We start from the raw sequence: 55,716 nt of genomic DNA, 5'->3' as shown, positions 1-55,716 counted from the left end.
ACCTGCAGCGCCAAGTGCTCTATGCCGAGGCCGACGTCGGCCAGCCCAAGGTCGAGGCGGCCGCGACGCATCTGGCGGCGCTGAACCCGAACGTTGCGGTGGTCCCCCACCCCGTCTGGCTGGATGCGAGCAACGCCCGCGAGATCGTGCGCGGCTACGACATCGTGCTGGACGGGACAGACGACTTCTCCACCCGCTTCGCCGTCAGCGACGCCTGCCTGGCCGAGGGCAAGGTGCTGGTCAGCGGGGCGCTGGGGCGGTGGACCGGCCAGGTCGGGGTGTTCCATGGCCAGCCCTGCTATCGCTGCCTGGTGCCCGAGATCCCGCCGGACGCCGAGACTTGCGCGCTTGTCGGCGTGGTCGGGGCGCTGGCCGGGGTGATCGGCGCGATGATGGCGCTGGAGGCGGTGAAGGTGATCGCCGGGGCCGGAAAGCCGCTGTCGGGGCGCTTGCTGATCTACGACGCCCTGGCGGCCGAGACCCGCACGGTGCGCATCGGCGCGGATCCTGGATGCCCGGCCTGCGGGGCATAGCGCCGTTCGGCCAAAACCTTGTGCCTACGGGGCTTTACGGGGTCGAGCCGGCGGATCGTTTGGTCTAGGTTGCCGGCCGCCGGTCCCGGCGGACCTCCCCCTCGCCGCCGGTCGGCCAAGGGAGAAAACCGATGACCACCTCTCGCATCGCCCACCCCGGCCTGGCCGCCAAGGTCATGAGCGCGCAGGACGCCGCCGCCCTGATCGAGCCGGGCTCGACCGTCGGCATGAGCGGCTTCACCGGCTCGGGCTATCCCAAGGCCGTGCCGCTGGCCCTGGCCGAGCGCATCGAGACGGCCCACGCCGCCGGCGACAAGTTCCGCGTCAAGGTGTGGACCGGCGCCTCTACCGGCCCGGAGCTGGACGGCGCCCTGGCCAAGACCGACGGCGTCGAGTTCCGCCTGCCCTACAATTCCGACCCCATCGCCCGCGAGAAGATCAATCGCGGCGAGATGGAGTATTTCGACATGCACCTCAGCCAAGTGGCCCCGATGGCCTGGCAGGGGTTCCTGGGCCCGCTCGACACCGCGGTCGTGGAGATCGCGGGCATCCGCGCCGACGGCTCGCTGATCCCGTCCTCGTCGGTGGGCAACAACAAGACCTGGCTGGACCGCGCCTCGAAGATCATCCTCGAGGTCAATCGCTGGCAGAACCCGGCGCTGGAGGGCATGCACGACATCTACTACGGCACCGCCCTGCCGCCGAACCGCGTGCCGATCCCGCTGGTCAAGCCGGACGACCGCATCGGCGAGGCCTATTTCCGCGTGGATCCCAGCAAGGTGGTGGCGGTGGTCGAGACCGACGCGCCCGACCGCAACCTGCCCTTCGCCGCGCCCGACGCCTCGGCCCTGGCGATCGCCGGCCACCTGCTGGAGTTCTTCGCCCACGAGGTGAAGATGGGCCGCCTGCCCCCGTCCCTGCTGCCGCTGCAGTCGGGCGTGGGCAACATCGCCAACGCCGTGCTGACGGGCCTCGTCGACGCGCCGTTCGAGAACATGACGGCCTATACCGAGGTGATCCAGGACGGCATGCTCGACCTGCTGGCCGCCGGCAAGCTGCGCATGGCCTCGGCCACGGCCTTCTCGCTGAGCCCCGAGGCCGCCGCCGGCCTCAACGCCGACATGGCAAGCTTCCGCGACAAGATGATCCTGCGCCCGCAGGAGATTTCCAACCACCCCGAGCTGATCCGGCGCCTGGGCTGCATCGCCATGAATGGCCTGATCGAGGCCGACATCTACGGCGCGGTGAATTCGACCCACGTGATGGGCTCGCGCATCCAGAACGGCATCGGCGGCTCGGGCGACTTCGCCCGCAACGCCTATGTGTCGATCTTCATGACCCCGTCGACGGCCAAGGGCGGCAAGATCTCGGCGATCGTCCCGCAGGTCAGCCACGTCGACCACATCAACCAGGACGTCCAGGTGATCGTCACCGAGCAGGGCCTGGCCGACCTGCGCGGCCTGTCGCCCAAGCAGCGGGCCCGGGTGATCATCGACAACTGCGCCCACCCCGATTTCAGTCCGGCCCTGGAGGACTATTTCCAGCGCGCCCAGCTGGGCGCCTACGGCCGCCAGACCCCGACCCTGCCGGGCGAGGCGCTGTCCTGGCACCAGCGGTTCATGGAGACGGGCGACATGCGGGGCTGAGGGGCCGATGTGTGGTCCTCATCCTTCGACAAGCTCAGGATGAGGACCAATTCAGGCCCGGCGGATCTATCGAAAACCTCACCCTGAGCTCGTCGAAGGGCGAGGTTTTCGTATCCGGCGCCGCCCTACGCGAACCCCTTGCGGATGTGCTCGATCGACTTGGTCAGCACCAGCTTCCAGTTGTCGTCCGACCAGTCGCGGTGGCCGACGCCCTTCATCTCGATGTGCTCGCAGGGCTGGCCGGCGGCCTTCAGGGCCTTGGCCATGATCTTCGACTGCTTGGGCGTGACGATGGTGTCCTCGGTGCCGTGGATCAGCAGCACCGGGGCCTGGATCTCGGCGGCGCGTTCCGAAGGCGAGGCGGCGAGGAGCATGGCCTTGTCGGCCTTGGGATCGCCGATCGTCTTGCACCAGTAGGCGTAGGCGTCGGAATCCGAGCCGTCTTCCGAGCGCGAGAAGGCCAGGCTCTCGACGAGGTCGGCGTCGCCGGCGATCGAGACCACGGCCTTGTAGAGTTCGGGCCGGCGCACCGCGCCCATCAAGGCCGCGTAGCCGCCGTAGCTGATGCCGCAGATGGCGACGCGGGCCGGATCGGCGACGCCCGAGGCGATCACCTGGGCCACGGCGTCCTCGACGTCCTCCTGCATCAGGTCGCCCCAATGCTTGCGGCCGGCGTTGGCGAAGGCCTTGCCATAGCCGCCCGAGCCGCGGAAGTTGGGTTGCAGCACCAGCCAGCCCTGGGCGGCCAGCGCCTGGGCGAACAGGTCGAAGCTCAAGGTGTCGCGCACCTCGGGCCCGCCGTGCGGCAGCACCACCATCGGCCGGGGCTTGTCGGAGGCGATCACCGGCGTCGTCAGGTAGGCGGTGATCGTCTGGCCGTCGCGGGTCTTGACCGGCAGGGCCTTCATCGGCGCCAGGCGCTCCTGCGTCAGCCACGGGCGCTTGTCGCCCAGCAGGCGCAGGTCCTTCCTGTCGAGGTCGTACAGCCAGAAGGCGCCCGGATGGCGCGGACCGCTGACGAAGAAGATGAAGCGCTTGTGGTCGGCGCTGACGTCGAAGGGGCTGACGTTGCACTCGTCGCCGAAGTAGGCGTTGATCCCCTTGTAGTGGGCCGCCAGCTTCGGCTCGAGGAAGCGGTGGTTGCTGCGGTCGTCGCTGACCGAGATGCTGAGCGCCTTGTAGCTTTCGTCGACGAATACGCCCTGGATGGGCCGCTTGTCGTCATGCGAGACGACTTCGCCGACGGTCATCGACTTGGTGTCGAACCGCCGGATGGTGGGCATGTCGGCGCCCTCGTCGGTCGACAGCATCAGCAGCACGCCCGGCTCGGGCGTCGGGGCCACGAACTCCAGGTCCGACAGCTTCTTCAGTTCGTTGCGGCGGACCTTCTTGTAGAGCTTCCACTCCTTTTCGTCGGGCGCGCGGGCCATGACGCTGACCACGGTGCCGCGGGCGTTGGAGTCGTAGCGGATCACCGGCACGCCGTTCTGGGTGTACCAGCCGTCGGTCGACGGAGACCCGCGCTCGAGATGGACAGCCTCGCCGGTGTAGACGTCGACCACATAGAGGGTCTCGCACTCGGTGACGGTGTCCCAGATCTGCATCAGGATCCGCTTGGGGTCGGTGTTCATCCGGTCGACCACGTTGGCCAGATTGAACTGCCGCTTCATCACCCCTTTCTGGTTGTTGAACAGCACCACCGGGTCGCGGCCGTCGGCGCCGATCGCCAGGATCCGGCGCACGGGGATCGGGATGAACTCGCCATAGAAATAGAGGCCCATGGGGTGGCCCTTGGCGTCCTTGGTCATCCGCACCCAGATGAGCAGGCGCTCCTCGTTGGCCCACTCCACCTGGTCGACGACGGTCTCGCCCAGCTGCACCGGCTTGATCGACTCGTCGCTGCCGGCGGTCTCGTAGAAGATGATCAGGGCGGTGGTCTTGTCGCCCTTCTTGCGCTCCACGAGGATGGCCACGCGCGAGCCGTCCGGCGACAGCGCGGTGTCTAGCACCTCGGCGCCCTGCAGCAGCTCGTCGACACTGGGCGGGACAATGACGGCCCTGTCGGTCTTGGCCTCGACCTTCTTGGCGTCGGCCTTTTTCGCGTCGCCCGTCTTTTCGCCCGACTTGTCATCTGCGGCGAAGGCGTGGTCGATGGCCAGCGGCGCCGACGAGGCGGCCGCGATCATGAAACGGCGTGTAAGCAAGGCGGCGGCCCCCCGGTCGCACTGAGACTACAGGCGCGGGACCTCAATTTCCCCGCGACCTCACAGTCGTGAGTTTCCACGAGCTTTGCAATTGGAAGATGCGATCGCCCCGGACCGCGATCACAGCATGGCGGGGATCACGCGGTCGGGCGGCCGGTGGCCGTCCATGAAGGTCTTCACGTTGACGATGACCTTCTCGCCCATGTCGATGCGGCCTTCGACCGTGGCAGAGCCCATGTGCGGCAGCAGCACCACGTTGGGCAGCTTCAGCAGCTTGGGATTGATGGCCGGTTCGTGCTCGTAGACGTCCAGGCCCGCGCCCGCCAGCTCGCCCCGGGCCAGCATGTTGGCCAGGGCCCCTTCGTCGATGACCTCGCCGCGGGCGGTGTTGACGACGATGGCGTGCGGCCGCAGCAGCTTGAGCCTGCGGGCCGACAGCAGGTGGTAGGTGGCCGGGGTGTGCGGGCAGTTGATCGAGATGATGTCCATCCGGGCCAGCATCTGATCGAGGCTTTCCCAGTAGGTGCAGCCCAGCTCCTCGGCGATGCGTGGGCTGACCGGCTTGCGGTTGTGATAGTGCACCTGCATGCCGAAGGCCTTGGCGCGGCGGGCCACGGCCTGGCCGATGCGGCCCATGCCGACGATGCCCAGGCGCTTGCCCCACAGGCGGCGGCCCAGCATCCAGGTCGGCGACCAGCCCTGGAACTCGCCGGCCTTGACCACCTCGGCGCCTTCGACGACGCGGCGGGCGGCGGCCATGATCAGGGTCATGGTCAGGTCGGCGGTGTCCTCGGTGAGAACGCCCGGCGTGTTGGTGACGATGATCCCCCGCGCGTTGGCGGTGGCGACGTCGATATTGTCGACCCCGGCCCCGAAGTTGGCGATCAGCTTGAGCCGCTCGCCGGATCGCGACAGAAGGCGCGAGTCGATGCGATCGGTGATCGTCGGCACCAGTACGTCGGCCCGTCCCATGGCCTCGACCAGCTCGTCGGCGGTCATCGGCTTGTCGGACAGGTTCAGTTCGGTGTCGAACAGTTCGCACATGCGCGTCTCTACCGGATCGGGCAGCTTGCGCGTGACGACGACTTTGAGCTTGCGGGCAGGCATGGGCGGTCCGAAAAGCCTTTCCCTGACGGGCGTTCGAAATCTGTAGCAAAGGGGCCGGAAGCGGCCAAGCAACATGCCGGTGAAATGCAAACATCGTTCGCTGGGCGGATTGGCGCTGGGCGCTTTCGCGGCCACGGCCCTGCTGCCGGCGAGCCCGGCCCTGGCCCAGGCGCCGGCCAATACGCCGTCCGGCCTGCCGGTGCCGCGCTACGTCGTGCTGAAGTACGGCGAGGTCAATGCGCGCCAGGGCCCGGACGAGCAGCACCGCCTGCTGTGGATCTACAAGGCCAAGGGCCTGCCGGTGCAGGTGGTGGCCGAAACCCGCGAGTGGCGGCGGATCTGCGATCCCGAAGGCGGTCTTGCCTGGGTGCACAAGCGCACCACCGACGGTCGGCGCACGGCCATGCGGGTGCAGGACAGCCCCCTGCCCCTGCGCGCCTCGCCCAAGCCGGAGTCGCGGATCAGCGCCTACCTGGCCGGCCGTTCGATCGCCAATCTCGACAAGTGCGAGAAGGGCTGGTGCCGTCTGAAGGCCGACGGCGCGTCGGGCTGGGCCCCGGAAGGCGAGATCTGGGGGGCGAGAGAGACCCTGCAGTGCCTGGAAGGACGCTGATTTACGCCCATTTCGGGGGCGCTCTCACCAATTGTCGCCGAATGTAACATTGAGGCCCGCCCCGGCGCCGTGCTAGGGGCGTTCGCATGCAAAAGAGCGCCTACACCTTCGAAGAGCTCCTGGCCTGCGGCCGGGGCGAAATGTTCGGCCCCGGCAACGCCCAACTGCCCGTGCCGCCGATGCTGATGTTCGATCGCATCGTCCGGATCGAATCCGAGGGCGGCAAGTACGGCAAGGGCTATGTCGAAGCCGAATTCGACATCAACCCGGACCTCTGGTTCTTCGGCTGCCACTTCATCGGCGACCCCGTCATGCCCGGGTGCCTGGGCCTGGACGCCATGTGGCAGCTGGTCGGCTTCTTCCTGGGCTGGTCGGGCGCGCCGGGTCGCGGCCGCGCCCTGGGCGTGGGCGAAGTGAAATTCACCGGCCAGGTGACCCCGGACGTGAAGAAGGTCGTCTACAAGATCGACCTCAAGCGCGTGATCATGCGCAAGCTGGTCATGGGCATCGGCGACGGCGTCATGGAAGCCGACGGCAAGGTGATCTACGAAACCAAGGACCTCAAGGTCGGCCTGTTCACGGCCGAACAGATGGCGGGTTGATCCAACCGACAGGCCGGCCGTTCTGTTCAAGGAGCCGGCTCCGGCGATCGGGGAGAAAGAGGTACTGATATGCGTCGCGTCGTCGTCACGGGACTGGGCGTCGTCTCGTCCATCGGCAACAACGCCAACGAGGTGCTGGCTTCGCTGCGCGAGGCCAAGTCGGGCGTGGTCGCCGCGCCGGAGTACGCGGAACTCGGCTTCCGCTGCCAGGTGCACGCTGCGCCCCGGATCGAATGGGAAGGCCTGGTCGATCGCCGCGCCGCCCGCTTCCTGGCGCCCGGCACGGCCTACGCCCACATCGCCATGGAACAGGCGATCGCGGATTCCGGCCTCGAGGAGAGCGACATCTCCAACGAGCGCACGGGCCTGATCGTCGGTTCGGGCGGTCCGTCCACCCGCGTCATCGTCGAGGCCGCGGCCACGACGAAGGAAAAGGGTCCCAAGCGGATCGGTCCGTTCGCGGTGCCCAAGGCCATGAGCTCGGGTCCGTCGGCGGTGCTGTCGACCTGGTTCAAGATCCGCGGGATCAACTACTCGATCAGCTCGGCCTGCGCGACCAGCGCCCACTGCATCGGCGCGGGCGCCGAGCAGATCCAGCTGGGCAAGCAGGACATCGTCTTCGCCGGCGGTTGCGAGGAGCTGGACTGGACCCTGTCGAACCTGTTCGACGCCATGGGCGCCATGAGCACCAACTTCAACGACCGCCCGGCAGTGGCCAGCCGCGCCTACGACAAGGACCGCGACGGCTTCGTGATCGCCGGCGGCGCCGGCATCGTCGTGCTCGAGGAATACGAGCACGCCAAGGCGCGCGGGGCCAAGATCTATGGCGAGCTGATCGGCTACGCCGCCAACTCCGACGGCTACGACATGGTCGCGCCGTCGGGCGAGGGCGCGGCCCGCTGCATGAAGCTGGCCATGGCGCAGGCTGGCGGCCGGACCATCGACTACCTGAACCCGCACGGCACCTCGACGCCGGTCGGCGACAGCAAGGAGATGGGCGCTGTGCGCGAGGTGTTCGGCGACAAGGCGCCGCTGATCTCGTCGACCAAGTCGCTGACGGGCCACAGCCTGGGCGCGGCCGGCGCGCAGGAAGCGATCTACTCGATCCTGATGCTCAAGAACGGCTTCGCCGCCGAGAGCGCCCACATCGAGAACCTCGATCCGGAGTTCGCCGACCTGCCGATCCTGCGCGAGCGCGCCGACAAGCCGCTCGACACGGTGATGTCCAACAGCTTCGGCTTCGGCGGCACCAACGGCACGCTGATCTTCGGCCAGGCCGACTGAGCCTTTTCCAGACACGCCGGGGCAGGCGGGTTCCGAAGCGGAAGCCCGCCTGCTAACCAGCGATCCAAGATCCAAGGAGCCGACCGATGGCCGACGACTACGCATTCCCCAAGGGCGAGCTGATGGCGGGCAAGAAGGGCCTGGTCATGGGCGTGGCCAACCACAACTCGATCGCCTGGGGCATCGCCAGCCAGCTGGCCGCCCAGGGCGCCGAGATGGCCTTCACCTACCAGGGCGAGGCGCTGGAGCGCCGCGTGCGCCCGCTGGCCGAGAGCATCGGCGTCAACACCCTGATCCCGGCCGACGTCACCGACGACGCCTCGATGGACGCGGCCTTCGCCGCCGTCGAGGAGAAGTTCGGCACGCTCGACTTCGTGGTCCACTCGGTGGCCTTCGCCAACAAGGACGAGCTGAAGGGCTCGTTCGTCGACAACACCACGCGTGAGGGCTTCCTCACGGCCATGAACATCTCGGCCTTCAGCTTCGTGGACGTCGCCAAGCGCGCCGCCAAGATCATGCCGAACGGCGGCTCGCTGATCACCATGACCTATCTGGGGTCGGAGCGGACCATCCCGAACTACAACACCATGGGCGTGGCCAAGGCCGCCCTGGAAGCGGCGACCCGCTACATCGCCCGCGACCTGGGCCCCAAGGGCATCCGCGTCAACGCCATCTCGGCCGGCGCCATGCGCACCCTGGCTCTGGCCGGCATCGCCGGCGGCCGCGGCATGATCGCCCAGGGTCGCGCCTTCAGCGCCATGAAGGAAGACACCTCGATGGAAGGCGTCGCCGGCGCCGCCCTGTGGCTGGTCTCGGACCTGGGCCGCTCGACCACGGGCGAAGTCGTCCACGTCGACGCCGGCTTCCACATGATGGGCATGCCCGACGAAGCCGAGGGCTGATCCCCTTCCCGATCCCTCTCCCCTTGCGGGAGAGGGTGGCCTCGCGGAGCGAGGTCGGGTGAGGGGGCGCACTTACAGAAACGCCGCGACAGCTGATCGGCTGTTGCGGCGTTTTGTGTTTGAGAAACCCCTCATCCGTCGGCTTTCGCCGACACCTTCTCCCGCAAGGGGAGAAGGGGGTCAGGGCGCATAGGCCCGCATGAACCGCGCCGCCGCGGCCGCCGCCAGGGCGTCGAACTGTTCGGGGGTGCGGTCGGACGGCAGGCGAAGCAGGGCGCGCAGCTGGCTGTGGCCCAGCACCATGCCGGCGAAGAACTCGGCGGCCTGTTCGGGTTCGTCGACGGCCAGGCGGCCAAGCTTCGTTTCTGTCTCAAGGAAGGCGGCCAGCTGGCGGCGGGTCTGGCGGGGGCCGGCCTCGAACACCTCGCTGGCCACGTCCGGCATCTCGCCCGCGCCCTGGATGATCACCCGCAGCACCGAATAGCCGTTGGTGGTGATCACCGTCTCCAGCATCGAGCGGGCGAAGGCCTCGAGCGCTTCGCGCGGATTGTCGATGGCGCCAGGTTCGCGCAGCGGGGCGGTGATGCGGGCCACGCGGCGGGCCATCAGCGCCTTCACCAGCTCGGCCTTGGAGCCATAGTGGTTGTAGACGGTCTGCTTGGAGACCCCGGCCCGGCGGGCGATCTCCTCCATCGGGGCCGAGAGGCCGCGCTGGCCGATCACCTCGACGGCGGCGTCGAGGATGGCCTCGGTCTTGGCGACGTCGATCTGTCCGGCGATCCTGGGCATCAGTGGGCGTCCGAGGGGGGCGGGGGGATGACCTTGGGCGGGGCGGCCAGCAGGCTGACGGCGGCGGCGACGAAGCAGCCGTAGGCCAGCAGGGTGAAGCTGTCGCCGAAGGCCAGCACCGTGGCCTGCTGGTTCATCATGTTGCCGATCGCCTTGCGGGCCGCGCCGTCGGGATCGCTGACCCCCAGCTGCTGCATGCGCGCGGCCAGGCCGGCCATCATCGTCGCCGCCTCGCCGCCGTTCGCCACCTTCGACGACATGTCGCTGAAGTAGAGAGCCGTCTGCTGCGTGATGCTGGTGGCCAGCAGCGCCAGGCCGATGGCGCCGCCGGTGTTGCGCGACAGGTTCACGAGGCCGGAGGCGTTCTTGACCATGTGCTGGGGCAGGGTGCTCATCGTGATCTGCTGGGTCGCGATCATGGCGATCATGACCCCGACGCCCCGACAAGCCTGGACCCCCGCGAATTCCCAGAAACCCCAGTTTTTGGTCACGCCGTGGGCCATATACATGCCCCAGCCCGCGAGCAGGAAGCCGATGCACATCGGGATGCGCGGATCGACCTTGCGGACGATGCGGCCGGCGATCGGTCCGGTGGCGAACATCGACAGGCCCGACACGACCATGGTCGTGCCCACTTCCGAGGCCGAATAGCCCCGCACGCGGCTGAGGAACTGCGGCAGCAGGAAGGTGCCGCCGAACAGGCTGGCGCCCGAGATCGCGGTCATCATCACGCCGATGCTGAAGTTGCGGTTGGCGAAGGCCTTCAGCTCGACGATCGGGTTCCTGTAGGTCAGCTGCCGCCAGATGAAGACGACGCCGGTGACCACGGTCACGACGGTCAGCCCCAGGATCAGGTCGTCCTCGAACCAGTTCTCCTTGGCGCCTTCCTCAAGCACGTACTGCATGCTCATCAGGAAGACGGCCATGAAGGCCAGGCCCGACCAGTCGAAGCCCTTGGCGAGACTCGGGTCGCCCTTGTCGAAGTCGCCCCACTTGGCGACCGCGAACAGCACCAGGATCCCGGGCGGGACGTTGATGAAGAACAGCCAGCGCCAGGAGAGCCACTCGGTCAGGTGACCGCCCAGGGTCGGGCCGACGGTGGGGGCCAGGGTGACGATCAGGCCCATGATGACGCTGGCGGTGATCCGGCGCTCGGGCGGGAAGGCGGTGAAGGCCACGGCGAACACCGTCGGGATCATCGCCCCGCCGATGAAGCCTTGCAGGGCCCGGGTCAGGATCATCATGTCGATCGACGAGGACAGGCCCGTCGCGACGCTCATCAGGATGAAGCCCAGGCACGAGGCCATGTAGAGACGCTGGGTGCCCCACAGCCGCGACAGATATCCCGACAGCGGGATCATCACGACCTCGGGGATCAGGTAGGCGGTCTGGATCCAGCTGACCTGGTCGGCGCTGGCCCCGACGCCCGCCTGGATCTGCGGCAGCGAGGCCGCGACGATCTGGATGTCGAGGATGGCCATGAACTGGCCGATGACCATGGCCCCGAAACCGAGGAACAGCTTGGTCCAGTCGACCTCGCCCCCGGTCTTGGCGGCGGCGGGCTTGGCGGAAGCGGGCAGGGCGGCGTCGGTCACGACGGCGCGCCCTTAGCGGGCCTGGGTCGCGGTCGAGGCGCGGGCGACCTGCGCCGAACCCTGGCCGGCTTCGGCAAACGAGGCGCCCGAACGGTCGCGGACGTCGACCTTGACCTCGACCGACAGGCCAGGGCGCAGGGCCGCGCCGGCCCCGGTGCGGTCGACGGCGATCTTCACCGGCAGGCGCTGGGTGATCTTGGTGAAGTTGCCGACGGCGTTCTCGACCGGGATCAGGGCGAACTCCTGGCCGGTGGCGGGGGCGAAGCTGTCGACCTTGCCGACGATCTTCTGCTTGCCGAAGGCGTCGGCCTTGATCTCGACCGGCTGGCCGACGCGCAGGCGGGCGACCTGGGTTTCCTTGAAGTTGGCGACCACGAAGCTCTGGCCCAGCGGCACCACCGACATCAGGACCACGCCCGGCTGCACCAGCTGGCCCGGGCGCACGGTGCGGGCGCCGACGACGCCGGCGGCGGGGGCGCGGATCACGGTGCGTTCGAGGTCGATGCGGGCCTGGTCGACGGCGGCGTGGGCGGCGGCGGCCTGGGCCACGGTCTGGGCGCGGGCCGAGCCGAGGGCCGAGGCGGTGCGGCGCTCGGCCTCGAGGGCGGCCTGGGCGCTGGCGACGGTGGCGTCGGACTGCTTGGCGCCGGCGGCCTCGGTCTGGACCTTCTGCTGCGAGACCCAGCCCTGCTTGGCCAGGGAGTCGTAGCGGGCGAGGTCGGCGCGGGCCCGGCCGGCGTCGGCCTGGGCGCTGGCGACGCCCGCCTGGCGCTGCTGGATCAGGGCCTGCTCGAGAATGGCCTTGTCGTCGACGCCCTTGATGGCGGCGTCGAGGGCGGCGGCGTTGGCGATCGCCTGGTCGAGCTTGGCCTGGAAGGTCGAGGGATCGATCTTGGCCAGCACCTGGCCGGCTTCGACGCGCTGGTTGTCGGCGACCAGGACCTGGGCGACATAGCCGGTGACCTGCGGGCTGACCGACACGGTGTCGGCCTGGACGAAGGCGTTGTCGGTGCTCTCGAAGCGCTGCTTGTCGACGTACCACAGCACGCCGCCGGCCAGGATGGCGACGCCGGCGACCCCGGCCACCAGCAGCGGAACCAGCTTCTTCTTCTTCGTCTCGGCCATGGCCAAATCCTGAAAGGAGGTAGGCGTCCGGCGGATCAATGTTCGCCTGTCGGACGCGACGGGGGATAAATGGACGATTTCGTCCAAAAATCAATCCGCCGTCGCCGCGTCATTGTGCGGCGCCGCAAAAACCCCCGTAGCGGGGTGGTCCGCCGGCCTCAGTCGAGGGCGTTGCGGCAGGCCGCGGCCATGGCCAGGGGGCTGAGCGCGATGGCGGCGGCGCTGTAGGCCAGCAGGAACAGCAGGCCGCCCGTCCACGGCAGGCCGCCGGTCAGGGCGTCCAGCGCGCCCGCCCCGAAGATCACCGGCGGGGCGTAGAGCGGCAGGACGATGACGGCGACCAGCAGGCCGCCACGCTTGCTGCCCAGCGATAGGGCGGCCCCCAGTCCGCCGAGGAACGAGAAGGCCAGGCCCCCGGCCAGGGCGCAGACGAACAGCAGGGGCATGATCGCCGGCGAGGCGCCCAGGGCCACCGCCGCAACCGGGGCGGCCAGGGCCAGCGGCGCGCCGGCCGCCAGCCAGTGGGCCAGGCACTTCGCCGCAGCGACCGCCTCCAGGGGGGCGGGACCCAGAGCCATCAGGTCGAGCGCCCCGTCCTCGAAGTCGCGCTCGAACAGCCGCTCCAGCGAGAGCAGGGCGGCCAGCGCCAGGGCCAGCCAGGCGATGCCGGGAGCAAGGCTCGCCAGCCGCTCGGGCGCGCGGCCGGCGGCCAGCGGCAGCAGGGTGACGACGCAGGCGTAGAAGGCCAGGGCCAGCAGCGGCCCGCCGCCCCGACCCCAGGCCAGGGCGAACTCGCGCCGGAAAAGGACGCCGAACCCTCTCATGCGCCGATCTCCACCAGATGAGCGGGGACGGGCAGGGGGTCGTGCACGGCGGCCAGCAGCATGCCGCCCTTGGCCAGGTGCTCGGCCAGGATCTCGCCGAAGGCGGCGCGGTGGGCGGCGTCCAGCGGGGCCATCGGCTCGTCCAGCAGCCACAGGGGGCGAGGGCTGGCCAGCAGCCGGGCCAGGGAGACGCGGCGGCGCTGGCCGGCCGACAGGCGGCGGACTTCCAGGTCGAGCAGGCGGCCCAGTTCCAGCCGCTCGACGGCGGCGCGGGCCAAGGCCTCGGTCCCGCCGGTCCAGCGGGCCTGGAACAGGAGCTCCTCCCAGGCGGTGCGGGCGCTCTTCAGGCCGTCGTGATGGCCGGCCAGGTGCAGGTGGTCGGCGCGGGCGGCTTCGGCCTCCAGTATCCGCCCTTCGGAGCTTTCGAAACCGATGGTTCCGGCCTGGGGCCGCAGCAGGCCGGCGACAGCTCGCAGCAGGCTGGTCTTGCCCGCCCCGTTGCGGCCCGTCAGGGCCACGGCGTCACCGTTTTCGAGGTCCAGATCGAGCCCCGAAAACAGGGTCCGTTCGCCCCGCGAGAGGCTCAAACCCTTTATGCGAACGGCTCTCATCATTGGAAGTCCATGCCGCGCGCATGGACGTTGTGGGTAACCGGCGCTAAGAAGCGCTCGGCCGTCACCCTCCGCATTGGATGGGGCGTACGCGGCGCGAGGATGGACGCTGTGGGTCCGCCTCGATCGCGCGATCCCGGGAGTGGTTTTCCGGCGGCCGTGAACAGAGAAGGGATCCTTCCAAATGGCGTCTGTAGACAGCCTCAAAACCCGCCGCGAACTCGTCGTCGGCGGTAAGACCTACGTCTATTACAGCCTTCGCGCCGCCGAGGAAGCCGGTCTGGCCGGCACGGGCTCGCTGCCCGTCTCGATGAAGGTGCTGCTGGAAAACCTGCTGCGTTACGAAGACGGCGTCTCGGTCAACGAAGCCGACCTGAAGGCCGTCGCCAACTGGCTGGAAAACAAGGGCTCGGTCGAGCACGAGATCAGCTTCCGCCCGGCCCGCGTGCTGATGCAGGACTTCACGGGCGTTCCGGCCGTCGTCGACCTGGCCGCCATGCGCGACGCCATGGTCGCCCTGGGCGCCGACCCGGCCAAGATCAACCCGCTGAACCCCGTCGACCTGGTCATCGACCACTCGGTGATGGTCGACAACTTCGGTGACAGCAAGGCCTACGACGCCAACGTCAAGCGCGAGTACGAGCGCAACATCGAGCGCTACCGCTTCCTGCGCTGGGGCTCGTCGGCCTTCAACAACTTCCGCGTCGTGCCCCCCGGCACCGGCATCTGCCACCAGGTGAACCTGGAATACCTGGCCCAGACCGTCTGGACCGCCCAGGTCGACGGTTCGGAAGTCGCCTACCCCGACACCGTCGTCGGCACCGACAGCCACACCACCATGGTCAACGGCCTGTCGGTCCTGGGCTGGGGCGTCGGCGGCATCGAAGCTGAAGCCGCCATGCTCGGCCAGCCGATCCCGATGCTGATCCCGGAAGTCATCGGCTTCAAGCTGACCGGCGCCATGCCGGAAGGCGCGACGGCCACCGACCTGGTGCTCACCGTCACCCAGATGCTGCGCAAGAAGGGCGTGGTTGGCAAGTTCGTCGAATTCTACGGCGACGCCCTGGCCAACCTGACCCTGGAAGACCAGGCGACGATCGCCAACATGGCTCCGGAATACGGCGCCACCTGCGGCTTCTTCCCGATCTCGGCCGCCACCGTGGCCTTCCTGAAGGGCACCGGCCGCGAAGCCGACCGCGTCGCCCTGGTGGAAGCCTACGCCAAGGAACAGGGCCTGTGGTGGGAGCCCGGCGTCGCCGAGCCGACCTTCACCGACAGCCTGGAACTGGACCTCGGCACGGTCCTGCCGTCGCTGGCCGGCCCGAAGCGCCCGCAGGACCGCGTCCTGCTGTCGGACGCCTCGAGCAAGTTCGCCGAGTCGCTGGTCGGTGAGTTCGGCAAGGCCGAAAGCCCCGAGTTCCGCGCTCCGGTGGAAGGCGAGGACTTCGACGTCGGCCACGGCGACGTGGTGATCGCCGCCATCACCTCGTGCACCAACACCTCCAACCCCTCGGTCCTGATCGCCGCCGGCCTGCTGGCCAAGAACGCGGTCGCCAAGGGCCTGAAGGCCAAGCCGTGGGTGAAGACCTCGCTGGCCCCCGGCTCGCAGGTCGTCACCGACTACCTGGCCAAGGCCGGCCTGACCAAGCACCTCGACGCCCTGGGCTTCAACCTCGTGGGCTACGGCTGCACCACCTGCATCGGCAACTCGGGCCCGTTGCCGGAAAACATCAGCAAGACGATCAACGACAACGACCTGGTCGCCTGCTCGGTGCTGTCGGGCAACCGTAACTTCGAAGGCCGCGTGAACCCGGACGTCCGCGCCAACTACCTGGCCTCGCCGCCGCTGGTGGTGGCCTACGCCCTGGCCGGCTCGCTGAAGATCGACCTGAACACCCAGCCGATCGGCAAGGACAAGAAGGGCAACGACGTCTTCCTGCGCGACATCTGGCCGTCGAACGAAGACATCGCCGCCCTGCAGCGCAAGTCGATCAACGAGAAGATGTTCGCCAGCCGCTACGGCGACGTCTTCAAGGGCGACAAGAACTGGCAAGGCATCAAGGTCACCGGCGGCCAGACCTACGCCTGGGAAGGTGACTCCACCTACGTCCAGAACCCGCCCTACTTCCCGAACATGTCGATGACCCCCGCTCCGGTCACCGACATCGTGGAAGCCCGCGTCCTGGCCGTGTTCGGCGACTCGATCACGACCGACCACATCAGCCCGGCCGGTTCGATCAAGACCTCGAGCCCGGCTGGCCAGTACCTGGTCAACAACGGCGTCGAGCCGATCGACTTCAACGGCTACGGCGCGCGCCGCGGCAACCACGAAGTCATGATGCGCGGCACCTTCGCCAACATCCGCATCCGCAACAAGATCACCCCGGAGATCGAAGGCGGCGTGACCAAGCACTTCCCCTCGGGCGAAGTGATGCCGATCTACGACGCGGCCATGAAGTACCAGGCCGAAGGCCGTCCGGCCGTCGTGTTCGCCGGCAAGGAATACGGCACCGGCTCGTCGCGTGACTGGGCCGCCAAGGGCACCAAGCTCCTGGGCGTCCGCGCGGTGATCACCGAGAGCTTCGAGCGCATCCACCGCTCGAACCTGGTCGGCATGGGCGTGCTGCCGCTGCAGTTCATCCAGGACGGCTGGCAGAAGCTGGAGCTGACCGGCGAAGAGCTGGTCTCGATCCGTGGCCTGACGGATCTGGCCCCGCGCAAGCAGCTGATCGTCGAGCTCTACCGTCCGACCGACGGCCGCATCGCCCGCTTCCCGGTGCGCTGCCGCATCGATACGCCGACCGAACTCGAATACTTCAAGAACGGCGGCGTCCTGAACTACGTGCTGCGTAACCTGGCCAAGGCCGACTAAGCAGCGACGTCTTCGGACGTTGAATACGAGACGGCCGGTCCCCCTGGGGCCGGCCGTTTTCGTTCGTGCGAGGGTGCGTCGGGAGGCCGACATCGTTGTCGTGTGGATTTCCTGGCGCCGAAGCGGCCATTTCACGGCCTCGTGAGGGGCGACGCAGCGCTTTCTTGGCTTAAGTGCGCCGCACATGCGTACGGCCTTGATCTCTCTTGTCTCCCTCGTCCTCACGAGCCTCGTCGCCGCCCCGGCCGCGGCCAAGTCGCCCGTGCTGGTCGAGCTGTTCACCGCCCAGGGCTGTTCGTCCTGCGGCAAGGCCAACCAGGCGGCCGCCGAGCTCGCCGAGCGCGACGACGTGCTGGCCCTGACCTACTCGGTCGACTACTGGGACTATCTCGGCTGGAAGGACACCTTCGCCAAGCCGGCCTTCGTCGAACGCCAGCGTACCTACGCCAAGGCCTTCGCCCTGCGTGACGTGCCCACCCCCCAGGTGGTGGTGGCCGGCAAGGTGCAGGCCTCGGGCGCCAAGGCCGAAACCGTCGAGAAGCTGATCGAGACCGCCCACCTGCCGCCGGCTCCTGACATGGAGTTCGTCGGGACGGGCCGCGTCGCCGTCGGTTCGGGCGCGGCCCCGCGCGGCGGGGCCGAGGTGTGGCTGGTGCGCTTTGATCCGCGCAAGCAGGAGATCGCCGTCAAGCGCGGCGACAACCGCGGCCAGACCATCGTCCACCGCAACGTGGTGCGCGAGATCGTCAAGATCGGCGCCTGGACCGGTCGTCCGAAGATGTACCGCCTGCCCGCGCTGGCCAAGGACGACGACCTGGCCACCGCCATCATCGTCCAGGGCGCCAAGGGCGGCCGGGTGCTGGGCGTGCTGCCCCCCGGCGGCAAGAGCCGGTAGGGCCAATTCTCGTCAGCTCTCCGGGATGACGGTTAGAGCGGCGAACTGACCTCAGAGGCGCAAGACCCAGTGACGCTCCACGCAAAAGAAACCCCGCCTCGCCTTAGGGGATGATCGGCGAAGCGGGGTCTTTAGGGGAGGGGATAGAAGATACGCGCCGGTCGAACGGGGCGCCCGCGAGCCGGTGGGCTGGAGGGGCTGTTCAGGATCCCGGACCGCGAGGCGTTCCGATCGACCGACCATGAGACTATCGAGCCGCCGCGCGGCCGGCGAAGGGCGCGATCAGGGTCGTTTCGCGACCGGGTGGGGCGCCTCTGTGGCGATCTTTGCAGTTCCGCAAGCCGAGACCCGAAATGCGAAAAGCCCGCGTGGGAGGGGGCTCCACGCGGGCTCTGCAGTTAAGAGAGGGGTTCTCTTGATTTGGTCTGTCGGCCGACCGGCCCGCGATCAAGGGGGGCTGGGGGGGCTGTTCAGGATCCTGGACCGTGGGGTCTCCGATCAGCCGACACTGACTTTTTCGCCCTCGAACCGGGCGGGCGAACGACCGAAACAAGGTCATTTCGTGGCCTGGCCCAGCTTGGCTTGTCGCTTCGTCGAACGATGTTGCGGATCTGCGACGCTCGCTTAGACGCCTGATTTGGGGTTAGGATTCGTCCATGGCCCTGGACGTTTCCCCTCCCGTCGGCGGCGTCGTGTTCTTCGAGCGGCGCGAGATCGACCAGCTCCTGCGCCTCTACGGCCGGATGGTCGCGGCCGGCGAGTGGCGCGACTACGGCATGGGCGGCGCGAGCGACCACGCGGCCTTCTCGATCTTTCGCCACGCCGCCGAGGCCCCGCTCTATCGCGTCGAGAAGTGGCCCGAACTGGCCCGCAAGCAGGGCCAGTGGCTGGTGCGCGGCCAGGCCGGCATGGTGCTCAAGCGCGGACACGACCTGGCCCAGGTGCTGCGGCTGTTCGACAAGGGCAAGTTCAAGGTCGTCGACTGAACGACCGCCAACGCCCACGAAAAAGCCCCGGCGGAGCGATCCACCGGGGCTTCGTCGTTTGTGCCTGGAAGGCGCCTTAGCGGCGGTCGCCCAGGAAGAACAGCAGGAAGCGGAACAGGTTGATGAAGTCCAGGTACAGGTTCAGCGCGCCGTAGTTGGTGGCCACCGACTTGGCGGCCGCGTCGCCGCCGACCTGGTAGTAGGTCATCTTCAGGTTCTGCGTGTCGTAGGCGATCAGGCCGGCGAAGATCAGCACGCCGATGGCGTTGATCGCGAAGACCAGCGGGCCCGACGGGAAGAAGATCGACACGATCGAGGCCAGGATCAGGCCCACCAGACCGATGATCAGGAAGCTGCCGAAGCCGGTCAGATCCTTCTTGGTGGTGTAGCCGAACAGGCTGAGCGCGCCGAAGGCGGTCGCCGTGATCAGGAAGGTCGAGGCCACGCTGCCGCCGGTATACATCAGCACCACGGTGCCGAGCGACGCGCCGATCAGCGACACGATCGACCAGTAGATCACGCCCGCGGTGCGCGGGTTGATCGACTTCATGACGAAGCTCGAGAACAGCAGGATGCCCAGCGGGGCGAAGGCGATGACCATGCCCAGGAGCGTGTAGCCCACGCGGTTGCCGTTCACCTGGAACAGCAGGTCGCGCACGGGCGGGAACGAGCTGGTCGTCCAGGCGAGGGCGGCCGACAGCAGCAGGCCCAGCGCCACCTTGTTGTAGACGCCGAGCATGAAGGTGCGCAGCCCGGCGTCAACCGACATGTCGACGCGATCCGCCGGGATCGTGCGCGCATAGTCGCGGTTGAAGTCGTTCATCGAAAGAAACCCTTATTCCAACGTCCCCGAGGGGACACGTGTGAAATATCGGATCGAATGGCCTTCTACGCAAGGCTTCAAGCGGGAAGACGATGGGCGCGCGGATGTATCAAAGTGTGTCTGGCTGGCCGAGGTTTGGGTTCGCCTTGTGCGCGCGACGTCCTAAATAGGCGGGCAAAGCCAAGCAGGGGACTTCATGGACTACGTCGAACTCGGCCGCACCGGCATCCAGGTCTCGCGCTGCTGCCTGGGCACCATGACCTGGGGCTCGCAGAACAGCGAGGAAGAGGCCCACGCCCAGATGGACTACGCCCTGGGCCGGGGGGTCACCTTCTGGGACACGGCCGAGATGTACGCCAGCCCGCCCACGGCCGAGACGCAAGGCAGCACCGAGCGCTACATCGGCAGCTGGCTGGCCAAGACGGGGCGTCGCAAGGACATCGTCCTGGCCTCGAAGGTGGCCGGGCGCGGCTCGGCCTTCGGCGGCCTGCCGTGGATGCGCGCCGACGGCGCCAGCACCCGCCAGACCAAGGCCCAGATCGACGAGGCCGTGGAAGGCTCGCTGAAGCGCCTCCAGACCGACTATCTCGACCTCTACCAACTGCACTGGCCCGACCGCGCCGTGCGGGTGTTCGGCGGCCAGACCTACAAGGACTATGACGACGACTACGCGCGCTTCGGCGACATCCTGGAAGCGCTGGACGCCCACGTGAAGAAGGGCTCGATCCGGGCGCTCGGCGTCTCCAACGAGTTTCCGTGGGGCGTGATGAAGTTCCTGGCCGAGAGCGAAAGCCGTGGCCTGCCGCGCATCGCCTCGATCCAGAACGCCTATCACCTGGCTAACCGGGTGTTCGAATACGGCCTGGCCGAGATCGCCATGCGCGAGCAGGTGGGCCTCCTGGCCTATTCGCCGCTGGCCCAGGGCCAGCTGACCGGCAAGTACCTGGGCGGAAACCTGCCCGAGGGCTCGCGCAAGGCGCTCTACAACCGCATGCAGCGCTATGAGGGTCCCGGCGCGATCGAGGCCTTCACGGCCTATGTGGATCTGGCCCGCCAGAACGGCCTGGATCCGGCCCAGCTGGCCCTGAAGTTCGTCGACGCCCGCCCGTTCGTCACCGCCACGATCATCGGCGCGACCAGCATGGACCAGCTGAAGACCGACATCGACGCCTTCGACGTGGAATGGACCGACGAACTGGAAAAGGTGGTCAACGCCATCCACGCGGCGCGGCCGAATCCTTGCCCGTGATCTGAGCCAGGGACCTCCCCCCTGTGGGGGAGGCGATCGCGAAGCGATCGTGGGGGGAGAGATCGGCCAGCGGTTCTAAAGCTGAAAACGGCCCCCCTCCGGCCCTTCGGGCCACCTCCCCCAGAGGGGGAGGATCTCTGACGCTAAACCACCCCTCGCGCCTTCAACTCGGCGACCTTCTCGGCGCTCATCCCCGCTACCTGCGTCAGCACGGCCTCGGTGTGCTCGCCCAGCGTGGGTCCTGGCCAGCGGACGCCGCCAGGGGTGTCGGTGAGGCGGGGAAAGGCGTTCTGCATCTTCACCTGGCCAAACACCGGGTGGGGCACGGAGACGATCGACTCGCGGGCCTGGAACTGCGGGTCGGCCAGCATTTCGGGCGCGCGGTAGATGCGGCCGGTGGCCAGGCCCGCGGCTTCCAGCTTCGGCAACAGGTCGTCGATGTCCTGGTCCAGGGTCCAGGCGGCGATGCGGGCGTCGAGCTCGGCCTGGTTGACGCCCCGGGCGGCGTGGTCGCGATAGCGGGGGTCATCGGCCAGGTCCGGCCGGCCCATCAGGTCGCAGAGACGCTTGAACAGGGTGTCCTGGTTGGCGCCGATCAGGATGAGCTCGCCCGACTTGGTCGGATAGACGTTGGACGGGGCGATGCCGGGCAGCACCGCGCCAGAGCGCTCGCGGATGTAGCCGGTCAGGTCGTATTCGGTGATCAGGTTCTCCATCACCGTCAGCACGCTCTCGTAGATGGCCGCGTCGACCACCTGGCCCTTGCCGCTGGCGTGGCGGGCGTGCAGGGCCATCATCACGCCCAGGGCGGCGTTCAGGCCCGACAGGCTGTCGCCGATCGAGATGCCGGCCCGGGCCGGGTTGCGGTCGGGCTCGCCGGTGATGTGGCGCAGGCCGCCCATGGCCTCGCCGACCAGGGCGTAGCCGGCCCGCTTGGCGTAGGGGCCGGTCTGGCCGAAGCCCGAGACGCGGGCCATCACCAGGCCGGGATTGGTCTTGGCCAGGGCGTCGTAGCCCAGGCCCCACTTCTCCAGCGTGCCGGGACGGAAGTTCTCGACCACGACGTCGGCCGTGGCGATCAGGTCACGCGCGATGGCGCGGCCCTCGTCGGTGCGCAGGTCGACGGTGACCGACTTCTTGTTGCGGCCGATGACCGGCCACCAGGGCGACAGGCCCTTGGGCTTGGAGCGTCCCCACTGGCGCATCGGGTCGCCGGTCCTCGGGTCTTCCAGCTTGATGACCTCGGCGCCGAAGTCACCCAGCACCTGGCCGCAGAACGGACCGGCGATCAGCTGGCCCATCTCGATGACGCGGACGCCCGCCAACGGCCCTTGGGTCATTTTGTTCCTCTCCCCGATCACGGAACCATCACGCGGCCGTGAACCTTCTTCCTGCCACACGGCGACGCGCGACGCCGACCTTCTTCCACCAGAACAACGCGCAGGGAAAGACAGCCATGACCCGCAAGATTCTCATCGTCGGCGCCGCTTTCGCCGCTCTCAGCCTCGCCGCCTGCGGCCAGAAGGACGAGACCAAGGGCGCCGCGACCCCCGCCGAGCAGGCCGCGACCCCGGACGCCAACCCCGCCGCCACCGTCCCGACCATGGCCGACGAGGCCAAGGCTCCGGACTTCTCGGCCAAGGCCGCCGCGGGCGACACCTTCGAGATCGAGTCGGCCAAGATCGCGCTGAAGCGCTCGACCAACGCCGACGTGAAGAAGTTCGCCCAGGCGATGATCGACGCCCACACCGCCACCAGCCAGGGCCTGAAGGCCGCCATCGCCGCCTCGGGCGCGACCTTCACCCTGCCGGCGGCCCTGCCAGACGACCTGCAAGGCAAGCTCGACGACCTGAACAAGGCCGACGCCAAGGACTTCGACAAGGAGTATGCCGACGACCAGGTCGACGCTCACCAGGCCGCGCTGAACCTGTTCCAGCGTTACGCCCAGGACGGCGACAACGCCGCCATCAAGACCTTCGCCGCCGAGACCGCGCCGAAGATCCAGGAGCACCTGAACATGGCCGAGGGCCTGAAGAACGGCATGAAGTAAGGCTCGCAAGACGCCTGACATGGAAAACCCCCGGCCGGGAGGCCGGGGGTTTTTCTTTGGGTTTCATGCATTTAGCGGGGGAGGTGGCGCGCCGCGGATACGCGGCGTGACGGAGGGGGCGAGGGACGGAACGCGGTGCGCGCCGCCGCCCCCTCCACCACTTCGCGGTCCCCCTCCCCCGTTTCACGGGGGAGGAGTTATTTCCTAATCCGCCGCCTTCACGACGTTGTCGTCGCCGTTGCGGTCGATGACGAAGTTGTACGGGTCGACGCCGGCGAAGCGCGGGGCGACCTTGGTGACGAAGGTCAGGGTCTGGGTCCCGCTGCGGATCGGGCGGCGCTCCATGGCCACGACGTCCTTCTGCTCGAAGCCCTTCTTGCCGGGCTCGGCGGTGAACAGGCCCACGTCCAGCACTTCGTTGAGGGCCGCGTCCGTCTCCTTGCCCCGGCCGTCGGCGTACATCTTCTTGGCCTCGACCACGAGCTTGACGTCGTACCGGCCGTCGGCCCGCTTCTTCACGGTCGCGCTCTTGGTCTTCAGGTCATAGAGCGTGATCTTCTCGAACAGGTCGGTGACCAGGGCCTGCTTGTCGGGACCGACCTCGGCGCGGAGGATCCGCAGAAAATCGAGCGTGGTCGGGTAGGGCGCGCCCTTGAAGCCGTGGTCGGCGATCAGCTTGCGCAGCACCCGGTTGACCGTCTCCTCGCCCACCTCATGCTGCAGCCGGTACATGACCAGCGAGCCCTTGCGGTAGTGGATGTAGCCCTGGTTCTCGACCCGGGCCAGAGGCTGCTCCTCGAGCACGTCGCCGCCGCGCGAACGCAGGTAGCTGTTGAGCTCGAACTTCAGGAACTTGCGGATCTGGGCCTCGCCGTACATCCGCTTCATGACCATCAGGGCCGAATACTGGGCGAAGGTCTCCGACAGCATGGTCGAGCCCTGCTGGTCGGCGCCCAGCACCTGGTGGGCCCACCATTGGTGGCCGATCTCGTGCGCGCCGACATAGGTGACCATGTCGATCTTCTCGGGATCGCGGTAGTCGGCGATGAAGAACATGCTCTCCGACCACGGGATGGTGCCGGCGAAGGCCTGGGCGAAGTCGGCGTAGGCGGGGAATTCCTGGAAGCGCAGCTGCTTGAACTGATAGGGGCTGAACTGCTCCTGGTAATAGTCGAGCGAGGCCTTCATCGACCCGCGCATGCGGTCGATGTTCCAGGCGTGCTGCGGGTCGTAATAGACCGCCAGGTCGATGCCCTTGTAGGTCTCGCGCGAGACCGCGTAGCGGGCCGACTGGATCGACAGGAACGGCAGGATCGGCGCGTCGGCGACGAAGCGCACGGTGCGGCGCTCCAGGTTCCCCGACTTCCACACCCGCTCCGAAGCCTTGCTGCCCGGCGCGATCGGCGTCTGGTCGGCGTCGGTGGTGACGGTGATGTCGGAGGTGACGAAGTCGGCGTCCTTGCGCAGGCCGTTGAACTGGCGGCTGGCCACGTCGCCCAGCTTGGCCATCCGCAGCTCGGGCGGCAGGCCGTACTTGCGGCGCTTGGCGCGGTCCTGCAGCAGGCCGTCGCGGCTCATGCCCAGGATCGGCGCGATCTCCATATTGTTGAGGAAGGTGCCGTTGGCGACCACGCGGCGCTCGTTGTCGCTGTTCTTGAAGCCCTTCTGGCTGCGCTCGGTGATGAAGCTCATCCGGCGGGTCTCGCCCGGCGCCAGCGGGGTGTCGAAGGCGAAGATCCGGTAGTTGAAGCGCTCGAAGGTCTGCTTGGGACGCGCGCCCTCGATCGACAGGGCCCGCACGGCCAGGTCGCGGTCGAAGCGGACGTGGATCTCCTTCAGTGGCGCGCCGGTCTTGTTCTGGATGACATAGGCGCCGCGGGTCACCGCCCGGGGCTCGCCCGGATAGAGGTCGACGTCCAGCTTCATGCCGGTGATCTTGGGCTGGGGCGCGGTCTCGTAGCGCAGCAGCGCCTTTTCCATGTCCGCCGTCCAGCGCTCGTCGTCGAGGTTGGTGCGGTATTCGTTCCAGACGTTGGTGTTGACGAAGATGAAGCTTCCCAGGCCGGCGAAGGCCAGGAAGACGACGCCGAACGCCAGGCCGTTGGCGCCGCGCAGGCGACGGGGCAGGCGGCGCAGGCGCGGCAGCAGCCGGGTCTCGGTCCCGCGGCGCCACAGGGCGTAGGACAGCACCGCCAGCAGCACGGCGAAGGCGCTCCAGTAGGCGCGGAACCACCAGGCCCCGATCCAGAAGGCGCCCAGGCGGTTCATGTCCGAGAACGGCATGCCCGGCGAGCCGCCGTAGTTGTAGAGATTGTGCTGGAAGCCGAGGTTCGAGAACGTCACCTGGGTGACGACATAGACCACCATCAGGCCCCAGCCGATGAACTTGTGCGGGCTCAGCACCTGCAGGAACACGGCCAGCACGGCCAGCAGGACCCAGTCGACGGCCTGCGGCAGCACGTACCACAACAGGTACTTGTCGAGTTCCAGCCGGAAGTAGCCGTGGCCCATCTGGCTGACGACGCCGGCGACCACGCTGACCAGCAGGGTCGACAGCAGCACCAGGGCGATGGCGGCGATCTTCGGGGCGGTGAAGGCCCAGTCGCCGACCGGGGTGGAGTCGATGATCTCGTGGGTGCGGCGCTCGCGTTCCCGCCAGACCAGCTCGCCGGCGTAGTAGATGGCGATGATCATCGGGATCAGGCTGAACGAGCCCAGCAGCGGCGCCAGCAGGGCGCGGGTCACCGGGTAGATCTGGCCGCCGTAGCCGTCCGCATCGGTGGCGAACCACAGCGAGCCGGCGGCGTTGAACAGGCCCAGCGCCAGCAGCACGAAGAAGGCCGGGCTCTTGAACACCTGGCCCATGTCGAGGCGGGTGCGGGCGACGAACTGGATCCAGGCGGTGGTGCGGTCGTGGCGCGGCTGGGCCAGGGGCTTGGGGGCCGGCGGCAGGATTTCGACCGGCGGGGGCAGGGCGGTCTTGGACTTCTCGCCCTTGCGGCCGGCCAGTTCGGCGGCCTGGAAGCGGAAGAGGCCGTAGGCGGCCGCCAGCAGGCCGCCCGCCAGCGCGATCACGAACACCCGGTTGAACAGCAGGGCGCCGGTCAGGGCGGGGGTGATGGTGTTGCGCTCGTTGGCGGTCCAATACTTGGTCGCCAGGCTGAAGGCGCCGGTGCCCATCGGCTCCCACAGGGCCGCGGCCTGCTCGAACTCGGGCTTGTCCAGCGCGATGCCGGCTACGACCCACAGCACCAGGAAGCCGATCACGCCGACATAGGTCCACATCATCGAGCGGGTGACGGTGGCCAGGGCGAAGAACAGCGCCGAGGTCAGCAGCAGCGTCGGCAGGGCTAGCACGAAGTAGGCGTAGACATAGGCGTTCAGCAGGTTCGGACCCAGCTTCTCGGGGTCGATCCACGGCATGAACGAGCCGATCAGCATGGCCAGGGGCACGGCCAGGAACGAGATCGCGGCGGCCAGGAAGGCGCCGGTGAAGCGGCCGTACAGATAGTCGAACTTGCGGATGCGGGTGGTGCGCAGGATCGGGCCATAGCCCGTCTCGTCGTCGCGCACGATGACGTTGGCCACGAAGGCCGTCGTCACGAACATGTAGAAGATCGACAGGATCAGGTGGGTCTGGGCGATGGCGAACGGGGCGTTCTTGTGGATCGTCCCGCCGCCGCCGATCGAGATCTGCTCGATGGTCACCGACCCGAAGGTCAGCAGGAAGAACAGGACGGCGACCACCCAGAACACCGGGGAACGCAGCTGGTAGCGGAGCTCGAAGCTCGCGATCTTGCCGAACATGGCGCCTGCCCCCTTACGCCGCGCAGCGGGTGGTGGCGAGGGTCGAGAAATAGACGTCCTCGAGACCGCCGGTGACGGGCGCAAAGCCCGCGCCGGGGTCCTGGTCGGCCAGGACGTGGATGATGGTGCGGCCGCCCAGCAGGCGGGTCGAGATCACCTGGTGGGCCGCCTTGGCGTCCTCCAGCTCGGCCTTGTCGATGGTCTTCTTCCAGATGCGGCCTTCGAGCTGGGCGATCAGGTCGGCCGGGGCGCCTTCGCGCACGATGCGGCCGTCGCAGATGATGGCCATGGCCGGGCAGAGGTCGGAGACGTCCTCGACGATGTGCGTCGACAGGATCACCACCACGTTCTCGCCGATCTCGGCCAGGAGGTTGAGGAAGCGGTTGCGCTCTTCGGGGTCGAGGCCGGCGGTGGGCTCGTCGACGATGATCAGGCGCGGGTCGCCGATCAGGGCCTGGGCGATGCCGAAGCGCTGGCGCATGCCGCCCGAGAAGCCGGCGATGGCCTTGCCTCGCACGTTCCAGAGGTTGACCTGGGCCAGCAGGCTCTCGACGGTGTCCTTGCGTTCCTTGCGCCCGGCGATGCCCTTCAGCACCGCCATGTGGTCGAGCATGTCGTAGGCGCTGACCCGCGGATAGACGCCGAAGTCCTGCGGCAGGTAGCCCAGCACGCGGCGCAGGGCCTCGGGGTCCTTCAGCACGTCGATGTCGCCGAAGCGGATGTGGCCCGAGGTGGGGGCCTGCAGAGTGGCGATGGTGCGCATCAGGGTGGACTTGCCGGCGCCGTTGGGACCGAGCAGGCCGTACATCCCCCGCGGTATGGTCAGGCTGACCTCGTCCAGGGCGCGCACGCCGTTGCCATAAACGTGCGTCAGGTTTTCGATGATCAGCATCGGTACTCGCGGCCCCCGGTCTTGTTAACGCCAACAGTCCCCAACCCGACATGACAAGACGGCGAGAGGCTGGGCAAGTGAAAGAACGTTTAGGCGACCCGGTTCCCGACCAAGACGCTGCTTTTCCGGCGGGGTTCCGGTCGGGCGGTTTTGGGTCTAAGCAGGCGGCCATGACGACCTACGCCTTTCCCCCGCCCGTCCAGCCTTCGGTTCCGGTGGAAGGATCCGAGGCGGTCTTCCCCGTTCGCCGCATCCTGTGCGTGGGCCGCAACTACGCCGCCCACCGCGCCGAGATGGGCGGCGACGAGCGCGATCCGCCGTTCTTCTTCGCCAAGCCGGCCGACGCGATCGCGCCGCTGATGAACGAAGTGCCCTATCCGCCGCGCACGGCCGACCTGCACCACGAGATCGAGCTGGTGGTGGCGCTGAAGTCGGGCGGGGCGAACATCGCCGTCGACGACGCCCTGGACCACGTGTTCGGCTACGCCGTGGGCGTCGACCTCACCCGCCGCGACCTGCAAGGCGCGGCCAAGGCCAAGGGCCACCCGTGGGAAGCGGGCAAGGCCTTCGACTTCTCGGCCCCGATCTCGGCCATTCGCCCGGCGGCCGAGGCCACGTTCGACGGCGCCATCTGGCTGACCGTCAACGGCGTGCAGCGCCAGACGGGCCTCGTGTCCGACATGATCTGGAACATCCCCGAGATCATCGCCGAGGCCAGCAAGCTGTGGACCCTGGCGGCCGGCGACCTGATCTTCACCGGCACGCCCGAGGGCGTCGCCGCGGTGGTCAAGGGCGACGAGATCGCCGGCGAGGTCGACGGCGTCGGCGCCCTGGCCTTCACCCTGGTCTAGAGGGAGCGCGCGGCCGTGACCCTGACGCTGTTCGGCTACTGGCGGGCGGCCGCGCCCTATCGCGTCCGCATCGGCCTCAATCTGAAGGGTCTGGCCTACGACCAGGCGCCGGTGAACCTGCTGAAGGGCGAGCAGCGCCAGGGCGCCTATCTCGACCTCAACCCGCAGGGGCTGACCCCCGCGCTCGCCATCGGCGACGACGTGGTGCTGACCCAGAGCCTGGCCATACTGGAATGGCTGGACGAGGCCCACCCCGCGCCCGCCCTGCTGCCGGCCGACCCGCTGGGCCGCGCCCGCGTGCGGGCCATGGCCCAGGTCGTGGCCTGCGACATCCATCCGCTGAACAACGTGCGGGTCACCGGCGAGCTGGCCGCCCGCGGCCAGGACGAGGCCGCCCGCAAGGCGTGGATGGCCCGCTGGCTGGCCGAGGGCTTCAGCGCCCTCGAGGCCGCCGTCGCCGCTCACGGCGGGACCTATGCCTATGGCGACGCGCCGACCCTGGCCGACATCTGCATCGTGCCGCAGGTCTATGGCGCGCGCCGGTTCGACATCGACCTCTCACCCTATCCGACCCTGGTGGCGGCCGCCGACCGCGCCGCCGACCATCCCGCCTTCGCCGCTGCTCACCCCAGCCTCCAGCCGGACGCCGCCGATGCTTGAAGATCTGAAAACCAACAACGCCAACTGGTCCAAGCGCAAGACCGAGGTCGACGCCGAGTTCTTCAAGCGCCTGGAGAACCAGCAGAGCCCCGAGTACCTGTGGATCGGCTGCAGCGACAGCCGCGTGCCCGCCAACGAGATCGTGGGCCTGGATCCGGGCGAGCTGTTCGTGCACCGCAACGTCGCCAACCTGGCCCCGCCGCAGGACGCCAACTACCTCAGCGTGCTGCAGTTCGCGGTCGACGTGCTGAAGGTCAAGCACATCATGGTCGTGGGCCACTACGGCTGCGGCGGCGTGGCGGCGGCCATCGACGGCAAGCGCCGGGGCCTGGTCGATCACTGGCTGCACCCGATCCGCGAGGTCCACGCCGAGCACCGCTGCGAGCTGGACGCCATTCCGGAAGAGCGCGACCGTCTCAACCGCCTGTGCGAGCTGAACGTTATCCGCCAGGTGCGCAACGTCGCCTCCGACGTCTTCGTGCAGGACGCCTGGGCCCGCGGCCAGAGCCTGGCCGTGCACGGCTGGGTCTATTCGCTGGCCAACGGCCTGGTGACCGACCTCAATGTCGGCATCGAGAGCATCGAGGACTATCACCGCGTGCTGGCCGGCCCGACGGCCGGCGACGGCATCTAGGAGGCAGGAAAAGAGGGCCGCGCCCGATCGTCGCAGTTGGCGGATCGGCGTTCGGTGCTTACTTGTTCGTCACCATCCCCTGCCACGGTGGTTGCATGGACGCCTTTCTCCAGAGCCTGCACAGCCTCGTCGTCGAGCACCGCCTGCTGGTGTGCGCGATCCTGGCGGTCGTCACCCTGCTCGAAGCATTGATGCTGGTCGGGGTGCTGATCCCGATCATGGCGGTGATGCTGACGGCGGGCGCGCTGATCGCCACCGGCTCGCTGCATCCGGTCGAGGTGATCGTCTGGTGCAGCGTCGGGGCGGCCCTGGGTGATGCGATCTCTTACCTGATGGGCCGCCACATGGGCGCCTGGGCCGTACGCCATCCGGTGCTGGCCAAGCACCGCCGCACCGTGGCTCGCGCTCGCCTCTACACCCGCCGCTACGGCGTGCTGGCCCTGGCCGTGGCCCGCTATCTGGGACCGCTGCGGCCGTTCGTGCCGATGGCCGCGGGCATGACCCGCATGCGCGACTGGACCTTCCACGCCGCCAACACCGTCACCGCGCCGGTGTGGGTGGTCACCGTCCTGGCCCCCGGCTATCTGGCCGCGCGCCACCTGGGCTACTGGAAGCCCGATCCGGTTTGGCTGACCGCGATGGTCGTCGGCGGCCTGCTGCTGGTCGCCACCGTGATGATCCTACGCCGCAAGCCCGCGGCGTCGAAGGTCTGAGGCCGGAGGCCACGCGTGGCCCTCGTCCTTCGACAGGCTCAGGGTGAGGGCCATTTACAGGCCTGGGTTTACGGGCCCGAGCTAGAAAAACCTCATCCTGAGCTTGTCGAAGGACGAGGTTTTCGCCCCTAACGCTAAATATCGATCCGCCCTAGCCCGGCGCCCTGATGCGCACCCGGGCGCTGGCCGCCCGGCCCTGGTCGTCGACCACGCGCAGCCGATAGAAGCCCGCCGCCGCAGGACGCCAGACCGGCTTGCCGCCGACCGGATCGTCGGCCAGGGGCTTGCCGTCCACGTACCACGACAGGTTCTCGCCGCCGGCCGCCAGGACCAGGCCGCGCGAGCCCTTGCCCAGCCCCTCGACCTGCACCGTCGCCCCGTCGGGCGGGAAGATCAGGCGCGGGCCCTCGTCGGCGACCGTGCGCAGCTGCTGTAGGGCGCCGGGCGCCGACTTCGGCGCGATCGGGCGCGGGGCGGTGGGCGGCGCGCCCACCAGATCCGCCACGTCGAACAAGGTGGGCAGGGCCGCGTCGCGTCCGGTGAGGCCGCCGCGGGCGCCGCCGTCGGCCCGGCCGGTCCAGACGACGATGGCGTGGCCGCCGACGATCCCGGCCGCCACCGCGTCTCGGAAGCCGTAGGATGTGCCGGTCTTGAAGGCCATGGCCGGTCCACCGCGGGTCAGGGCCGAGGGCGCGCGACCGCGCGGGCCAGGGGCCTCGCGCAGGATGTCGAGCACCTGGCCCACGGCTTCGGGCCGGGCGATGCGGGTTCCGGCCTGGTGTTCGCGGGCCTTGGCATCGTCGACCGTATAGGACAGCGGCTTGACCACCCCGCCGTCGCCCAGGCCCGCATAGAGGGTGACGAGATCGCGCAGCGTGATCCCCGCGCCGCCCAGAGCCAGGGCCAGGCCGGCGGCCTTCACCTCGGCCTTGGGACGCAGCAGCTTGACGCCGCCGGCTTCGAGGCGGGCGGCGAAGGCCTCGGGACCGATTTTCTCCAGGGTGGCGACGGCCGGCACGTTCAGCGAATAGGCCAGGGCCTCGCGGGCGGTGACCTTGCCGTGGAACACGCGGTCGAAGTTTTCCGGCTGATAGTCGGCGAAGCGGGTCTGCGCGTCGTCGATCTGGGTGTCGGGCGCCAGCATGCCGTCGTCGAAGGCGAAGGCGTAGACGAATGGCTTCAAGGCCGAGCCGGGCGATCGCACCGCGCTGGTCATGTCCACCCAGCCGCCGGGCCGGTCGCGGCCGGCCGAGCCGACCAGGGCCCGCACGGCCCGGTCCTTGATCCGCACGACGATGATGGCGGCGGTGGCTTCCGGGCCCTGGCTGGCGGCGACGCTGGCGGCCAGGGGCTCCAGCCGCGCCTGCAGGTCCGGGTCGATGGTGGTCAGCACGCTGGGCTGGCTGGCGGGCGCGGCGGCGGCCTGCTGGCCGGCCAGGTGCCAGGCCATGGCCGGGAAGGGCGCGCGGCGCGGGATCGGCTCGCCCTCGGCCTCGACGGCGGCGACGGTGGTCAGCACGCCGGCGCGGACCATCTTGTCCAGCACCGCGCGGCGAGCCTCGCGGGCGGCTTCGGGGCGTCGGTCGGGGCGGCGGGCTTCGGGCGCCTGGGGCAGGGCGATCAGCAGGGCCTGCTCGCCGTCGGTCAGGCTGGAGGGCTCATGGCCGAAATAGGAGAGGCTGGCGCCGCGCACACCCTCCAGATTGCCGCCGTAGGGGGCGAGCGTCAGGTAGAGGGCGAGGATCTCGTCCTTGCTCAGCCGGCTTTCCAACTGGGCGGCGCGGACCATCTCGATCAGCTTGCTGCCCAGGTTGCGCGGCCGCGGCTCCAGCAGCCGCGCGGTCTGCATCGACAGGGTCGAGGCGCCGCTGCTGACCCGGCCATGCACGATCGCCGAGCCCGTGGCGCGGACCACGGCGATGGGATCGACGCCCAGGTGCCAGCGGAAGCGGGCGTCCTCGACGGCGACGAGGCGCTTGAGAAAGGTCGGGTCGGTGCGTTGCAGGTCGGCGCGCACCCGCCAGCGACCGTCCTCCACCGGCAGGGCGCGCAGCCACGCCCCGCGCTCGCCCAGCACCACCGGCGAGGACCGTTTGGCGCGGCTCATGTCCGGCGGGAAGGCGGCGCTGAGGGCGAACACGCCGACCTGGGCGGCGAGGAAGACCGTCAGAAGTCGCGTCAGCAGAGCGACTTTCCCCTCCCCCTGGATGGGGGAGGGGCCAGGGGTGGGGGTGACTTCGGAGCTGGCAGTGGTCACGGCGCTTCACCTTGAAGCGCTGTCACCCCCATCCCCGGCCCTTCCCCCATCAAAGGGGGAAGGGAGTAGTCAGCGGTCACTGTCCCGCCGCGATGATCGTGCGGCCGGCGTCCGACCGGGCGGCGATGCTCGGGCGGTACATGTCCTTGGCCACGGCGCCGGGCAGGAAGAACTCGCCCGGCGTCACGGCCCGCGCGATGTAGGCCATGGCGAAGGGCTTGTTGCCCTCCAGGTCCATCGCGGCGATGTAGCGGTCGTCGCGGCTTTCCTGGGCGTCCGGCGTCGACAGCTCCCCTAAGAACCGGAACGGTCCGTTCTGGGCGTCGTCGGCGCCGAGCGGAGCCTCGATCTCGAAGCCGGCCGGCAAGGCGTCGTCGACCACCAGGGCGGTCGAGCGAGCCTGCATCGAACGACCCTGGATCAGCACGATCACCCGTTCGCCCTGGCGGATGGCCGAGGGATCGACCGCCCCGCCGCTCATCGTGAACAGGCGCTTGCTCACCGACAGGCCGTTGCTCTCGGCGACCGGGGCCGCGATCGGCGTGCCGCGCACGCTGACCGTCCGCCACAGGGCGCCCTTGCCCTTGTTGGTAAAGCGGGCGTCGGCCAGCTTGCCCACCGCCCAGCGCGGGGCGCCGCCGGCGGCCGGCAGGGCGACGACGTTCTGGGCCTCGATGCTGATGGGGCCGGCGGCCTTCATCAGCTGGTGGGCGGCGTAGAGCAGCTGGGCCTGCTCCTGGGTGTTCAGGGCGTCGGGATCCTTGACCACGTTCTCCAGGCGGCCTTGCAGGCGAGCGGCCACATCGGTCTGGCCGGCCTGCACCGCCAGCGCCGTGACGGCGGCGACGTCGCGCAGCGGGCTCTGGTACCAGTCGTACTCGTCGCGCCAGTTCAGCGAGTTCACCGCCTGGCGCATGGCCGAGCGGGCCCGAGCGTGGTCGCCCATCAAAGCGAGGCCCGCGGCCACCTGGGCCTTGGCGATCGGCTGGTCCTCGTCCTTCATCTGCACGTCGTGCCACCAGCGCAGGCGGGCCAGGTCCCCGCGTCCGGCCTTGGCCAGGACGTAGAGGGCGTAGGCGCTGGCCCGGCGGCGCATGCGCTGGGTGGCCTTGCGGCTTTCGTCCTCGTTGCGGCCCCACCAGGAGGGGTACTCCATCCGGTAGGAGACCGAGGCCCAGCCGTCGGGACGGCTGACCTGGCGCATGGCGTTCAGCGCCTTGTCCAGGGCCTCGTCGGGCACCGCCACGCCCTGGGCCTTGGCTTCCAGCAGGAAGTCGGTGGCGTAGGCGCCCAGCCAGGGGTCGGCCTCGCCGTCGCCCACCCGCCACAGGCCGAAGGCCCCGTCGAGGGTCTGGCGATCCAGCAGGCGGCCCACCGCCCCGGCCAGGGCCGCAGGGGTGCGCTTGAGCTTGGGATCGGTCGAGACGCTCTGGGCGTAGAGCAGCGGATAGGCCGCCGACACCACCTGCTCGGTGCAGCCGTACGGGTAGCGCTGCAGGGCGACAGCGATCGCCGACGGGTCGAAGCCCTTGAACGGCGAGTAGCTGACCTGCAGCGTCACGTCGCCGGCCGCCAGGCCCGACAGCAGCTGGTAGTTGGGGGTGTAGGTCGCGCCGGGCGCCTGAAGTTCGGTGGTGGTGCGCACCACGTCGCCCCAGCCCAGGCGCGTCTGGATCGGATAGTCCTTGGTCGTCGAGAAGTCGGGACCGGTGACCTTGAAGCCGATCTTGCCGATGCCGGTGACGTCGGGCGCCAGGAAGGGGATCTTCTCGGCCACGCGCTGACCCAGGATCAGGGTGATGACTTTCCTGAAGGCGACCTTCAGTCCGCCGGACGCATTGGCCTCGGCGGTGTAGGCGCCGGGCTTGCCCTCGACATTGTGCAGTTCCAGCGTCGCGGTCGGCTTGTCGCCGGGCGACAGGAAGCGCGGCAGGTTGAGGTCGGCCACCACCGGCTGGCGCATGGTCATGGCCTTGGAGCCGGAGCCCACGGCGTTGTCGGTCCAGGCCACGGCCATGATCCGCAGCTCGCCGTTGAAGTCGGCGGGCGGCAGCTTGATCGTCGCCTTGCCGTCGAGGCCGGTCTCGACCACGCCCGACCACAGGGCCACGGTCTTGATCGGCGTGACCGTCAGGCCCTCGCCGCCCAGCTCGTCGCCGCCGAAGTTGACGTTGGCCGGCGCGCCCATGTTCGGGTCGAGCAGGCGGCCGTAGTCGTCGCGGTAGTCGAGCGTCAGGGCCCGCTTGCCGAAGTACCACTTCACCGGATCAGGGCTTTCCTGGCGGGTCAGGCGCAGCACGCCTTCGTCCACTGCCGCCACCGTCACCCGGGCCTTCTGGCCGAAGGACAGGCCCTGCACCTTCAGCGGGATCTCGACCGGCGCCTTGGAGTCGAGCTTGGCGGGGGTGGCGATATCCACCGTCAGCTTGCGGCCCTTGGGCTCCAGCGGCACGTAGACCAGGCCCAGGGCCCGCTTGGGCTTGGGCGAGGCGACCGGGTCGCGCGGCTGGATGACGGTGACCATCACATAGGCCCCGCCGCCCCAGGCGGCGTTGGTCTTCAGCTTCACGGTGGCGCCGTTTTCGCCGACCGACAGGGTCTTGAAGTCGATCAGGCGGTCGGTGGCCACGGCCACCTGGGCCTGGCCGGCATAGGGCGCCTTCAGCGTGATCTCGACGGTGTCGCCCTGGGCGTAGGCGCGGGTTCCGGCCGAGACGCGGACGAAGTCGGGGGCCTCGGCGTCCTTGGCCGGCGAGCCCCAGCCCGACGAGAAGCGCGCGACGGTCTTGGTCCCTTCGGGGCCTTCGATGACCAGGCGATAGTCGCCCCAGCCCAGGCGGCGGTTGATCCGCGCGCTGGCCCCGGCCGACATGTTCAGCGCGCCCTTGGCCACGACGGCGTCGCGGCTGGTGCGCCGCCACTGCCAGCGGCCGTCCTGCTGGAACCAGTCGTAGTTCCAGTTCTCGCTGATCAGGGTGTAGCTGGCGGTGGTCGAGATCTTCTTGCCGGCGGCGTCGACGGCGATCACTTCGAGGCTCACGGGCGGGTCGTCGCGGCCCGAGCCGTCGCCCTGCTCGACCTTGACGCCGTAATAGATCGGCTTGCCGCGGACCTTGAGCTCCAGGCCCTCGCGCACCGGGCGGCCGCCGGGCTCGAACACCGAGGCGGTGACGGCCGCCACCAGGGGCTGGCCGGTGTCGCCGACGTCGCTGGTGCCGAGATTGAGGACCGCGCGGCCCTCGCCGTCGGTGACGGTCGTGCCCAGCTCGATCAGCTTCTCGTCGAAGGGCTCCTTGGCGTCGCCCCACTCGAAGCCCTTGTATTGCGGGAAGGGATCGGTGTCGCGGCGCAGGCGGGCCTCGCCCTGGGTCTGCAGGCCAGAGCCGGGCGCGCCGTAGAGGAAGCGGGCGTTGACCGCGATCTGTCGGGTCTCGCCTATGCGGATCGGCGTGCTCTCCTGGCCGGTGGCGGTGACCGCCAGCCGCTGGGGCGCGAAGTCCTCGACGCTGAAGCTCAGCGCGCCGGACGAGGCCTCGATGCCCTCGATGTGCAGCTCGGCGGTCCAGCGGCCGCGTGGGGCGCTGCGGGGCAGGGCGATGTCGATCGGCACGGCGCCGGCGTTGGCCTGGCCGAACCACCAGCGCTTGAACTCCACGCCCGAGGGGCGCTTGACCAGAATGTAGCCCTTGCGGTCGTTGACCGCCTTGGCCATGCGGTCGCGGATCATCGCCGTCAGGTGCACGGTCTCGCCGGGACGATAGATGCCGCGGTCGGCATAGAGCCAGCCGTCGATGTCGCTGCCGACGGCGCGGCCGCCCTCGCTTTCGGTGCGGCCGCCGACGCCCTGCTTGGACAGGTCCACGGGCGAGCGGTCGAGGTCGAGCACCGACAGGTCGCCCTCGGGGCCATAGGCCATGACCATCTTGGCGCGCTCGCCGCCTTCGCCCTTCAGCAGGGGGCGGGGGAAGCGGACGCGGCCGTCGGCGTCGCTCTTGACCTCGGCCAGGGGCTCGCCGTCGCGGGCGACCAGGGCCACGCGCACGCCGGCGACGGTCTTGGCGGTCTTCAGCGAGCGGACCACGACGTCCAGCGCCTCGGAGCCGTCATAGGCGATCAGCGCCATGTCGGTGAACACGATCCAGCGGCGGGCCTGAGCCGGCGGGGTGTCGCCCTCGCCGTCGGGATCGCGGCCGCCCGAGGCGTCGCGCGCCTTGATAAGATAGGCGCCTGGCTTCATCTCCTTGAGCACCGCGCCGAGCGGGAAGACCGTGGTGGCCTTGGCGCCGGCCGCGCCGTCGACGGAAACTTCGCCCTTCCAGATCCTGCGGCCTTCGTCGCCGGCGCTGTCCTCGCCGTAGTCGCCGGCCCAGTCGCCCTCGCCGGTGGGATCGGGCGCGCTGATCGACTTGCGCACCAGGTTGCGGTCGGACACGCGCCAGACTTCGACGGCCAGCTTCTGGACGTTCATGGTCTCGATGGCGACGCCGTCGGATTCCTCGCGCGGCAGGATCACCCCGTCGCCGGCGAAGCCGACGTAGGGGGGCTTCTCGCCGAAGGTGAAGTCGACGTCGGCGTTGGCGCCGAGGGTCTCGCCGCCCTTGGCGGGCAGGCCCTTCAGAAGGGTGATGCGGCGGTCGGTGAAGCCGACGCCGCCGATGCACAGCTCGTCGCCCTTGACCCGCACGGCCGGGGTGCGGCCGAGGTCGGGCGAGACCATGACGAAGTCGGCATAGGCCTTGGACGGGTCCAGATCGCGGCTCATCTGGATGCAGGCCATGGCCTCGCCGCCGGAGCTGTCGATGCGGGTGCGCCAGACGGCGAAGCCCTCGGGCTTGGGAACGCCGCGCCGGCGGGCATTGGCGTCGCGGGGCTTGCCGAACAGCGACCAGGCCTCGCCCTTGACGGCGGCTGCGCCCGAGGCGGCCTTGGCGCCGCCGCCGAACCAGCCGAGGTCGGCGGTCTTGGCGGCCACGAAGCCGCCGCCGAAGCCGACGACCAGCGCGCCCGCCGCGATGGCGACGGCGGGGGTCTTCAACTGTGACTTGATCCGGGTCCAGACGGAGGTTTTGGCCGCGCCGTCGCCTTGCGGCGTCTCGTCCGTCGACATCCGTCGTCTCTCCCAAACCCGAAGTGATTTGGGGGACTTGAACCTAAGCGCGAGCGGGGGTCAACGGCGTCGCGATAATGGTTCTCAAGGTTTCGCGCGAAGCAACCGGTTACCGCTTCCGGTCAAGCTTCGAAGGCGACCTGGGCGGTGGTCAGGTCGTAGGCGGCCGGCACGATCTTCAGGCGGCCCTGGGCGATCCGCTCGGCCAGGATACCGTCGGCGACCTTGAGGCGCGCGGCGATGTTGCGGGCGTTGCGGCGGGCGGCCGCGTCGTGCAGGTCGGCGGCCTTCTCGCCCTGGGCGTCGAACACCGCCGGCAGGATCGGCGCCAGCATGGCCTCGAAAACGCCGGTGGGGCGGCTCTTGCGGGTGGCGGCGTCGACGGCCGCCCCGACCACGCCGCACTTGGTGTGGCCCAGCACGACGACCAGCGAGGCGCCCAGCGTATCGACGGCGTAGACGATGGCGCCCAGCGCTTCGGGGCCGACGGACGGGCCGGCCGCGCGCAGCACGAAGAGGTCGCCCAGATTGCAGTTGAACAGCAGCTCGGGGGCCACGCGGCTGTCGCTGCAGGCGACGACCACGGCGAACGGCCGCTCGGCCGCGGCCAGCTCGCCGATGCGGGCGACCGATGGCGAGACGAGGCTGGCGCCGCCGCGGGCGAAGGCGGCGTTGCCCTGCTTCAGGCGGCCCAGGGCCTCGTCGGGGCTGATGCTGGGAACGGGCTTGGCCGGCTGCACCTGCACGCCCGAGACGGCGGTCGGGTCCTCGGGCTGCGCGCCCTCCAGCGGCTTGACCGTCTTCAGCGCCTTGTCGAGGGCGGCCTTGTCGCCGGGCTGGGTCGCCAGGGCCTTGGCGGTGCGGCGGGCCTTGGGCTTCCAGACCGGCGGTGTCCCGGTCGCCTGGTAGCCCTCGGCATTAGCCAGGACGGGCGCAGCGAGGCCGGCGGCCAGGCCGCCCAGCAGGATGCGTCGAGAAACCATGGTCGCCCCCGGAAACGATAACAGCGCCGCGACCCTAGGGGCTGGGGGTTAACCGGAACCCAAGCCGGGTTCAGAGCGGCAATTCGACGCGTTTGACCACGGTGCGCATGGCGATCGACGAGCTGACCCGCACCACGCCGGGGATCCGGGTCAGTTCCTGGCTGTGGACGCGCTCCAGGTCGTCGACATCGGCCACCACCAGCCGCAGCAGGTAGTCCGAGCCGCCGGTCATCAGGTAGCACTCGGCCACCTCGCGCACATTGGCCACGGCCTTCTCGAAAGCGGTCAGGGCGCCTTCGGCCTGGGACGACAGGGTGACGGTGACGAAGACGCTGAGCGGCAGGCCCACGGCCCGCTCGTCGATCACCGCGGCGTAGCGGCCGATGACCCCGGCGTCCTCCAAAGCCCGCACCCGGCGCAGGCAGGCCGACTCCGACAGGTTGGCCGCCTTGGCCATGTCCACGTAGCTGGCCCGACCCTCGCGCTGCAGCAGGCGGAGGATCTTTCGGTCGAACACATCAAGCGTGACCGGGGATTTCTTCACCGAATGGCTCCGTTTGCGCAGGATTCCTGCATACCACGTTCTTTGAAGGACGAAAGAACCAAGAAACATGCGAACGTAGAGGCGTACACCAGCGTTAAAGCTAAAAAGCGAGGAAACATCATGCGCGTTGGCGTCCCCTCCGAGATCAAACCGGGCGAACACCGGGTCGGCCTGACCCCCACCGCCGTCCGGGAATATGTCGCCCACGGCCACCAGGTGCTGGTGCAGCAGGGCGCGGGCCTGGGCGCCGGCTATGCCGACGAGGCCTACGTCAAGGCCGGCGCGAGCATCGCCCCCGACGCCGACGCGGTGTTCTCGGGCGCCGAGATGATCGTCAAGGTCAAGGAACCGCAGAAGGTCGAGTGGGAACGCCTGACGCAGCGCCACATCCTCTTCACCTACCTGCACCTGGCGCCCGATCCGGCCCAGACCGAAGGCCTGCTGAAGAGCGGCTGCGCGGCTATCGCCTACGAGACCGTCACGGACGCGAAGGGCGGCCTGCCGCTGCTGGCGCCGATGTCGGAAGTGGCCGGCCGCATCGCCGTGTTCTCGGCGGCCGAGACCCTGCTCAAGCACAATGGCGGCATGGGCCTGCTGCTCTGCGGCGTGCCCGGCGTGCCGCCGGCCCGCGTGGTCGTGCTGGGCGGCGGCGTGGTCGGCTCCAACGCCGCCCGCATGGCCGCCGGCCTCGGCGCCGAGGTCGTGGTGCTGGAACGCTCGATCCCGCGCATGCGCGAACTGGACGACCTCTATCAGGGCCGCATCCTGACCCGCTATTCGACGCTGGACGCGGTGGAAGAAGAGATCCTCAAGGCCGACGTCGTCATCGGCGCGGTGCTGACCGCCGGCGCCGCCGCCCCGAAGCTGGTGCGCCGCGAGCATCTGTCGCGGATGAAGCCGGGCTCGGTGCTGGTCGACGTGTCGATCGACCAGGGCGGCTGCTTCGAGACCAGCCACCCGACCACCCACGCCGAGCCGACCTACACGGTCGACGGCGTCGTCCACTACTGCGTGGCCAACATGCCGGGCGCGGCCCCGCGCACCTCGTCCGAGGCCCTGGGCAACGCCACCCTGCCGTTCGGTCTGGCCCTGGCCGACAAGGGCCTCGACGCGCTGGAGGACAACGTCCACCTGGCGCGCGGCCTCAACGTGCTGGGCGGCAAGCTGACCCATCCGGCCGTGGCCCAGGCCCTGGTCAAGGACTTCGTCGATCCGTTCGGCGTCTGGGGCGGTTCGAAGCTGTAAGTGAGTGATCCTCGCCCTTCGACAGGCTCAGGGTGAGGATCAATTCAAAGGCCGTTGAGTAGAAACCTCACCCTGAGCTTGTCGAAGCATGCCCTCGGGCGGGCCGCGCCAGCGGCGCGACCCGATGGGGGCGAGGTTTCGCCCAGGGCCTTACAACCCCGCCATCTCCTCGATCACCTTCTGCGCCGCTTCGCGCGGATCGTTGGCGGCGGTGATCGGGCGGCCGCAGACCAGGTGGCTGGCGCCGGCCTTCAGCGCGTCGGCCGGGGTCGCGGCGCGGGCCTGGTCGTTCTTGGCGGCCCAGAAAGGGCGCACGCCCGGCGTCACCACCAGGAAGTCCGGACCGCCGATCTCGCGGGCCAGGGCGGCCTCGTGCGGCGACGAGACGATGCCGTCGACCCCGCACTCGATGGCCTGGCGGATACGGCGCTCGACCAGGGCGCGGGCGCTGAAGGCGTAGCCCATCTCGATCAGATCGGCGTCGGTCAGGCTGGTCAGCACGGTGACGGCCAGGATCTTCAGGTCCGAGCCGGCCTTGGCCTTCACCGCCGCCTGCATCACCTGCGGCTCGGCATGGACGGTCAAGAGGTCGCAACCGGCCCCGGCCAGCACCCGGGCCGAGCGTTCCACCGTGGCGCCGATGTCGTGCAGCTTCCAATCGAGGAACACCTGCTTGCCGGCCTTCTTGAGGTCGCCGGCGAAGGCCATGCCGTCGGTGGCCAGCAGCTCCAGGCCGATCTTGTAGAACGAGGCGGCGTCGTCGATACGCTCGACCATTTTCCGGGCGTCGGCGACCGTGGGCAGGTCCAGCGGGATGATCAGGCGCGGATCAGCGGTCATGGTCGAGCTCCGGGTGTTGGCGCGCGAGGCCGCATCGCTCTAGAGAGAGCGACGTTTCCCGCACAGTCATGAAGGTTGAGGACGTCGAATGAGCCAGGCCGAACTCGCCGTCAACTTCTTCGTCGCGCTGTTTGCGCTGATCGACCCGATCGGCAACGTGCCGCTGTTCGCCGCCGCCACCCTCGGCGCGGCCTCGGCCGGCCGGCGGATGGTGGCCGTCTATATCGGCCTCTTCGTGCTGGCGTTCCTGGTGTTCTTCTACTTCACCGGGGTTTCCCTGCTGGAGTTCTTCGGCATCTCGATGCCGGCCTTCCGCATCGCCGGCGGCATCATCCTGTTCATCCTCGGCCTGGACATGGTGCGCGACGACTTCACCACCATGTTCGCCGACGCCGCCGAGGGCGAGACCGAGGTGCTGTCTGCGCGGGTCTACGCCAAGAAGCGGTTCGAGCGGCTGATCGTGCCCTTCGCCATGCCGCTGCTGATCGGTCCGGGCGCGATCTCGACCGTGATCATCTACGCCAGCGAGGCCAAACACCTGGGTCTGGCCGGCATGGCGCTCGGCGTGGGCGTCATCGCGGCGGTGTCTGTGGTGCTGGTCGCCACCTTCTGGGCCGCGCCTGTGATCAGCAAGGTGCTGGGCCGCATCGGCATGAGCATCGTCGTGCGGGTTCTGGGCCTGATCCTCTGCGCCCTGGCCGTGCAGTTCGTGCTGATCGGCGTGGGCGACGCGACGCGTGGGCTGATCCGGGCGGATGCGAAGGCGCCGTACGCGGCGGAGAAGTAGGGCTGATAGTTCCTCCCCCGTGAAACGGTGGCGGGGGCGTGACTGGGCTCGGCGCTTCGTCCCTCGCCCCCTCCGTCATGGCGCTGATAGCGCCGCGCCTCCTCCCTCGCGAAGCGGGGGAGGAGCTTGGTGGCTCAAACTTTCCGGAACTTGCCGCCCTGGCTGGCGATCAGGGCCAGGGCCCATTCGTCGGGAATGATCTTGGCCAGCACGGCGATGGCCTTGTTGGGCGCGCCGGTGACGCAGACCGGGCGGTTGGCCTCGGCGGCCTCGTAGCCGGCGGCGGCGACCTCGTCGGCGCCCAGCCACATCCAGGACGGCAGGCTCTGGCTGACCTGGGCGCGGGTGCCGTTGACGTCGTGGAATTCCGACAGGGTGAAGCCGGGGCAGAGGGCGCTGGCGTGCACGCCGTTGGCCAGGTTCTCCAGGTGCAGGCTCTGGGAGAACTTCACCAGGAAGCTCTTGGTCGCTGCATATAGGGTGTGGCCCGCCGAACCGGGGGCCAGGCCCGCCAGCGAGGCGACGTTGACGATGCGTCCGAACCGGCGCTCGACCATGCCCGGCAGCACCTTGTGGGTCATCTCGCAGACCGAGGTCAGCATCACCTGCAGGAAGGCCGACTGGTCGGCCCAGCTGGTCTTGTCAAAGGTTCCGGGCAGGCCGTAGCCGGCGTTGTTGACGAGGGCGTCGATCTCGCGGCCCTCGGCGGCGATCGCCGCCAGCACCGCGTCGACGCCGCCGGGATCGGCCAGGTCGGCGGCGATCGCATAGGCCTCGACCCCGAAGCGCATCCGGATTTCGGCCGCCAGGGACTCCAGCCGGTCGAGCCGGCGGGCGGTCAGGGCCACGTCGTAGCCGTGGCTGGCGTAGATGCGGGCGAAGGCGGCCCCGATGCCGGCGGAGGCGCCGGTGATCAGGGCGAGGCGGCGGGCCATGTGGTCGAAGGTCCTGCAAGCAAAGCGTCACAGGAGTCGAGCACGCCCGCCGATCCGGTTCAAGCGGGGCGGAGGAACGACCTGGGGGAGGGCGGGGTCGGTCGTTCCTCCGCGAAGGCGCGCCCTCGGGGGAGGGGTAGGGCGCGCCCGATAGCCTGGTTCTTAGGCCGCGTCGCTGAGCGCCGGTTGGGCGCCGCGGGTCCAGCGGACGGCAGCCTCGGCCACGCGCACGCCCAGCAGGCGGGCGGTCTCGCGGTCGCCGGCCGGCGGGGTGATCTCGGGCGAGGCGTTGTCCGACTGGGCGGCGACGCCGACGAACGAGCCCACGCGGTTGATCGTCTCCGGGCCGCGCTCGGCGGCGGTGACGGCCGGCGGGGCGATGCCGAGGTTGATCCAGTTCATGCCGTGCTGGGCGGCCAGGATCGTCAGGCTGGCCAGGGCGTGGCCCTTGTCGCCGGCGAAGCTGTGCGAGTTGGTGAAGCCCGCGGCCAGCTTGTCTTTCCAGCCGCCCGTGAAGAACACGGCCGAGCTGGCGTCGGCGAAGACTTTGAACACGCCCGAGACGTCGCCCATGTAGGTCGGCGCGCCGAACACGACGGCGTCGGCCTCGGTGATGGCGTCGAGGATCGGCTTGAAGTCCTGGGCGGCGCTTTCGATCTGCAGCAGGACCGGGGTCTGGCCGGCGTCGCGGACGCCTTGCGCGACCTTGTCGGCGAGGACGGCGGTGTGGCCGTAGCCCGAGTGATAGACGATGGCGACCTTGGTGGTCATGGCGGTGGTCCCCTCAAGGAGAATGATGTTGCCCGAACAGGAACTGTATCGGTAGCGATTACGTAATGGCGTCCATCGCCGGCGCCAGGGGATCAGCAACAATTTCGGGTGCAGTTTTTCTGCGGGAGGCTTTCAGGTGCGCTCGGGCGAGGGTCGGTTCGCTCTGGAACGTCGGTCCGAAAAGCCTCAGGCGCTCTTCAGCACGGCCTCGCGCTCGGCCGGGTCGGCCAGCAGGTCGGCCACGGAGATGCGCGACAGGCGCTCGGCGGCGGCGGCGTCGGCGGCGATCAGGGCCGCGCGGACGGCGTCGGGGATGCGGGCCCCGACCGGGCAGCCCTTCACCCCGGGCGGGGCGGTGCCGAGATTGGCGCAGCCGTGAACGGCCCGCAGCACGGTGTCGAGGGTGATGTCCTGGGCCGGCTTCAGCAGCCAGGCGCCGCCGTTGGCGCCGGCGCGCGCGCCGATCAGCCCCGCCTTGCCGAGCATGGCGGTGACGCGCCGCACCACCACCGGATTGGTGGGGACGGAGGCCGCGAGTTCGGCGCTGGCCACGGCGCGGTCGGGGCTGAAAGCCTCCTTGTGCGCCAGATAGGCCAGGGCGTGAGCGGCGACGGGGAACTTCTGACTGTCGGACATGATCTTCTGTAAGTCCGGAACGTAAGGGGGGAACGCGTGCGTTGAAACAAAAACCATCAGGCTCGCGGCCTTAAGGTCACGATTGAACCCGGATCGGATTGGGTGTATCGCGCGCCGCTTGATCGATATGGGGCTTCGCGCGAGATTTTCGAGGGCGCGGTCCCGGAGGGATTGAATGGCTTCCGAAGCCTCCGGCGTTTCGAACACTGAGAACGCCTCCGTCGCGGCGTGCGACATTCCCCAGCAAGCGGGCTCCGCCAATGGTCACGGTCCCAAGGGCCATGGCACGTTCGCGCTTGCGCTGGGCTCCGTCGGCGTCGTGTTCGGCGATATCGGCACCAGCCCCCTCTACGCCTTCAAGGAGGCGCTGCATGCGTCGGCGGCCGACGGGGTGACCCGCGCCGAGATCCTGGGCGTGGTGTCGCTGGCCCTGTGGGCGCTGATCCTGGTCGTGACGATCAAGTACGTGCTGTTCATCATGCGCGCCGACAACAAGGGCGAGGGCGGCGTTCTGTCGCTGATGGCCCTGGCTCAGCGCGCCATGGGGCGACGCACCGCGGTGGTGTTCGGCCTGGGCGTGATCGGGGCGGCGCTGTTCTACGGCGACGCGGTGATTACCCCGGCCATGTCGGTGCTGTCGGCTGTCGAGGGCCTACGGACCATTCCCGCGCTTGAGCACAGCATCACCACCGAGATGGTGCTGATGATCGCCACGGTCATGCTGCTGGGCCTGTTCTTCATCCAGAGCCGGGGCACGGCCAAGGTCGGGCAGCTGTTCGGTCCGGTCTGCGCCGTGTGGTTCACGGTGATGGCCGTCCTGGGCGTCTACAACCTGCTGGCCCATCCCGGCGTGTTCCGTTCGATCAACCCCTACTATGCGGTCCACTTCCTGCAGCACCACGGCATGGCCGGCTTCATCGTGCTGGGCGCGGTGTTCCTGACCGTGACCGGCGCCGAGGCCCTGACCGCCGACATGGGCCACTTCGGCCGCTGGCCGATCCAGGCCGCCTGGCTGTTCTTCGTGCTGCCCTGTCTTGCTCTGAACTATCTGGGCCAGGGCGCCCTGGCGCTGAACACGCTGATCGAGGCTGAGCGGGCCGGCGTACCGTTCCCCGAACTGAACTGGTTCTTCGAGATGGCGCCCGACGTGCTGCGCCTGCCGCTGGTGATCCTGGCGGGCGCCGCCACGGTCATCGCCAGCCAGGCGGTGATCACCGGCGCCTTCTCGCTGACCCAGCAGGCGATCCAGCTGGGCCTTCTGCCGCGCATGGACGTGCGCCGCACCTCGGAAACCCAGTCGGGCCAGATCTTCGTGCCGCAGCTCAACACCATGCTGCTGCTGGGCGTGCTGGCGGTGATGTTCACCTTCAAGACCTCGTCGGCCATGGCCCACGCCTATGGCCTGGCGGTGACCGGCACGATGGTGGTGACCACGACCATGGCCTTCATCGTGATGCGTCAGCTGTGGAAGTGGCAGTGGCCGGCGGCTCTGGCCTTCCTGATCCCGTTCATGACGCTGGACCTGGTGTTCCTCAGCGCCAACGCCCTGCGTTTCTTCACCGGCGGCTGGCTGCCCGTGCTGATCGGGGCCGCGCTGTTCACGATCATGGCCACCTGGGTGCGCGGCAGCCAGATCCTCAGCGAGAAGACCCGCCGTGACTCGGTGCCCCTGGCCGACCTGATGGAGATTCTGAGGGCCCGCGCGCCGCACCGCGCCCCCGGCACGGCGATCTTCCTGACCTCCGACCCGGACATGACCCCGGTCGCCCTGATGCACAACCTCAAGCACAACAAGGTGCTGCACGAGCGCAACGTGGTGCTGACCGTGCGCACGGCCGAGACGCCGCGCGTGCCCGAGGAGGACCGGATCAAGACCTTCAAGGTCAACGACGACTTCAAGAAGGTCGAGATCTACTACGGCTTCATGGAAAGCCCGAACGTGCCCAAGGCGCTGGCCTTGCTGCGCAAGCAGCAGGGGCTGAAGTTCGACATCATGGCCACCAGCTTCTTCCTCGGCCGCCGTTCGATCGTGCCGTCGGCCAATTCGGGCATGCCGCTGTGGCAGGACCGGCTCTACATCTTCCTGATGAAGAACGCGGCCAACCCGACCGACTTCTTCAAGATCCCGCCCGGCCGCGTCGTCGAGCTCGGCGCCCAAGTAACCGTGTAAGGCTGACTGCGTAGATGGATATTCTCGGCGTCATCGGCGACGTGCTCTGGATCCTGGCCCTGTCGATCATGGCCGGGGCCTCGCGCATGGCCTGGGGCAAGATCCCCAAGGGCGAACCGACCCCGGTGGCCTGGTCGCCGAAGGGCGACACCCTGCTGCGCCTGCCGCGGGGGCCTGCCCTGGTGCTGCTGCCGACCGGCGCCTTCGCCATCAGCCTCTACCTGCTGGTCGAGAGCCGCCAGGCCGACGACCTGTCGCTGTCGATCATCATGCTGGGCCTGCGCGCCACCCTGGCGGCGATCTTCGCGGTCATCCACCTGACCCAGGTGCGGCGGGCGCTGAACCAGCTGGCCGAAGAGGGCAAGATCCGGCTCTGAGGCCGCTTGCCGACCCCGTTGTTTCCCTCGTCGCAAAAGCGCGCTAAACGCCCCGCGACTTTGTGTTTTCGCCTTCGACAAGGACCCCCGACATGGCCCAGAAGCCCGTCAAGAAGGTCGTGCTCGCCTATTCGGGCGGTCTCGACACCTCGATCATCCTCAAGTGGCTGCAGACCGAGTACGGCGCCGAGGTCGTGACCTTCACCGCCGACCTCGGCCAGGGCGAAGAGATCGAGCCCGCGCGCGCCAAGGCCCTTGCCGCCGGCGTAAAGCCCGAGAACATCTTCATTGAGGATGTGCGCGAGGAGTTCGTGCGCGACTTCGTGTTCCCGATGTTCCGCGCCAACACGGTCTACGAAGGCCAATACCTGCTCGGCACCTCGATCGCCCGCCCGCTGATCGCCAAGCGCCAGATCGAGATCGCCCGCCAGGTCGGCGCCGACGCCGTCAGCCACGGCGCCACCGGCAAGGGCAACGACCAGGTCCGCTTCGAGCTCGGCTATTACGGCCTCGAGCCCGACATCCACGTGATCGCCCCCTGGCGCGAGTGGGACTTCAAGTCGCGCGAAGCGCTGCTGGAGTTCGCCGAAAAGCACCAGATCCAGATCGCCAAGGACAAGCGCGGCGAAGCGCCGTTCAGCGTCGACGCCAACCTGCTGCACTCCTCGTCGGAAGGTAAGGTCCTGGAAGACCCGGCGGTCGAGGCCCCCGAGTTCGTCCACATGCGCACTATTTCGCCTGAGGACGCGCCGGACGCCCCGACGGTGATCACGATCGACTTCGAGAAGGGCGATCCCGTCGCCATCGACGGCGTGGCGATGAGCCCGGCCACCCTGCTGACCAAGCTCAACGAGCTGGGCCGCGACAATGGCGTCGGCCGACTGGACCTGGTGGAAAACCGCTTCGTCGGCATGAAGTCGCGCGGCGTCTACGAGACCCCGGGCGGCACCATCCTGCTGGCCGCCCACCGCGGGATCGAGAGCATCACCCTCGACCGCGGCGCCATGCACCTGAAGGACGAGCTGATGCCGAAGTACGCTTCGCTCGTCTACAACGGCTTCTGGTTCTCGCCCGAGCGCGAGATGCTGCAGGCCGCCATCGACTACAGCCAGGCCAAGGTCTCGGGCCGCGTCCGCGTGAAGCTCTACAAGGGCAACGTCACGGTCATCGGCCGCGAGAGCCCCTACTCGCTGTACGATCAGGACCTGGTCACCTTCGAAGAGGGCAAGGTCGCCTACGATCACCGCGACGCCGGCGGCTTCATCAAGCTGAATGCCCTGCGACTGCGCGTGCTGGCCAAGCGCGACCAGCGCGGCTGAGGCGCATCGCAGCGTCGATCAGGAACGAGCCCCGCCGGAAACGGCGGGGCTTTTTCTTTGCCCGCCGGCGGCGCTTGTCGCCATGATTGCGCCGTGAGGCCTTGCCACCTTTACGGCATGGGTGGAGGGCGGTGATGATCCGGACAGGCCTGTTGGCGGTGGTGATGCTGGCGGCGACGCCGGCCCTGGCGCAGGGGGCGACGGTCGTGGCCCAGGCCCGGGCCGATGCAGAGGCCCTGGTCGCCAGGGAGGCGCTGATCCAGGAGCTGGGCGGCATGGGCGCGGTCGACCAGGCCACGCGGGTGACCTTCCTGAAGGCGCGCAAGACCGCCTCGCCCGAGGATCGCCAGGCGCTCGACGAGATCTGGGCTGAGCACTACGAGCCGATCGACCGCAAGCATACCGAGCGGCTGAAGGTTCTGCTGGCCGGACGCGGCTGGTTCACGCCCGAAGAGGTGGGGCAGCGCGCCGCCGACGGCGCCTTCCACATCGTCAATCACTCGCCGGACCTGGCCTTCCAGAAGGAGGCCCTGGCCAAGATGGAGCCGCTGGTCGCAGGGGCGCGCGCCCAGCGGCTATCCCAACCTCTATGACCGCATCGCCGAGCAGGAGGGGCGGCCCCAACGCTACGCCACCCAGCGGGCGCGCTGCGTCGAGGGGCGCCACGCCATGCCGGACAATGTCGAGGATCCCGCCGGCCTGGAGAAGCGGCGCGCCGCGCTCGGGCTGCAGGCTATGCCCGAGTATCTCAAGGGCCTGGACAACATGTACGGCCGATGCGACCCGCCGAAGGGGTAGGGGGAAGCGTACATTTAGCCCGTCATCCCGGCCGAAGCGTAGCGGAGAGCCGGGACCCAGGGGCCGCCGCATCGGGCCGGCCGCGTCAAAGGCGCTGGCGTAAGGCGTTCAGCCCAGTCCCCCTGGGTCCCGGATGAGCGCTGCGCGCTTTCCGGGATGACGGTGGGGGGAGACACTTTATGCCGCCGGCGTCGTCGGCTGCACCAGGTTGGGCGCGATGTTCACGCCGGTCTTGTTGTAGATCACCCAGCCGACCACCTGGAACACGGTGTTGAGCAGGGTCTGGCCCAGCGCCAGGGTCATGAACTTCGTGAACTGGATGGTCTGGTTGAAGGCCAGTTCCTGGTTGTGGAGGATCATATCGGCCGCCTGCGGCGTGATCTGGTGGTTGGCCAGGGCCGTGCGGGTCTGGATCGTCGCCTCGGCCAGGCTGCGCAGATAGCCGGGCACCACGGTCTTGTTGGCGTTCCACCAGTCGGTGGCGGTGTCGCCCAGCTGCTGCTCCAGCACGGAGACCAGGCTGTCGACGTCGTCGACCTGCAGGGTGGAGAAGTCGATGCTCATCGGGCGCCTGGCCTCACTTCATGGCGGTGACGGCCTTGGCCGCCTGGTCGCAGCTGACCATCATGGCGGTGGTCGCGCCGGTGTTGGGGACGATCCCGGCCAGCTGGTGCAACTGGGCCAGGCCCTGGACCTGGGCGCTGCAGCCCTTGATCAGCGACACCTCGGCGTCGATGGCCTTCTGGGCGGGCTTGGCGGCGTAGGGCTGGGTGGCGGCGCGCACTGCGGCCACGGCCAGGGCGGCCTGGATGTCGGCGTAGGTCTCGATCTTGCCGGGATAGGTGGCCTTGTCGACGTAGAGGCCCATCTCGGCCTCGGCCGCCAGCTTGGCCACGCCCTCGTAGGCGGTGGTGATCTTGCTATCGAGGGTGGGGTCGTAGGGCGGGGCGAACACCGCGCAGCCGCCCAGGGACAGGGCGCAGACGAGGCCGATCAGCGGCCGTCCCATGGTCTCCAGCATTTGTCCCCTCCCGAAGGCCGCCAGGGTGGCGCCGCTCCGGGAGGGGCTCAAGCGCTAAGTTGAGATTCGGCGTAACGCGCCTTTGTGGCGAGCGTCAGCCCTCGCAGCCGGCCGGCGGGCCGTCGGCCTTGGAGGCGGCGATCTCGGCCTTGGCCTTTTCAAGGTCGGCGGCGAAGGCCGGGTCGGCGTGCAGGCGCGAGACCATCACCCCGCCCAGCAGGCGGCCGGCCTCCAGGTCGCTGGGGAAGTGCACGCCGCAGATCACCCGGCTGTCGCCGAACGCGCGGCCGCGGGCGGCAAGCTGGGCGGCGCGGTCGGGGACCAGTTCGGCCAGGACGAGGCCCCACGACCAGCCGATCAGGGCGTGGCCGGAGGGATAGGAGCCTTCGGTCTCGATCCACTTCTCGCGCGGCACGCAGATCGGCTTGTCGTTGCCCACCGGCGGACGGGGGCGAGAAAAGGCCTGCTTGGCCGGGCGATAGATCGTGCCGGCGTCGTCGGTCATCCGCAGCAGCAGGTTGGCCAGGGCGGGGGTCTTCTCCGGGCTGATCGTCACCTTGGCCGCGCAGGAGAAGCTCTTGAAGCCATTGGCCCCCGACAGGTCGGCATCGGCGATCGCCTTGTCCCAGGCCGGCGTGCCGGCCAGCTTGCGGGTGTCGTCATAGGCGGCGCGGTCGGCCTTGCCGCGCGGCGAGTTCGGCGCCGGCGGCGGGCCGACGATGCCCGGCGCGTCGAACGGCTCGGCCAGGGTCAGGTAGCCTTTGGGCGGCTTGGTCCAGGTCGTCGAGCCGCCGGCCTGGGCGTAGGTCCCGGCTGGAGTCTGGCCCGAAATGGGCGCGCAGGCGGCCAGAAGCAATGCGGCGGAAATGGGGGCGCCGACGAGGGCGAGCGACGAAAAACGCATCATGAAAAGCCCGAAGTGAGGTCGTCCGGACACAGAGCTAGACGACTTGGCCGCGTCAAGCGAAAGCGGATTGACGAGCGGATATGTTATTTCATAACGCAATCTTCGCCGCTCCCCCGGCAAGCTAGGATTTTCCGTCCATGACGCGTTCCATGGTCCGTCGCCAGGCGCTCGCCGCCGCCAGCCTCCTCGTTCTCGCCGCCGCCGCGCCCGCCTGGGCCGCCGATACGGCCGCCCCCGCCGCCGAAACCGATCCTGACGCGGTCTCGCAGGTCGTTGTCACCGCCGCCCCCTACGCCGTGTCGCTCGACACCGTGACCAGCAGCGTCAACGTCGTCACCCGCGACAAGCTGGACGTGGCCCCGCCCGCCGGCCTGGGCGACGTGCTCAACGGCCTGCCGGGCCTGCGCTCCACCTTCTACGGTCCCGGCGCCTCGCGTCCGGTGATCCGCGGCCTGTCGGGCCCGCGGGTGATGGTGCTGCAGAACGGCGTCGGCCAGGTCGACGCCTCGGCCCTGTCGCCCGACCACGCGGTGGCCTCCGACCCGGCCGAGGCCTCGCGCATCGAGGTGCTGCGTGGCCCCTCGACCCTGGCCTATGGCGGCTCGGGCATCGGCGGCGTGGTCAACATGATCGACGACCGCGTGCCCTCCACCCGGGCCAGCGCGCCCGTCGAAGGCCGGGTAGCCGGTTCGATGTCCAGCGTCGACAGCGGCTGGGGCGTCAGCGGCGCGGCCAAGTTCAACGCCGGCCCGCTGGTGTTCGCGGTCGACGCCGTGCACCGCGAAAGCGACGACTACGACGTGCCGGTGGCTCCGGTGTCCTCGCGCCTGGCCGCCCGCGACGGCCTGACCGTCGATCCCGACAAGACCGTGCGCAACACCGACGTCGAGATGGACGCCTACGGCGCCGGCGTCTCCTACGTGCACGACCGCGGCTTCGTGGGCCTGTCGGTCAAGCGCACCGACACCACATACGGCGTGCCCTACGCCCAGATCCTCAGCCCCATCGACCCGGACGCCGAGGGCCCGGTCTCGATCCATCTGCAGCAGACCCGCTACGACCTGCGCGGCGAGCAGGAGCTCGGCACCCCGTGGTTCGAGAAGGTGCGCGTCTCGATCGGCCACGCCGACTACCAGCACGCCGAGGTCAGCGTCGAGGACGGCGAGGTCGGCACCCGCTTCCTGTCGGACGGCACCGAGGGCCGCGTCGAGCTGGTGCATCGCGAGCATGACGGCCACCAGGGCGCCATCGGCTTCCAGGCCCTGACCCGCAGCTTCGAGGCGATCGGCGACGAGGCCTTCGTGCCCAGCGTCGACATCAAGGAGTACGGCCTCTTCACCCTGCAGCGCTTCGATCGCGGCGACTGGGGCGTGGACGCCGGCCTGCGCTTCGACACCCGCTCGCTGGAGACGGCGACCCAGAAGCGCGACTTCGACAACGTCTCGGCCTCGCTGGGCGTGTTCTACAAGCCGGCCGAGCACCAGTTCGTCGCCCTGACCCTGTCGCGCAACGGCCGGGCCCCGACCGAGTTCGAACTGTTCGCCGACGGTCCGCACCCCGGCACCGGCGGTTACGAGAAGGGCGACGACAGCCTCGATTCCGAGACCGTCACCTCGCTGGAGGCCACCTATCGCTGGACCGGCCCGCGCCTGCGCGTCGAGGGCCACCTGTGGGGCGCCTGGTACGACAACTTCATCGAGGAGGCCCCGACCGGCGAGGTCGAGGACAGCCTGCCGGTGTTCCAATACTTCCAGACCGGCGCCAAGTTCCACGGCGCCGAGCTTGAGGTCGGCTACGACGCCTGGCGCGGCAAGGACCAGTCGGTCCGCCTCGAAGGCGTTGCCGACTATGTGCGCGGCGAGACCGATATCGGCGTGCCCGCCCGCGTGCCGCCGTGGTCGCTGACCGGCCGCGCGATCTGGACCGCCTCCAATGTCGAGGCCGAGCTGGAAGTCCGTCACGTGGCCGAGCAGGACCGGGTGGCCGACTTCGAGCTGCCGACCGACGCCTACACCACCGTGAACCTGCGGGTGACGGTCAAGCCGTTCGAGGACAAGCCGCTGCGCTGGTTCGTCGACGGCCGCAACCTGACCAACGAGGAGGTGCGCGAGCACGCCTCGTTCCTGAAGGACATCGCGCCCTCGCCGGGTCGGTCGATCCGCACCGGGATCGCCTGGAAATTCTAGGCCGAACCGCCCCGCGGCCCTCGCTCCAGACGCGAGAGCCGCGGCGGCGTTTCCCCGCCCGGACGTGTCGATTGCCGGGATATCGTAGATCGGCTAGAAGCGCTGACCACCTAAAGGCCGCCTAGAGCGATAGAGCGTCCGTTCTTCTTTAGCCCTTCTGTAGAGCTTCTTATGGAAACGACCCAGTCCGCCGGCGGCATCACCGGCAACGTCCTCTTCTACTCCACGCCCGAGCCGCTGAACCGCGACCTGCACGGCAAGCTGGCGCTGGTCCACCAGGACAAGCCCTACGCCTTCGCCGCCGCCGGCACTGCCGTGCCGCTGACCGTGACCGAGTTCGGTCCGGCCGGCCTGTCCTACCCGATCATCTTCGCCGGCGAAGAGCGCACCCCGCTGGCCGTCATGGGTCTGAACCAGGGCGAGAACCTGTTCATCCACGCCGACGGCTCGACCGAAGTCGGCGTCTACATCCCGGCCTATGTCCGTCGCTATCCGTTCGTGCTGGCCAATGACGAGACCCAGGGCCGCATGATCGTCTGCATCGACCGCGCCTCGAGCCTGCTGTCGGAAGCCGGCGAGACCCCGCTGTTCGACGCCAAGGGCGAGCCGACCGAATACACCCAGAACTGCATCAAGTTCTGCGACGACTTCGAAGTCGAGCGCCGCCGCACCGACTCGTTCGTGCAACTGCTGAAGGACAACGACCTCTTCGAACTGAAGACCGCCACCTTCACGCCGGCCGGCCCCGACGGCCAGCCGGGCGAGCCGCAGGTCGTGGCCGAGTATTACGGCGTCTCGGAAGAGAAGCTGAACGCTCTGCCGATCGAGAAGCTGAAGGAGCTGCAGACCTCGGGCGCCCTGGCCCAGATCTACGCCCACCTGGTGTCGCTGGTCGGTTGGGATCGCCTGATCGCCATCACCATGTTCCGCCAGGCTCAGGCCCCGGCCGCCAACCTCAACTGAGGTCCGGCGTAGGGACAAAGAAAGAGGGCGGCGGATCGCAGGATCCGCCGCCCTTTTCATTTGGCGCGTCTTCTTATGAGCGGCGCGTCAGTGCACCGACACCGGCGCCAGTTCGTGGGCGAGGGCGGCGGCCATCGCTGAGTCGCGGTCGGTCAGCACCGCCAGGCGGGCGCCGTCGGCCCGGCATACCGCATAAAGCGTCTGGTCGGGCGCCAGGTCGAAGTCCTCCACGCCCTCGGGGGCGTCGGCGAGGATCTCGGCCGCCTTGATCGGGCGCACATAGACCAGGTCCGGCGCGCCCAGCGCGGCGAAGGCCTCGGTCGAGAAGAACGGCGTGTGCGAATTGGGCGTCATGTGACCACCTCCTTCGATAGGGGAACGCTCCGAAGTCCCTGCGGTTCAGGCGGTGGGAGCGTAAGTGTTGCGCAAGGGCTCAGCCCTGCGAGCGGATGGGGATGCGCCTGACCTGGCGCTCGGGCGGCGGGCGGGCGACGTCGACGTGAAGAAGGCCGTGCTCGAGGGTGGCGGCCGAGACCTCCATGCCCTCGGCGAGCACGAAGGTGCGGACGAATCCCCGGGCGGCGATTCCCCGGTGCAGATAGGCGCGCTCGGCTTCGGTGCGGGCCTCGCCCTCGCGGCGTCCGGCGACCACCAGCTGGCCGCCCTCGACGGTGACCTGCAACTGGTCGGGCGAGAAGCCGGCCACGGCCAGGGTGATGCGCACCCCCTCGTCGGTCTGTTCGACATTATATGGCGGATAGCTCTCGCCGGCGGCCTTGGCGGCGCGCTCGATCAGGTCTCGGGTGTGTTCGAAGCCCAATAGGAAGGGGCTGTCGAACAGGATCGTCCGGGTCATGCGAAGTCCTTACGCATCAAAGCGACTTCGTTCGCGAAGGTCCGGGGCCCTGCAGCGGCGCCCCGGGTTCGCGATCGTCCCATATGAAGTGGCGACGCGCCTGGCGGGGTTCAAGGCGCAGATTGGCGGGGCGAAGCCGGCGCGACGGTCCGTCGCGGGGTGGAAAACGCCAGGCCTGCGCCAAGACCTGTGCCAAGACCTGTGGATGCGTGCGGGTTGATGCTTGTCATCATCCGGTCACAGGCCTATATGCGCTCCTCCTCGGAACGGCGCTGACGAAGACGCTCGGAACCGGGGCCGAAAGGCCCTTGCTTCGTATGGATCTCATCGCTAAGTTCCGCGGCCTCAATCGACTCGGGCAGCTGGATTGCCGACGGCCTATGGCCTTCGGGAGGGAGCGCTTTTGTTGCTTTTGGAGGGCTTCGGTTCTTCGGAAGTTTCTGAAAAGAGTTGGTTGACGAGGATTGGTTGTTTCAATAGAAGCGCCGCCTCGTTCATCGGGATCGAAGAGTTCGCAAGAATTCGGAAGTGCTGATGAAGAAGTCGAGCAGAGCTTTCTTAGAAAGAATTGCTTGACAGGGTTTGGTGGTTTCTTTAGAAGCTACCGGCTCGCTGGACTGGGAACTTTCCTGGTTTGGCATCGGGTCGAAAAGTTTTGAAAAAAACGATTTGACACGGAATTCGAGGTTAGCTAAATAGCCGCCTCCGCCGACACCGGGCGCTAAACGGTGGGGCCGCTCCTCGGTG

General features: G+C 68.9%; 49 protein-coding genes and 2 pseudogenes (1 of these 51 only partly in view). 25 read left to right on the top strand and 26 right to left on the bottom strand.

The window, feature by feature from the left end:
• Positions 1 to 533: the 3' portion of a HesA/MoeB/ThiF family protein gene (locus tag ACODR1_RS13900; RefSeq protein WP_488880966.1), read on the top strand. 205 nt of this gene lie to the left of the window's left edge; 533 of the gene's 738 nt are visible here — the last part of the coding sequence; its start codon lies beyond the left edge, outside the window; the stop codon is at positions 531 to 533.
• 131 nt (positions 534 to 664) lie between these two features.
• Complete coding sequence (gene scpC / locus ACODR1_RS13895; RefSeq protein ID WP_488880965.1) at positions 665 to 2,179, top strand: succinyl-CoA:acetate CoA-transferase ScpC; 1,515 nt, start codon at positions 665 to 667, stop codon at positions 2,177 to 2,179.
• A 125-nt stretch (positions 2,180 to 2,304) separates the two neighbouring features.
• On the opposite strand, the gene ACODR1_RS13890 is transcribed toward scpC, so the two are convergent.
• Both ACODR1_RS13890 and ACODR1_RS13885 read right to left on the bottom strand, forming a co-directional pair.
• On the bottom strand, positions 2,305 to 4,383 hold the full coding sequence (locus ACODR1_RS13890) for an alpha/beta hydrolase family protein (protein WP_488880964.1): 2,079 nt from the start codon (positions 4,381 to 4,383) through the stop codon (positions 2,305 to 2,307).
• 120 nt (positions 4,384 to 4,503) lie between these two features.
• A complete protein-coding gene (locus tag ACODR1_RS13885; protein ID WP_101720352.1) occupies positions 4,504 to 5,490 on the bottom strand; it encodes a 2-hydroxyacid dehydrogenase in 987 nt (328 codons plus the stop codon).
• 73 nt (positions 5,491 to 5,563) lie between these two features.
• Between ACODR1_RS13885 and ACODR1_RS13880 the strand changes: the two genes are divergently transcribed.
• The 4 genes from ACODR1_RS13880 to ACODR1_RS13865 all read left to right on the top strand — a co-directional run bounded on the left by ACODR1_RS13880 (position 5,564) and on the right by ACODR1_RS13865 (position 8,891).
• Positions 5,564 to 6,103, top strand: coding sequence for an SH3 domain-containing protein (locus tag ACODR1_RS13880; protein ID WP_488880963.1), 540 nt, complete (start codon positions 5,564 to 5,566; stop codon positions 6,101 to 6,103).
• Positions 6,104 to 6,189: 86 nt separating this feature from the next.
• A complete protein-coding gene (fabA, locus tag ACODR1_RS13875) occupies positions 6,190 to 6,705 on the top strand; it encodes a 3-hydroxyacyl-[acyl-carrier-protein] dehydratase FabA (protein WP_488880962.1) in 516 nt (171 codons plus the stop codon).
• Between the two features lie 69 nt (positions 6,706 to 6,774).
• Entirely contained in the window at positions 6,775 to 7,989 is a 1,215-nt protein-coding gene (fabB, locus tag ACODR1_RS13870) for a beta-ketoacyl-ACP synthase I (protein ID WP_488880961.1), read from the top strand.
• Positions 7,990 to 8,075: 86 nt separating this feature from the next.
• Positions 8,076 to 8,891, top strand: a complete 816-nt coding sequence (locus tag ACODR1_RS13865; RefSeq protein WP_277794455.1) for an enoyl-ACP reductase FabI — start codon at positions 8,076 to 8,078, stop codon at positions 8,889 to 8,891.
• Between the two features lie 180 nt (positions 8,892 to 9,071).
• Here ACODR1_RS13865 and ACODR1_RS13860 read toward each other — a convergent pair whose 3' ends face one another.
• The 5 genes from ACODR1_RS13860 to ccmA all read right to left on the bottom strand — a co-directional run bounded on the left by ACODR1_RS13860 (position 9,072) and on the right by ccmA (position 13,838).
• Positions 9,072 to 9,680, bottom strand: coding sequence for a TetR/AcrR family transcriptional regulator (locus tag ACODR1_RS13860; protein ID WP_488880960.1), 609 nt, complete (start codon positions 9,678 to 9,680; stop codon positions 9,072 to 9,074).
• The gene (locus ACODR1_RS13855) at positions 9,680 to 11,275 is read right to left on the bottom strand and encodes a DHA2 family efflux MFS transporter permease subunit (protein WP_488880959.1); all 1,596 of its coding nucleotides are present in this window, start codon (positions 11,273 to 11,275) and stop codon (positions 9,680 to 9,682) included. The genes ACODR1_RS13860 and ACODR1_RS13855 overlap by 1 nt, the downstream gene beginning before the upstream one ends.
• 12 nt (positions 11,276 to 11,287) lie before the next feature.
• Positions 11,288 to 12,406 carry an HlyD family secretion protein gene (locus ACODR1_RS13850; RefSeq protein ID WP_488880958.1) on the bottom strand — a complete coding sequence of 373 codons (1,119 nt, stop codon included), beginning with the start codon at positions 12,404 to 12,406 and terminating at the stop codon, positions 11,288 to 11,290.
• A gap of 152 nt (positions 12,407 to 12,558) precedes the next feature.
• A complete protein-coding gene (gene ccmB, locus ACODR1_RS13845) occupies positions 12,559 to 13,224 on the bottom strand; it encodes a heme exporter protein CcmB (RefSeq protein ID WP_488880957.1) in 666 nt (221 codons plus the stop codon).
• Positions 13,221 to 13,838: a heme ABC exporter ATP-binding protein CcmA gene (ccmA, locus tag ACODR1_RS13840; protein ID WP_488880956.1), complete on the bottom strand. Its 618-nt coding sequence runs from the start codon at positions 13,836 to 13,838 to the stop codon at positions 13,221 to 13,223. Before ccmA ends, ccmB begins: the two co-directional genes overlap by 4 nt.
• A gap of 181 nt (positions 13,839 to 14,019) precedes the next feature.
• On the opposite strand from ccmA, the gene acnA reads away from it, so the two are divergent.
• The 3 genes from acnA (at position 14,020) to ACODR1_RS13825 (ending at position 18,588) form a co-directional block, all read left to right on the top strand.
• Positions 14,020 to 16,707 carry an aconitate hydratase AcnA gene (gene acnA / locus ACODR1_RS13835; RefSeq protein WP_488880955.1) on the top strand — a complete coding sequence of 896 codons (2,688 nt, stop codon included), beginning with the start codon at positions 14,020 to 14,022 and terminating at the stop codon, positions 16,705 to 16,707.
• 184 nt (positions 16,708 to 16,891) lie between these two features.
• Positions 16,892 to 17,602 carry a DUF1223 domain-containing protein gene (locus tag ACODR1_RS13830; protein ID WP_488880954.1) on the top strand — a complete coding sequence of 237 codons (711 nt, stop codon included), beginning with the start codon at positions 16,892 to 16,894 and terminating at the stop codon, positions 17,600 to 17,602.
• A 656-nt stretch (positions 17,603 to 18,258) separates the two neighbouring features.
• Entirely contained in the window at positions 18,259 to 18,588 is a 330-nt protein-coding gene (locus ACODR1_RS13825; protein ID WP_101720338.1) for a DUF2794 domain-containing protein, read from the top strand.
• A 76-nt stretch (positions 18,589 to 18,664) separates the two neighbouring features.
• On the opposite strand, the gene ACODR1_RS13820 is transcribed toward ACODR1_RS13825, so the two are convergent.
• Positions 18,665 to 19,411, bottom strand: coding sequence for a Bax inhibitor-1/YccA family protein (locus tag ACODR1_RS13820; RefSeq protein WP_101720337.1), 747 nt, complete (start codon positions 19,409 to 19,411; stop codon positions 18,665 to 18,667).
• Positions 19,412 to 19,607: 196 nt separating this feature from the next.
• Between ACODR1_RS13820 and ACODR1_RS13815 the strand changes: the two genes are divergently transcribed.
• Positions 19,608 to 20,660: an aldo/keto reductase gene (locus ACODR1_RS13815; RefSeq protein ID WP_488880953.1), complete on the top strand. Its 1,053-nt coding sequence runs from the start codon at positions 19,608 to 19,610 to the stop codon at positions 20,658 to 20,660.
• Positions 20,661 to 20,803: 143 nt separating this feature from the next.
• Here ACODR1_RS13815 and ACODR1_RS13810 read toward each other — a convergent pair whose 3' ends face one another.
• Positions 20,804 to 22,000, bottom strand: a complete 1,197-nt coding sequence (locus tag ACODR1_RS13810) for a CaiB/BaiF CoA transferase family protein (RefSeq protein WP_488880952.1) — start codon at positions 21,998 to 22,000, stop codon at positions 20,804 to 20,806.
• Between the two features lie 116 nt (positions 22,001 to 22,116).
• On the opposite strand from ACODR1_RS13810, the gene ACODR1_RS13805 reads away from it, so the two are divergent.
• Positions 22,117 to 22,710 (top strand): DUF4142 domain-containing protein, encoded by a 594-nt coding sequence (locus ACODR1_RS13805; protein WP_488880951.1) that lies wholly within the window; start codon positions 22,117 to 22,119, stop codon positions 22,708 to 22,710.
• Positions 22,711 to 22,781: 71 nt separating this feature from the next.
• On the opposite strand, the pseudogene ACODR1_RS13800 reads toward ACODR1_RS13805, so the two are convergent.
• From ACODR1_RS13800 to ACODR1_RS13790, 3 genes and pseudogenes are all read right to left on the bottom strand, one after another.
• Positions 22,782 to 22,907: pseudogene (locus ACODR1_RS13800) on the bottom strand (hypothetical protein); the annotation flags it as partial.
• A 7-nt stretch (positions 22,908 to 22,914) separates the two neighbouring features.
• A complete protein-coding gene (locus ACODR1_RS13795; protein WP_488880950.1) occupies positions 22,915 to 26,517 on the bottom strand; it encodes an ABC transporter permease/M1 family aminopeptidase in 3,603 nt (1,200 codons plus the stop codon).
• Positions 26,518 to 26,530: 13 nt separating this feature from the next.
• Complete coding sequence (locus ACODR1_RS13790; RefSeq protein WP_488880949.1) at positions 26,531 to 27,409, bottom strand: ABC transporter ATP-binding protein; 879 nt, start codon at positions 27,407 to 27,409, stop codon at positions 26,531 to 26,533.
• Positions 27,410 to 27,579: 170 nt separating this feature from the next.
• On the opposite strand from ACODR1_RS13790, the gene ACODR1_RS13785 reads away from it, so the two are divergent.
• The 4 genes from ACODR1_RS13785 to ACODR1_RS13770 all read left to right on the top strand — a co-directional run bounded on the left by ACODR1_RS13785 (position 27,580) and on the right by ACODR1_RS13770 (position 30,267).
• Positions 27,580 to 28,260: a fumarylacetoacetate hydrolase family protein gene (locus ACODR1_RS13785; protein WP_488880948.1), complete on the top strand. Its 681-nt coding sequence runs from the start codon at positions 27,580 to 27,582 to the stop codon at positions 28,258 to 28,260.
• 15 nt (positions 28,261 to 28,275) lie between these two features.
• Positions 28,276 to 28,920 carry a maleylacetoacetate isomerase gene (gene maiA / locus ACODR1_RS13780; protein ID WP_488880947.1) on the top strand — a complete coding sequence of 215 codons (645 nt, stop codon included), beginning with the start codon at positions 28,276 to 28,278 and terminating at the stop codon, positions 28,918 to 28,920.
• Entirely contained in the window at positions 28,913 to 29,554 is a 642-nt protein-coding gene (locus ACODR1_RS13775; protein ID WP_058348553.1) for a carbonic anhydrase, read from the top strand. Before maiA ends, ACODR1_RS13775 begins: the two co-directional genes overlap by 8 nt.
• 95 nt (positions 29,555 to 29,649) lie before the next feature.
• The gene (locus tag ACODR1_RS13770) at positions 29,650 to 30,267 is read left to right on the top strand and encodes a DedA family protein (protein WP_488880946.1); all 618 of its coding nucleotides are present in this window, start codon (positions 29,650 to 29,652) and stop codon (positions 30,265 to 30,267) included.
• A 151-nt stretch (positions 30,268 to 30,418) separates the two neighbouring features.
• Here the strand turns inward: ACODR1_RS13770 and pbpC are convergent, their stop codons facing one another.
• The 4 genes from pbpC to ACODR1_RS13750 form a co-directional block, all read right to left on the bottom strand.
• A complete protein-coding gene (gene pbpC, locus ACODR1_RS13765) occupies positions 30,419 to 32,476 on the bottom strand; it encodes a penicillin-binding protein 1C (RefSeq protein WP_488881043.1) in 2,058 nt (685 codons plus the stop codon).
• 124 nt (positions 32,477 to 32,600) lie between these two features.
• Positions 32,601 to 37,631 carry an alpha-2-macroglobulin family protein gene (locus tag ACODR1_RS13760; protein ID WP_488880945.1) on the bottom strand — a complete coding sequence of 1,677 codons (5,031 nt, stop codon included), beginning with the start codon at positions 37,629 to 37,631 and terminating at the stop codon, positions 32,601 to 32,603.
• Between the two features lie 122 nt (positions 37,632 to 37,753).
• The gene (locus ACODR1_RS13755; RefSeq protein WP_488880944.1) at positions 37,754 to 38,614 is read right to left on the bottom strand and encodes a carbonic anhydrase; all 861 of its coding nucleotides are present in this window, start codon (positions 38,612 to 38,614) and stop codon (positions 37,754 to 37,756) included.
• Positions 38,615 to 38,684: 70 nt separating this feature from the next.
• Positions 38,685 to 39,158, bottom strand: coding sequence for an Lrp/AsnC family transcriptional regulator (locus ACODR1_RS13750; protein ID WP_101720643.1), 474 nt, complete (start codon positions 39,156 to 39,158; stop codon positions 38,685 to 38,687).
• Between the two features lie 120 nt (positions 39,159 to 39,278).
• Between ACODR1_RS13750 and ald the strand changes: the two genes are divergently transcribed.
• Positions 39,279 to 40,403 (top strand): alanine dehydrogenase, encoded by a 1,125-nt coding sequence (gene ald, locus ACODR1_RS13745; RefSeq protein WP_488880943.1) that lies wholly within the window; start codon positions 39,279 to 39,281, stop codon positions 40,401 to 40,403.
• Between the two features lie 150 nt (positions 40,404 to 40,553).
• On the opposite strand, the gene pyrF is transcribed toward ald, so the two are convergent.
• Positions 40,554 to 41,243, bottom strand: coding sequence for an orotidine-5'-phosphate decarboxylase (gene pyrF / locus ACODR1_RS13740; protein WP_488880942.1), 690 nt, complete (start codon positions 41,241 to 41,243; stop codon positions 40,554 to 40,556).
• 88 nt (positions 41,244 to 41,331) lie between these two features.
• Here pyrF and ACODR1_RS13735 point away from each other — a divergent pair, with 88 nt between their 5' ends.
• Positions 41,332 to 42,030 carry a MarC family protein gene (locus tag ACODR1_RS13735; RefSeq protein WP_110122205.1) on the top strand — a complete coding sequence of 233 codons (699 nt, stop codon included), beginning with the start codon at positions 41,332 to 41,334 and terminating at the stop codon, positions 42,028 to 42,030.
• Positions 42,031 to 42,164: 134 nt separating this feature from the next.
• Here ACODR1_RS13735 and ACODR1_RS13730 read toward each other — a convergent pair whose 3' ends face one another.
• From ACODR1_RS13730 to ACODR1_RS13720, 3 genes are all read right to left on the bottom strand, one after another.
• Positions 42,165 to 42,965, bottom strand: a complete 801-nt coding sequence (locus ACODR1_RS13730) for an SDR family NAD(P)-dependent oxidoreductase (RefSeq protein WP_488880941.1) — start codon at positions 42,963 to 42,965, stop codon at positions 42,165 to 42,167.
• 162 nt (positions 42,966 to 43,127) lie between these two features.
• On the bottom strand, positions 43,128 to 43,736 hold the full coding sequence (locus ACODR1_RS13725) for a flavodoxin family protein (RefSeq protein WP_488880940.1): 609 nt from the start codon (positions 43,734 to 43,736) through the stop codon (positions 43,128 to 43,130).
• A gap of 186 nt (positions 43,737 to 43,922) precedes the next feature.
• Positions 43,923 to 44,372, bottom strand: a complete 450-nt coding sequence (locus ACODR1_RS13720) for an Rrf2 family transcriptional regulator (RefSeq protein WP_101720319.1) — start codon at positions 44,370 to 44,372, stop codon at positions 43,923 to 43,925.
• Positions 44,373 to 44,547: 175 nt separating this feature from the next.
• On the opposite strand from ACODR1_RS13720, the gene ACODR1_RS13715 reads away from it, so the two are divergent.
• The 6 genes from ACODR1_RS13715 (at position 44,548) to ACODR1_RS13690 (ending at position 49,173) form a co-directional block, all read left to right on the top strand.
• Complete coding sequence (locus ACODR1_RS13715; protein ID WP_488880939.1) at positions 44,548 to 46,542, top strand: potassium transporter Kup; 1,995 nt, start codon at positions 44,548 to 44,550, stop codon at positions 46,540 to 46,542.
• Positions 46,543 to 46,556: 14 nt separating this feature from the next.
• The gene (locus tag ACODR1_RS13710) at positions 46,557 to 46,919 is read left to right on the top strand and encodes a hypothetical protein (protein ID WP_488880938.1); all 363 of its coding nucleotides are present in this window, start codon (positions 46,557 to 46,559) and stop codon (positions 46,917 to 46,919) included.
• 92 nt (positions 46,920 to 47,011) lie between these two features.
• On the top strand, positions 47,012 to 48,238 hold the full coding sequence (locus ACODR1_RS13705; RefSeq protein WP_488880937.1) for an argininosuccinate synthase: 1,227 nt from the start codon (positions 47,012 to 47,014) through the stop codon (positions 48,236 to 48,238).
• 134 nt (positions 48,239 to 48,372) lie between these two features.
• Positions 48,373 to 48,831 (top strand): DUF6624 domain-containing protein, encoded by a 459-nt coding sequence (locus tag ACODR1_RS13700; RefSeq protein WP_488880936.1) that lies wholly within the window; start codon positions 48,373 to 48,375, stop codon positions 48,829 to 48,831.
• 76 nt (positions 48,832 to 48,907) lie between these two features.
• Positions 48,908 to 49,036, top strand: coding sequence for a hypothetical protein (locus ACODR1_RS13695; protein WP_488880935.1), 129 nt, complete (start codon positions 48,908 to 48,910; stop codon positions 49,034 to 49,036).
• A complete protein-coding gene (locus ACODR1_RS13690) occupies positions 49,015 to 49,173 on the top strand; it encodes a hypothetical protein (protein WP_488880934.1) in 159 nt (52 codons plus the stop codon). Before ACODR1_RS13695 ends, ACODR1_RS13690 begins: the two co-directional genes overlap by 22 nt.
• Before the next feature lie 40 nt (positions 49,174 to 49,213).
• Here the strand turns inward: ACODR1_RS13690 and ACODR1_RS13685 are convergent, their stop codons facing one another.
• The 3 genes from ACODR1_RS13685 to ACODR1_RS13675 all read right to left on the bottom strand — a co-directional run bounded on the left by ACODR1_RS13685 (position 49,214) and on the right by ACODR1_RS13675 (position 50,964).
• Positions 49,214 to 49,600, bottom strand: coding sequence for a hypothetical protein (locus ACODR1_RS13685; RefSeq protein WP_488880933.1), 387 nt, complete (start codon positions 49,598 to 49,600; stop codon positions 49,214 to 49,216).
• A 13-nt stretch (positions 49,601 to 49,613) separates the two neighbouring features.
• A complete protein-coding gene (locus ACODR1_RS13680; RefSeq protein WP_488880932.1) occupies positions 49,614 to 50,057 on the bottom strand; it encodes a hypothetical protein in 444 nt (147 codons plus the stop codon).
• A 94-nt stretch (positions 50,058 to 50,151) separates the two neighbouring features.
• The gene (locus ACODR1_RS13675; protein WP_488880931.1) at positions 50,152 to 50,964 is read right to left on the bottom strand and encodes an acid phosphatase; all 813 of its coding nucleotides are present in this window, start codon (positions 50,962 to 50,964) and stop codon (positions 50,152 to 50,154) included.
• Positions 50,965 to 51,113: 149 nt separating this feature from the next.
• On the opposite strand from ACODR1_RS13675, the gene ACODR1_RS13670 reads away from it, so the two are divergent.
• Positions 51,114 to 53,150 carry a TonB-dependent receptor gene (locus tag ACODR1_RS13670; protein ID WP_488881042.1) on the top strand — a complete coding sequence of 679 codons (2,037 nt, stop codon included), beginning with the start codon at positions 51,114 to 51,116 and terminating at the stop codon, positions 53,148 to 53,150.
• A gap of 171 nt (positions 53,151 to 53,321) precedes the next feature.
• Positions 53,322 to 54,113, top strand: a complete 792-nt coding sequence (locus ACODR1_RS13665) for a SapC family protein (RefSeq protein ID WP_101718684.1) — start codon at positions 53,322 to 53,324, stop codon at positions 54,111 to 54,113.
• 87 nt (positions 54,114 to 54,200) lie between these two features.
• Here ACODR1_RS13665 and ACODR1_RS13660 read toward each other — a convergent pair whose 3' ends face one another.
• The 3 genes and pseudogenes from ACODR1_RS13660 to ACODR1_RS13650 form a co-directional block, all read right to left on the bottom strand.
• The gene (locus tag ACODR1_RS13660; RefSeq protein WP_488880930.1) at positions 54,201 to 54,467 is read right to left on the bottom strand and encodes a DUF1150 family protein; all 267 of its coding nucleotides are present in this window, start codon (positions 54,465 to 54,467) and stop codon (positions 54,201 to 54,203) included.
• A 79-nt stretch (positions 54,468 to 54,546) separates the two neighbouring features.
• Positions 54,547 to 54,969 (bottom strand): Hsp20 family protein, encoded by a 423-nt coding sequence (locus ACODR1_RS13655; RefSeq protein ID WP_488880929.1) that lies wholly within the window; start codon positions 54,967 to 54,969, stop codon positions 54,547 to 54,549.
• Positions 54,970 to 55,463: 494 nt separating this feature from the next.
• A pseudogene (locus ACODR1_RS13650) lies at positions 55,464 to 55,716 on the bottom strand (hypothetical protein); the annotation flags it as partial.

This window comes from Caulobacter sp. FG7 (assembly GCF_057808875.1).
This window is presented reverse-complemented; position numbering and strand designations above follow the sequence as displayed.

Coding starts and splice junctions, on each gene's coding strand:
- ACODR1_RS13690 (WP_488880934.1), top strand. CDS start 49,015: ATGCGACCCGCCGAAGGGGTAGGGGGAAGCGTACATTTAGCCCGTCAT.
- ACODR1_RS13715 (WP_488880939.1), top strand. CDS start 44,548: ATGGCTTCCGAAGCCTCCGGCGTTTCGAACACTGAGAACGCCTCCGTC.
- ACODR1_RS13810 (WP_488880952.1), bottom strand. CDS start 22,000: ATGACCCAAGGGCCGTTGGCGGGCGTCCGCGTCATCGAGATGGGCCAG.
- ACODR1_RS13665 (WP_101718684.1), top strand. CDS start 53,322: ATGGAAACGACCCAGTCCGCCGGCGGCATCACCGGCAACGTCCTCTTC.
- ACODR1_RS13805 (WP_488880951.1), top strand. CDS start 22,117: ATGACCCGCAAGATTCTCATCGTCGGCGCCGCTTTCGCCGCTCTCAGC.
- ACODR1_RS13755 (WP_488880944.1), bottom strand. CDS start 38,614: ATGGTTTCTCGACGCATCCTGCTGGGCGGCCTGGCCGCCGGCCTCGCT.
- ACODR1_RS13880 (WP_488880963.1), top strand. CDS start 5,564: ATGCCGGTGAAATGCAAACATCGTTCGCTGGGCGGATTGGCGCTGGGC.
- ACODR1_RS13825 (WP_101720338.1), top strand. CDS start 18,259: ATGGCCCTGGACGTTTCCCCTCCCGTCGGCGGCGTCGTGTTCTTCGAG.
- ACODR1_RS13735 (WP_110122205.1), top strand. CDS start 41,332: ATGAGCCAGGCCGAACTCGCCGTCAACTTCTTCGTCGCGCTGTTTGCG.
- ACODR1_RS13670 (WP_488881042.1), top strand. CDS start 51,114: ATGGTCCGTCGCCAGGCGCTCGCCGCCGCCAGCCTCCTCGTTCTCGCC.
- ACODR1_RS13860 (WP_488880960.1), bottom strand. CDS start 9,680: ATGCCCAGGATCGCCGGACAGATCGACGTCGCCAAGACCGAGGCCATC.
- ACODR1_RS13680 (WP_488880932.1), bottom strand. CDS start 50,057: ATGCTGGAGACCATGGGACGGCCGCTGATCGGCCTCGTCTGCGCCCTG.
- ACODR1_RS13770 (WP_488880946.1), top strand. CDS start 29,650: ATGGACGCCTTTCTCCAGAGCCTGCACAGCCTCGTCGTCGAGCACCGC.
- ACODR1_RS13865 (WP_277794455.1), top strand. CDS start 8,076: ATGGCCGACGACTACGCATTCCCCAAGGGCGAGCTGATGGCGGGCAAG.
- fabB (WP_488880961.1), top strand. CDS start 6,775: ATGCGTCGCGTCGTCGTCACGGGACTGGGCGTCGTCTCGTCCATCGGC.
- fabA (WP_488880962.1), top strand. CDS start 6,190: ATGCAAAAGAGCGCCTACACCTTCGAAGAGCTCCTGGCCTGCGGCCGG.
- ACODR1_RS13705 (WP_488880937.1), top strand. CDS start 47,012: ATGGCCCAGAAGCCCGTCAAGAAGGTCGTGCTCGCCTATTCGGGCGGT.
- pyrF (WP_488880942.1), bottom strand. CDS start 41,243: ATGACCGCTGATCCGCGCCTGATCATCCCGCTGGACCTGCCCACGGTC.
- ACODR1_RS13695 (WP_488880935.1), top strand. CDS start 48,908: ATGCCGGACAATGTCGAGGATCCCGCCGGCCTGGAGAAGCGGCGCGCC.
- acnA (WP_488880955.1), top strand. CDS start 14,020: ATGGCGTCTGTAGACAGCCTCAAAACCCGCCGCGAACTCGTCGTCGGC.
- ACODR1_RS13885 (WP_101720352.1), bottom strand. CDS start 5,490: ATGCCTGCCCGCAAGCTCAAAGTCGTCGTCACGCGCAAGCTGCCCGAT.
- ACODR1_RS13700 (WP_488880936.1), top strand. CDS start 48,373: ATGATCCGGACAGGCCTGTTGGCGGTGGTGATGCTGGCGGCGACGCCG.
- ACODR1_RS13720 (WP_101720319.1), bottom strand. CDS start 44,372: ATGTCCGACAGTCAGAAGTTCCCCGTCGCCGCTCACGCCCTGGCCTAT.
- ACODR1_RS13820 (WP_101720337.1), bottom strand. CDS start 19,411: ATGAACGACTTCAACCGCGACTATGCGCGCACGATCCCGGCGGATCGC.
- ACODR1_RS13685 (WP_488880933.1), bottom strand. CDS start 49,600: ATGAGCATCGACTTCTCCACCCTGCAGGTCGACGACGTCGACAGCCTG.
- ACODR1_RS13655 (WP_488880929.1), bottom strand. CDS start 54,969: ATGACCCGGACGATCCTGTTCGACAGCCCCTTCCTATTGGGCTTCGAA.
- ACODR1_RS13815 (WP_488880953.1), top strand. CDS start 19,608: ATGGACTACGTCGAACTCGGCCGCACCGGCATCCAGGTCTCGCGCTGC.
- scpC (WP_488880965.1), top strand. CDS start 665: ATGACCACCTCTCGCATCGCCCACCCCGGCCTGGCCGCCAAGGTCATG.
- ACODR1_RS13660 (WP_488880930.1), bottom strand. CDS start 54,467: ATGACGCCCAATTCGCACACGCCGTTCTTCTCGACCGAGGCCTTCGCC.
- ccmA (WP_488880956.1), bottom strand. CDS start 13,838: ATGATGAGAGCCGTTCGCATAAAGGGTTTGAGCCTCTCGCGGGGCGAA.
- ACODR1_RS13795 (WP_488880950.1), bottom strand. CDS start 26,517: ATGTTCGGCAAGATCGCGAGCTTCGAGCTCCGCTACCAGCTGCGTTCC.
- ACODR1_RS13760 (WP_488880945.1), bottom strand. CDS start 37,631: ATGTCGACGGACGAGACGCCGCAAGGCGACGGCGCGGCCAAAACCTCC.
- ACODR1_RS13730 (WP_488880941.1), bottom strand. CDS start 42,965: ATGGCCCGCCGCCTCGCCCTGATCACCGGCGCCTCCGCCGGCATCGGG.
- ACODR1_RS13830 (WP_488880954.1), top strand. CDS start 16,892: ATGCGTACGGCCTTGATCTCTCTTGTCTCCCTCGTCCTCACGAGCCTC.
- ACODR1_RS13675 (WP_488880931.1), bottom strand. CDS start 50,964: ATGATGCGTTTTTCGTCGCTCGCCCTCGTCGGCGCCCCCATTTCCGCC.
- ACODR1_RS13785 (WP_488880948.1), top strand. CDS start 27,580: ATGACGACCTACGCCTTTCCCCCGCCCGTCCAGCCTTCGGTTCCGGTG.
- ACODR1_RS13725 (WP_488880940.1), bottom strand. CDS start 43,736: ATGACCACCAAGGTCGCCATCGTCTATCACTCGGGCTACGGCCACACC.
- ccmB (WP_488880957.1), bottom strand. CDS start 13,224: ATGAGAGGGTTCGGCGTCCTTTTCCGGCGCGAGTTCGCCCTGGCCTGG.
- ACODR1_RS13775 (WP_058348553.1), top strand. CDS start 28,913: ATGCTTGAAGATCTGAAAACCAACAACGCCAACTGGTCCAAGCGCAAG.
- ACODR1_RS13790 (WP_488880949.1), bottom strand. CDS start 27,409: ATGCTGATCATCGAAAACCTGACGCACGTTTATGGCAACGGCGTGCGC.
- ACODR1_RS13710 (WP_488880938.1), top strand. CDS start 46,557: ATGGATATTCTCGGCGTCATCGGCGACGTGCTCTGGATCCTGGCCCTG.
- ald (WP_488880943.1), top strand. CDS start 39,279: ATGCGCGTTGGCGTCCCCTCCGAGATCAAACCGGGCGAACACCGGGTC.